Here is a 57671-nt window from a genome sequence, read left to right as displayed (position 1 = left end):
ATTTTTTATAAAATCGACAAGCATTTCCATTACTGTCTGGCCACGATTTGGTCGGATAGATAATTGACGAGTTGTAAAATACGCAAAAATGATAACACATACGCTAGTAATGACTGTTGATAGTAAAATAGATGCTGTAAAATCTAATTCAAACAGTTTAAAAACGATTGGCTTGCTATCCATGATAATTCCACCTCTTTTTATGTTTATTGCATTGCGGTTTTCATGCGAATAGTGATATTTTACTCCTATTTTCAAATGCTTTCAATTAAAAATTACTATTTTTTGAATTATTTTCTGATTTCCATTTTAATTTCTCTACTTTTTTATTGGCATTCCTTATATAACTTGATAAACTATAAAGTTAAAGGCACTTTAACGAGGAGGATACAATGAGCGAAACAATTTTTTCTAAAATTATTAACGGTGATATTCCGTGTTATAAAGTATATGAAAACGAACACGTACTTGCATTTTTAGATATTACACAAGTGACAAAAGGTCATACGCTACTCATTCCAAAAACACCTGTTAGCGATGTTTTTGCATGGAGCGCAGAAATCGGTGAACAGTTGGGGCGTGCTATACCAATCGTTGCAAACGCCATTCAAAACGCATTTCCCGACATGGTTGGTTTAAATATGGTAAGTAATAATAAGGAAGGTGCCTATCAAACGGTTTTCCACTCACATCTTCATCTCATTCCACGCTATAGTGAAAATGATGATTTCAAATTAGTGATGCATAGCCATCAAGAGCAGTTTACACCACAACAAATGAACGACATCGCACAAGCAATTTCTAAACACATTAAGGAGTAAGACAATGGGAAAATTTATTAATGGTATGGTCGTGGGCGCGCTAGCGTTATACATTTATCAACAATCTGAAAAAAACGATAAACCGTCCACATTAAAGGAAGCAAAATCATCAATCAAAAATTTAAAGGCTAGCCTTCATCATTTAACAAACGAGGCATTACCTCAATTTAACAGAACGATGAACGACGTGAATAAAACAGTTTCAACCTTTATGGTGCAAGAACAACCCCGTTTTATTCGCATTCAACAAAAAGCGGAACGATTAGGAGAAATGGATAGACCATAATGTTTTTATTTTTAGGTATTATTGCGGGGTTTTTAATCCCTTTTCAAACAAGTTTTAACACGCACTTAGGCAAAAAAAAGCAATCGACGTTACTAGCTGTCATCACATCCTTTACAATCGGTTTATGTTTAACGACGAGTCTAACCCTCGTGCGCGGTGAATCCATATTCCCAAATATCCCCGACATAACAAGCGTGATGATTGCAGCAATTTTAGGGGTGATTTTTGTATCGGGTTCAGTCATCGTGTTTGCCAAACTCGGTGCGACACAAACGGCCATTTTACCCGTAATCGGTCAAATCACAGCCGGATTAATTATCGACCACTTCGGTCTATTAAACGCCGTTCAAAGTCCCGTCACCGCGACAAAATTACTCGGTACGTTCTTTGTCCTATTAGGCGTTATTGGGGTGGTATTGAGTAATCGTCAAAAAAACGCATCTAACGCAACACAACATCAAAACACATTGTTATTGCAAATTTTAGGTGTTTGTTTAGGTGCATTCACCACTATCCAAACGGCATTAAACAGTCATATCGGTGTGACGTTACACTCACCATTTTTATCAACACATTTAAACTTTTTATTCGGCTTAATGATTTTGTTGCTACTCGCAACTTTGAAAAAAGAACATTTTGCAAATCTATACACTAAATCATCACCATGGTGGTCATATTTAGGCGGTTTAATCGGTTTTATTTTCGTGTTATCTACTATTATGATTACACCCGTCATTACAACAAGCGTGACCGTTTTAACGACTTTACTTGGTTTAACGATGGGGAGCATTACCATCGACACTTTTGGTTTATTCAATACACCGAAAAAAGCATTAACGCTACAAAAGATCGTATCGCTCGTTATTTTAATCGGTGGCGTAACCATGACACACTTTTTATAGCATCTAAAACAGACTCAAAACGGGTCTGTTTTATTTTTTATATTCAATAGTGTTGTTAACTACAGATTAACCCAATTGATTAACCGATAGAAAACAACCTTTTCTATCGGATATGATTGCGACTTTATCTGGTTACGTGTCATAAGGTAATGAATACATTTAAAAGGTATTGATAGTTCCCCTTCGGAAGCCACCAACACCAAATATCATAGAACCTATAAAATAGGGTTGATGGCCTAAGCTATCAACCCTAAAAATGTCATTATAATTCTCGGCGCCCTTCAATCGCACGTAAAAGTGTCATTTCATCAGCATATTCAATATCACTACCCACCGCTAATCCATGCGCTAAACGGCTCACGATAATACCTGCTGGTTTTAATAACCGCGCAATGTACTTGGCTGTCGCCTCACCTTCTGGCGTCGGGTTTGTAGCAATAATCACTTCTTCAACACATTCTTTTTCTTGCAATCGCGCAACTAATTGAGCAACCGTTAAATCGTCTGGTCCAACACCATTCATTGGAGATAAAACACCACCTAACACGTGATATAACCCTTTAAATTCTCCCATGCGTTCCATCGACAATACGTCTTTTGAATCTTCCACGACTAAAATACGTGTTTGATCACGCGTATCATCGCAACAAATGGCACATGGATTTTCCAATGTAATGTTCCCGCAAATACGACAATGCGATAAATCACGTTTTACACTAATCAAAGCATTGGCAAACTGCATAATATCTTCTTCTGGTAAATCCATACAGAAGAACGCTAAACGTGCAGCCGTTTTCGCCCCAATACCTGGTAACAAACGATAACTATCAATTAAATTTTCAATAGGTTTTGGGTATTGCATGCACTCCTACTTTCTTAGAACGGTAAATTTTTTGTATATTTACCCATCACTTCATTATTTTTTTCTGTCGCTTTTTGAGAGGCGTCATTAAATGCTTCAACCAATAAGTCTTGCAACATATCCACATCTTCTGGATCCACCACATCTGGATGTAACACAACATCTAATACATCTCGTTTTCCGTTCATTTTAACTTGCACTAAGTCGTTAGGGCTTGTCCCAACAAACTCTAAATTATTCACGTATTCTTGTGCATTCGCCATTTCTTTTTGTAACTTTTGCATTTGTTTCATCATACCTTGCATATTTGGCATTCCACGCATCATCTTTTTAATCCTCCATTACTTCTACTATATTTCCAAATAACGATGTTGCTTGTGTGACAACTTCATCTTCTTGTGTTTTTTCTTCATGCTGTATATCTAACTCTACAGACTCTTGGCTCGTAGGCGCACTAAATTGCCCCGCTTTTTTAGCTTGAATAAATTGCGTACGAATATCTTGCCATTGTCCGATTGGTAAACATTCAATTTCTAGTGGATGTTGAATGATACGCATGGCGTGTTCGCTAAGTTCTTGTCTTAACGCTTTATCATTCATCGTCAACCCACATAAAAATCCATTTTCAAACCCAATAATCACACTCGTCGCACTAGCCGCCAATACTTTTGAACGACCCAATTGCGCCTTTCTTTGAGCACTCAAGCAAGACAAAATATCGAACCAGTCATCTTCAATTTTTTGTTTGTCTTCTCTCGTCGCCTGAGAAAGCACCTCGAATATACGCTGTGTGTTCACTACAAAATCAGTTGGATTTTTTTGTTGTGGTGTTTTCTTCACTTCATAAGTTGGCACGACACTTGCTTGAACTGCATTCGATTCTAAAGCACGCAGTTTATTTTCCAATTGTTCAATGCGTTGTTCTAATTGAACAATAACGTCATTAGACACCAATTCATTATTAGAAGCCGACCCATTTGGAAGCGTGTTGATTCGACTATCCATCTGAACCAATTGCATTGTCATCACTTCAACATATAAATCTTGTTGCACATTTTGTTTTAATTGCTGTTGTGTTTGAGATAACACATCAATCATGCGATAAAAAAACGCACTGTCAATTAACGCGACATCACTAAATCGTGTATCTGTTTCATCCATACGCGACAACAACACATCTTTAGAAAAAACAAGCAATTCTTCGACCAATCGCATCGGTGTTTTTCCGTTGGCCAAAATGTTGTATAACTGTTCCATCGCTAAAGACCCAGCTTTAGCGCCAACAGCATTGACATACGAAAATAGCTGTTCTTGGCTTACTGCTCCGGTAATGTTGGCGACCGTTTCGAGTGTAATGGTGCCATTCCCGTACGATAGCGCTTGATCCAACAGACTTAACGCATCACGCATACCACCATTTGCCATTCGCGCGATTAACGCAACTGCTTTTTCATCATATGCTTGATGTTGCGTTTGTAAAATATGTTTGACGTGATTTTGTATATCTTGTTCATTGATTCGTTTAAAATCATAGCGTTGCACGCGTGATAAAATCGTTGCTGGAATTTTATGCACTTCTGTAGTCGCTAAAATAAAAATAACATTTTGTGTTGGTTCTTCCAACGTTTTGAGTAGTGCATTAAATGCTCCAATCGACAGCATATGGACTTCATCGATAATATACACTTTATAACGAGCGCGAGTTGGTGCATAGCGTGATTTATCACGAATATCACGAATTTCATCAACGCCATTATTACTTGCCGCATCAATTTCAATAATATCACCGAGCATGCCGTCATTGGCTGCCGTACAGATTTCACACGCATTACACGGTTGTCCATCTTGTGATTGAAGACAGTTGACCGCTTTAGCTAAAATTTTTGCCGCACTTGTTTTTCCTGTTCCACGAGGACCAGAAAATAAATAAGCATGCGAAATCTTTCCAGTTAAAACTGAATTTTTCAATGTATTCGCAATTGTTTCTTGTCCAACCATATCATCAAAACTTTTTGGACGCCACACGCGATATAAGGCTTGGTACATGTTTTCCCTCCTCATTTTAACTTCTACATTATAGCATATTTATGAACTAGACGAAAATAGCCACGCATGAAATGCGTGACCATATGATTTCCTTATCAGAATATCAACAGCATATTTTTAACGATTCAACAATTCTTTGACAAGAGCGTTTACGACGTTACCGTCTGCTTGACCTTTAACTTTTGGCATTACTTGACCCATGACTTTTCCAAAATCACTTGCGCCAGTCGCACCAGTTTGTTCAATCACTTCTTGAACAATCGCTTTAACTTCGTCGTGTGTCAATTGTTTTGGTAAGTATTGCTCTACAACACCAATTTCAAAAGCTGTTTTTTGCGCTAAATCTTCACGTGATGCCGCTTCAAACTCGCGCACAGAATCTTTACGCTGTTTTAATTCACGAGATAAAATGGTTAATTCTTCATCGGCATTTAGCGAACGACCGACTTCGATTTCTTCTTTTTGAACACTTGCTTTAAGCATTCGAATAACGGATAATCTTTCTTTTTCTTTTGCACGCATGGCATCTTTCATATCTGCGTTTAAACGTTCCATTAATGTCATTACATCAACCTCCTTATTATCTATAAAAAAATAGGCTAAGCAATATGCTTAGCCTAGCTATTGTGTACTAAACATAAATTAGAATTTACGTTTACGTGCTGCTTCTGATTTTTTCTTACGTCTTACACTTGGTTTTTCATAAAATTCACGTTTGCGAACTTCTTGTAAAGTCCCAGTTTTTGAAACATTACGTTTAAAGCGACGAAGAGCATCATCAAGAGACTCGTTTTTACGAACGATTGTTTTTGACATAATAGCTTCCCTCCCTCCGAACACTGCATGTAACGAATCTTAAAATGTTTACATTCAAAGAATTTGTCCTGTTATATTATACATTAATCGCTATTCATTCGTCAACGACAAATTATTCAACCGTCTCACTAAGTAAACTTGCCGCATCTGCATCAATAATAATTGTCACATTTTCATGGCTTTGTAAAATGGTAGCCGGCACATTTGTTGTTTGTTCACCTTCCACTAACGCTTTAATCGCTTCAGCTTTTGAATGACCAAACGCTAACAATACAATTTCTTTTGCTTCCATAATATTGGCCAATCCCATAGAATACGCAAACGTTGGCACATCTTCAACTTTATCAAAATAACGTTTGTTGGCTTCTACGGTTTCTTTTGTTAAAGCAACTTTATGTGTGCGTTGTGTAAACAGTGTACCGGGTTCGTTAAACCCAATATGCCCGTTTGTTCCAAGACCTAACAATTGGAAATCAATTGGATATTTTTTTAAAACGTCTTCATATCGACTAACTTCTTTTGTCGCATCAGATTCCCAACCTTGTGGAATAAAGCTTGCTTTGAACGGTTTTGCCTTAAATAAATTTTCTTTCATATAATAATGATAGCTTTTTTGATTATCTGGCGTTAAACCAACATATTCATCTAAGTTAATTGATACGCATTTTGAAAAGTCTAAATCACTTTCTCTAATTAGTGCGTACAATTCCTCTGGCGTTCCACCTGTTGCTAATCCAAATGTTGTTGCTCCCTTTTCTAACGATTGTTTCACATGAGAATAAGCAAGTAATGCCCCCTCACTTGGGCTTGTCACACGTATAACTTTCATAATGTCCTCCAAATCGATTGATATGATTTAGTATACTATATTTAACCGCTTATCGCTACAAATTGACAAAAAAGCTTGCTTTAAACAGATAAAATGCAAGTTCTTTCAAAATGATACCGCTTATTTACTGCAAAACACACTTTATATTAAATCGCTATTATCTAAACAAAATAAAGGTTGATGCCTGTGGCATCAACCTCAGACTGTTGACAATACCAATAAAAAATCCAACATATTTTTTAAAAAATGAAAAATATGTTGGATTTTGAATTTTAAAATACGAAATGAAGAATAATATCTCAAAAAATGGCTATCTCCAGTGAGTAGAATTGCCATTTTTTTCATGTTTTGGGCAGCACAAGATAACCAAGTATACTGTTGCATCTTGGTTACTCCTCTATATTGCGCAAATCGATACCCATGATTTTGCTTAGAGTCTGCAAAACTACGCTCAATCGTTTCTTTCCGTCGTTTATATAATGCTTTCCCAAACGTAGATAATCGACGTTCACGACATCTATCGTATACATCAGCATCTATCGCTCGACGTAGTATCCGTTTATTACTATTATCGCTTATACGATACTGTTTATATCCTTGTCTATCAATATTTCTGTAGGTATAAATTTCTCCCGTACGTGTATCCGTAAAACAATCTATAGATGAATTATATCGAAAAAATTTATGGTCAGGATTGCGATGAAAACGTCGATACCCAATCACAGAAAATATCTTTTTCTCTTCTAAAAATTTTAAAATGTCTTTTTTATAATATCCGCTATCTAACGCGACACAATTCACATTAAAATTAAATGTTTCGATTATATGTGTTAATCGCGACACATACGGTACACTATCATGCACGTTGCCTGGTGTAATAAAGCAATCCACAATAAAATTATGTTTACCATCTACACTACGATGGTCTAAGTACATAAATCCCTTTTCTTTATTATCTCTATGGTAATATCCACTTTCTGGATCAGTCGTACTTTCTTTAATGGATTTAGAGATGATTTTATCAGTGTAATTAAAAGGCTTTTTTCCAATAGCTTCTCGTTCAGCGTTAATTTCGTTTTCTAAATCTCGTTTACGTTCTTGAACGGTTTCAATAATAGCGTTTTTAAATTTATTTTTATTGGCATTTGCTTTAATATGTGTGGAATCTGTAAATAATGCTGTCCCACTAATTAAATGATGTGAGATAGCTTGGTGTACAATAGTGTTAAATATATCTTCAAACACAGAAGTACCTTGAAAACGGCGAATATAATTTTGAGAAAAAGTGGAATAATGAGGAGTTGGTTTAGAGAAAGGAAGGTTTAAAAACCATCTAAACGCCACATCAGTTTCGACACGTTTAATGGTTTCTCGCATTGATTTAATACCGTAAATATCTTTTAAAAAGACTAATTTAAATAAAACAACTGGATCTAAACTATTACGACCGTTGGTATGACTATAGTAAGGAGAAGTAATATCATAAATAAAATTGAAATCAATTGATTTATCAATTTTACGTAGTAAATGATCTTTTGGTACTAATTCGGATAATGTGTTTAATATGATTTCGTCATTTGGATGATTTTCTTTATAAAACATAAATTGTTCCCTCCTTTTTCTTATCTCTATTATACCACTTTTAAGTGTTATTATCGTATCAGACGTTGTTGTACGAATGGCTTCGTTCTCGCACGTAGTAGGGAACGCGCGATGTATCGTGTACATCGCGGTAAGCCGTACAACTTAACGTCTGGTACGAAAAAAGACTGTTGACAGTTTATTTGTCAACAGTCTGAGGTTGATGCCTGTGGCATCAACCTTAAAAATAATACATTTCTTAAATTGTGCAGCTTTCGCATGCGTTTGCGCCGACTTCTTCAGAATTTTCTGTAAATGTACGCACGTAATAAATTGATTTAATCCCTTTTTTCCACGCATAATTACGTAAAATATTTAAATCACGTGTCGTCATTTTTGTCGTACGGCCATTTTTCCATTCATATAAACCTTCTGGAATATCTGAACGCATAAACAACGTTAAACTCATCCCTTGATCGATATGTTTTTGCGCTGCCGCATACACATCAATCACTTTACGCATATCTGTATCGTACGCTGATTTATAATATGGTAATGTGTCATTTGATAAATATGGCGCTGGATAATATGTTTTACCTGTTTTCTTTTCTTGACGTTCTTCAATTAAACGAATAATTGGATGTAAACTTGCACTACTTTCATTAACGTAGCTAATTGAGCCTGTAGGCGCAATCGCTAGACGATTTTGATGGTATAGTCCAAAATTACGTACATTTTCTTTTAACGTTAACCAATCTGCTTTTGTCGGCACGTGAATATTTGAAAATAGTTTCGCAACTTTTTCATGTTCAAAGATAACGTCTTGTGCATGCTCATCAAAGTATTCACCTGTGTAATATTTTGATTTTTCAAAACCGACAAATGATTTACCACGCTCTTTAGCGATGTTGTTTGATGAAACTAATGTATAGTAATTCAATAATTTAAAATACACATCTGTAAACTCAATAGATTCTGGTGAACCATACTCCATTTGATTTAACGCAAACATTGTGTGTAATCCCATTGCACCTAAACCGATAGTATGTGCTTTATCATTTCCATTTTTAACTGTTGGTACGGCAACAATGTTTGATACATCTGTTACGTATGTTAAAGCACGAACCATTGTATCGACTGATTTACCAAAATCAGATGACTTCATTAAGTTTGGAATATTTGTTGAACCTAGGTTACATGAAATATCCGTTCCTAAAACTTCAAATTCTTGCGCATCATTAATTTGTGAAGGTGCTTGAACTTGTAAAATTTCAGAACATAAGTTACTCATAATAATTTTGCCATCAATTGGATTAGATTGATTTGCTGTATCAATGTTCACCACATATGGATAACCAGATTCTTGTTGTAACTTACTAATTTCATTTTCCAATTCGCGTGCTTGAATTTTTGATTTTTTAATATTAGGGTTATTCACCATGTTGTCGTATTCAGCTGTAATGTCAACATATGAAAACGGCACGCCATATTCACGTTCAACATCATACGGACTAAATAAATACATCGTTAAATCTTTAGCACACAATTCATAAAACTTATCTGGAACAACAAGACCTAGAGATAACGTTTTAACACGAATTTTTTCATCCGCATTTTCTTTTTTCGTGGATAAAAAGGCAACAATATCTGGGTGGAATACGTTTAAATAAACCGCTCCCGCACCGTTACGTTGACCTAATTGGTTTGAGTAACTAAAGCTATCTTCTAACAATTTCATAACTGGAACGATACCACTTGATGCATTTTCGATTTTTTTAATTGGGTCGCCCGCTGCACGAATGTTACTCAATGAAACACCGACACCACCACCGATACGTGATAACTGTAACGCACTATTGATCGCACGACCGATACTGTTCATATCGTCCGTTACTTGAATTAAGAAACACGATACCAACTCACCACGTCTTTTACGCCCTGCATTTAAAAACGTTGGTGTCGCTGGTTGGTAACGTTGATGAATCATTTCATTTGCTAAATGTGTTGCTAAGTCTTCGTCACCATCTGCTAAATACAATGCACAAAAAACAATACGATCTTCATAGCGTTCTAAGTAACGTTTACCATCATTGGTACGCATCGCATATTGTGTGTAAAACTTAAAGGCTGACATAAACGATCTAAAACGGAATTTTTTCTTATAGGTCATCACCATTAACTGTTTTACAAACTCACGTGAATATTTACCAAGAAATTCGCGTTCTAAATAATCGTTATCCATTAAGTAATCTAATTTTTCATCTAAAGTATAGAAAAACACCGTATTTGGATTAACATGTTCTAAAAAATAAGCGCGTGCAGCTTCTTTATCTTTATGTACTGGGATTTTCCCATCAACCGCACGGTTTAATTCATTATTTAATTTGAAGTATGTCACTTCTTGCATCTTTGAGACAACTTTAGGATTTTCCAAGCTTTTCTACCTCTTCCTTAAATTTTTTCACATCGTTAGGAGACCCTTGAAATTCAAATTCATGAATAACGGGAACATTATACTTTTTCGATAGGTCACGTGCCGTAAAACAAAATAATGTATTAAAATTACGATTCCCACCACCAGCAACACCGCGCAAATACGCTTGGTTATTTCCGGTTTCAATGAAATCATTCATAATACTTGTTGCTTCAATTTCATACGTTGGCACAACAACTACGTACGGCTCATAAATTTGTGTAAATGCGTTATCCAATGTAATTTCTAACGTATCCATATCTAATTTATTAACAAATTTACGTGTTTGTCCTGTCACAGACATATAGACCACTTTCATAGACTTCTCCTTTAACACTCATGGTGTTTATTATACCAAACCAAAATAAATTTACAAGCCTAAAAGCACAATATATGGATTATCTTTTTTGCACCACACAATATATTGTGTTATCAACGAAAGCCCGTAACTACTGGATTTTCCAATAAAAACACGAAAATAATAGGTGAATCCATCACTATTTATAAAGAAATCCACCTATTTTTTTCGTTTTTTAGATACGCTTCAAACGATTATTTTAAGTTTTTCAAAGCTGCTGCAAATGGATTTTCCACTTCAATATGATCATTATTGATTTTTTGCATCAATCGCTTCGCTTCATGCTTCGTCACTTTTTTCTGTTTTGTTGACTTGTTTTCTATTTTTTCACTAATTTGACACGTTTGACATTTGAAATACGCACCATTTTTACCATCAATCTGTACCATCTTTTTATGGCACACACTACAACGTTTATTCGTCACTTTTAAATCTTTTCGACGACGATACGAACACGTTTCACTAGTGCACACATAAAATGCCCCTTGCTTTGTTTGTTTTTCACGTAACAAAGACGCACACTCCGGACATTTTTTACCCGTCAAATTAAAATCTTTATAGACAGCCTCACTCTGTTTAATATCGCGAACTAACACTTTCGTCTGTTCTTCAATTTCCGTAACAAACGCATTTAACGCTCGTTTCCCTTGCGCAATTTCTTCCAACTGCACTTCCCATTTTTCCGTTAATTCAGGTGATTTCAACTCGGGATTAACTAACGTCAACAATTGTTTTCCTTTCGGCGTGACTTTCAGCAACTTGTCTCGCTGTAACAACTCTCCAGATACAAGTCGTTCAATAATTTCCGCACGCGTAGCAGGCGTTCCTAAATGGAATTTATCCATCAGCGCCAATAAGGCCCCTTCCGTTAAGGCGTGGGGAGGTGTTGTTAACTGCTGCTGAATTGAAAAGTTTTTAGGAATCGATTGACCAACCCGAAACACCACTGCTTTTTCGGTGGCTACGCCAGCTAATTTCCAGCCCTTTTCAAGTGTTGTTTCTGTGGACAATGTCATTTCAATTTCATTAAACGATACGATTGCGCTATGCTTATTTGTTTGCACGTCTGGTAAAAACTGTTCTACAAAACGTTCTACAATCATGTGATAAATTTTAATGTCATCACTATCCATTTTAGCGTAGTTAGGCGCTATTTCTGTTGGAATCAACGCATGATGGTCTCCAACTTTATGATCGTTAAACACCTGTTTTTGTAAAATCTTTCCACCATTTTTAATAATGCCTTTAACCCGTTCATCTACTTTTACAATGGCATGCAACCGTTCAAGTAACGTGCCTTTTAAATCGCTTGTTAAATATTGTGAATCGGTACGTGGATAAGACGTTACTTTATACACTTCATATAACCGTTGCACAATGGCTAACGTTTTTTTAGCCGAAAATCCGTATCGATGGTTTGCGTCTGTCTGCAATTTAGTTAAGTCATACAACAACGGTGCACTTTGTCGTTTAATTGTATCCGAAACTTGTGTTACTTTTCCATGAGATAACGTATCGATTAATTGTTGCGCTTCTTCTTTCGTATGAAATTGTTGCGGTAATTTTGCCGTTAATCCGTCATAATTTAGCGTTACCGTAAAATACGTTTTTGGTATAAATTTTTCAATTTTTTCTTCTTGTTGTCGCACTAAGGCTAACGTTGGTGTTTGTACACGACCGGCAGATAAATTATCTTGATATTTAACGGTTAATGCACGTGTAACGTTTAACCCAATTAGCCAATCTGCCTTTGAACGTGCCAACGCACTATCGAATAATCGATTATACTGACTTCCAGGTTTTAATGACTTAAAGCCTTGTTCAATCGCTTTTTGCGTTTGAGATGAAATCCATAAACGCTCAATCGGTTTATCATTTTTACAATATTGTAAAATCCAGCGGGCAACCAACTCCCCTTCACGTCCTGCATCTGTAGCAATGACAACATGCGATACATCTGAACGATGCACTAACTTTTTAATGGCGTGTAATTGTCCAGTCGTTTTAGGGAGTGGCTTTGTTCCAATGCGTTTTGGTAACATGGGCAATGTTTCTAATTTCCATTCTTTCCAATCCGTTGCTAAATCTTCGGGCATTTGTAACGTCAACAAGTGTCCATACGCCCACGTTACAATAAAGGCGTTCCCTTCAAAATAATGTTTATGCACTTGGTTTGCGTGTAAAACTTTAGCCAAATCTTTAGCAACACTTGGTTTTTCTGCCAATACTATTTTTTTCACAATTCACTTTTACTCTCTTTCTTCAACGTCTTACTCATTATAACAAACTCCAATTTTATTTAATAGCCAATCCTTTTTTGATTCATGTCATCGTACAATATGGTAAAATAACACCATGACATTAGGAGGTTTTCATGAGATTTAAAAAACAAGCAATTGTCCCCTTACAAATAGACGAAAAATCGACCATTGATTTTACGTGCTACCACGTCCTATCCAAAACAAAAGATACACATTTACTCGAGAAATTATTTAACGGCGATATTTTCCATGTACAACATCCCAAAACAAACGAACGTCTACCAGTAATGTATCCGTGTGCCTATATCGATGAAGATAAAAAATTTATTGTTTTGTTTAATCCGGAAGAGTCCATTCCACACGAACAACTCTCTACTTCATTATTTGATGGTTTACCAGATGATATTAGCGACTACACATTACGCGAAACACACTATTTAACCGAATTTTACGAAAAATTAAACGTTCTTGATTACGGCTTGCGCGATACTGAAATGGAATGTGTTAAATTATTGACGCACACCTTATTCAAAGAACAATACCCCGAAAAAGAAATCGTACACACGTTCTTTTTTGACGATAACGGCACACCCTCTTTTACATTTGTTTCGACAGATAACCAAGAAACAACGCCCTATCGTCAAGAGTTAGTCGATGTCGTCAACGAACGCGTTCACACACTCGATTTACCTAAAGGGAACATTCACATTGTTTCACCGCACTGGGCAATCAAAGCACTCAATTTATAGATAGGAGTTTTTATGAGTTTTACATTAATCGCTACAAAATCATTACCAAATATCAATAGTATGGGATACGTTTATACACACGATAAAACAAAAGCTACTGTAATGTATGTCGCTAACGACGATGATAACAAAGTGTTTTCAATAGCGTTTGCTACGCCACCACAAAACAACAACGGTATCGCACACATTTTAGAACATAGCGTTTTATGCGGATCTAAAAAGTTCCCAACAAAAGAGCCGTTCGTTGAACTGGCTAAAGGGTCTTTAAACACGTTTTTAAACGCATTCACGTCGGCAGAACATACCACATACCCTGTCGCATCTAAAAACCAAAAAGATTTCAACAATTTAATGGACGTTTATTTAGATGCTGTCTTTTTCCCAAATTTAGTCGATAACCCTTATATTTTGGCACAAGAAGGTTGGCATTATCATTTAGAAAACGCCGAAGACGATTTAATTTATAAAGGCGTTGTATACAACGAAATGAAAGGGGCGTATTCCAATCCAAATACGGTGATTTATCAAGCTTCTAAAAAAGCACTTTTCCCCGACACAATTTACGCCAACGAATCGGGTGGTCATCCATTGGATATTCCAACACTCACGCAAGAAGAATTTGTTGCTTTTCACGAGAAATATTATCACCCAACCAATGCATTTACGTTCTTTTATGGCGATTTAAACATTACAGAACAACTGGAACGGTTAGATGTTTATTTCAATCAATTTGAGTATCGCCCATTTGACAATGAAATTGCATTGCAACCAAAATTTGAGAAACGACACGATGTTACCATTTCTTATTCGATTTCACAAGATGAATCGACAGATTACAAAACTTTTCTATCTTTAGAATTTGTCATTGGTGAATCGACAAACAGCCAAGATTACGTTAATTATTCTGTTTTAAACGATATTTTACTCGGCAATAACGCTTCCCCGTTATGGAAAGCATTGATTGAATCGGGCATTGCAAGCGATGTTGATGGCGGATTTAACAACTCTATGCGTCAGTCAACTTTTGATATCACATTAAGCAATTCTGAATTAGAACACAAAGAAACGTTTATCAATCTCGTTTTTGATACGTTACGTGGTGTTGTTGCAAATGGCATTGATCCTGTGCAATTCCAAGCAGCCATTAATAAAAATAAATTTGCGTTGAAGGAAGCTTCAATGAATGGCAGTTTCCCAAAAGGCGTCGTCTATGGCATGTCCGCTGCTAGTCAATGGTTATTTAACGGTAATTTATTCGACCCTTTTTTCATTGAAGATGCTTTAACGCATTTAGAAAAACATCCCGAACTACTCATTGACTGTATTGAAAAAGGGTTTTTAAACAATACTCACGCTATTTTCTTGGCTGGTGTACCAGAAGCTGGACTAAACGATAGATTATTTAATGACGTACACGACACTCTGCAACGTTATAAAGCGACATTAACGATAGAAGAAATCAACACACTTGTTGAACAAACCCAACTATTGCTAGAGCGCCAAAACAATCCAGATACACCAGAAAATTTAGCAACCATACCAACTTTAACATTAAGCGATTTAAATGAAAAAGCCGACGATATTTTCTTGCAGGTGAACACACACCACAAAACAACCTATTTACATCATGACACCTTTACAAGTGGTATCGACTACGTCACATTCTATTTTGATACGCGTGTTATTGACACTAAACATTTGCCGTACGTTAGTTTATACGCTAAGTTAGTTGGTGCCTTCCCAACAGAACGCTACCAACTAGAAGAACTCGCTGCGTTAGAAGATTTACACACAGGTGGCATTCACACCTCAACTAATGTATTCGTTAAAAGTACACGAGAACACGATTTCGCCCCAAAATTTGTCGTAAAAGTAAAAGTGCTCGACGACCAATTGCCATGGGTGAATACGCTATTGAGTGAATTGCTATTAAAAACACAATTTGATGATCGTGCAAAAATGAAAGAACAGTTGCTCAAAATAAAATCTCGACACGAATCAAAATTCATTTACGAAAGTCACGTTGTTGCCACACATCGTCTGCGTTCCTACTACTCAACTGCAGCACAATATGAAGAAGTGTTAAGTGGTATTGATTTCTATTATTTTGTAAGTGACTTATTAGAAAACTTTGACACTGTATATCCGGACATTATCGCCGCTTTAAAAGTGATTCAAACAACGTTATTTAATCAAAATCATTTAACCGTTGGTTTTATCGGAAAAATGGACGATACCCAATCACAGTGGGAAACATTAAAATCCTTTATTCACACGTTACCTAGTGAATTATTGATGCCACAGCCATTTCACTATACAAAAATAAGCACTAAAGAAGCATTTGTGTTGGCACAAGATGTTCAATACGTTGCCCAAGGCTACAACTATACGCTAGATCATCTCGTTTATAATAGTCAGTTACGCGTTTTAAAAACCATTTTGTCCTATACTTACTTATGGAATACCATTCGTGTACAAGGTGGTGCGTACGGTGCATTTAACGTTCAAACACGTGACGGTGATTTTATTTTTTGCTCTTATCGTGACCCAAACATTGCCGAAACATTGGCACATTACGGTAAAGCAAGTGACTTTGTACAACACCTTGACATTGATGAACGTGAACTTGTCAAAGCCATTATCGGTACATTTAGCGAATTAGACCAACCGCTCTCTCCAAAAGAAAAAGGTGAAGTGGCATTTATGCGGTACTTCTTAGGCACCGATTTTGAAACACTTCAAAACGAACGTTCGAACATATTGCACACCCGTTTAGACGATTTACGTCAACTTGCGCAGTACGTTTCTACTGCAATGTCTAAACCAACCTACTGTGTCATTGGTAATAAACAAGTGATTGATGCCAATCACAATTTATTTGACCGCATTACTACCTTGATAAAATAATTATGAAAACAAGTGGTGCTTTCATGAAAATGCATAGAAATATCACTTTTTTATTGATTTTTTTAGAAAATATCAGTATGATATAAAACGTAATTGTTTAAATTATAATTTTTTAGGAGGTATATACACATGTTAAAAGAATTAAAAGCCTTTTTATTACGTGGTAATATTTTAGAATTAGGGGTCGCTGTAATTATCGGTGGGGCATTTGGCGCAATTGTAACATCTTTTGTTAAAGATATCATTTCTCCACTTATCGCTTTATTATTCGGACAACCAGACTTTTCTGCTGTAATGTTAGGTACTTTAAAAATTGGTAGCTTCATCAATGCTGTAATTAACTTCGCTATCGTTGGTACAGTATTGTTCTTCGTTATGAAAGCTGCTGAAAAAGTAATGCCTAAAAAAGCGGTTGAAGAAGCAGCTCCTGCTGGCCCAACTCAAGAAGAGTTATTAGCAGAAATTCGTGATTTATTGAAATCAAAATAATTCAATTTATGATGAATGATATGACTTACTAGCATGATTTGCTAGTAAGTTCAGACTGTTGACAATACCAATAAAAAATCCAACATATTTTTTAAAAAATGAAAAATATGTTGAATTTTGAATTTTAAAATACGAAATGAAGAATAATATCTCAAAAAATGGCTATCTCCAGTGAGTAGAATTGCCATTTTTTTCATGTTTTGGGCAGCACAAGATAACCAAGTATACTGTTGCATCTTGGTTACTCCTCTATATTGCGCAAATCGATACCCATGATTTTGCTTAGAGTCTGCAAAACTACGCTCAATCGTTTCTTTCCGTCGTTTATATAATGCTTTCCCAAACGTAGATAATCGACGTTCACGACATCTATCGTATACATCAGCATCTATCGCTCGACGTAGTATCCGTTTATTACTATTATCGCTTATACGATACTGTTTATATCCTTGTCTATCAATATTTCTGTAGGTATAAATTTCTCCCGTACGTGTATCCGTAAAACAATCTATAGATGAATTATATCGAAAAAATTTATGGTCAGGATTGCGATGAAAACGTCGATACCCAATCACAGAAAATATCTTTTTCTCTTCTAAAAATTTTAAAATGTCTTTTTTATAATATCCGCTATCTAACGCGACACAATTCACATTAAAATTAAATGTTTCGATTATATGTGTTAATCGCGACACATACGGTACACTATCATGCACGTTGCCTGGTGTAATAAAGCAATCCACAATAAAATTATGTTTACCATCTACACTACGATGGTCTAAGTACATAAATCCCTTTTCTTTATTATCTCTATGGTAATATCCACTTTCTGGATCAGTCGTACTTTCTTTAATGGATTTAGAGATGATTTTATCAGTGTAATTAAAAGGCTTTTTTCCAATAGCTTCTCGTTCAGCGTTAATTTCGTTTTCTAAATCTCGTTTACGTTCTTGAACGGTTTCAATAATAGCGTTTTTAAATTTATTTTTATTGGCATTTGCTTTAATATGTGTGGAATCTGTAAATAATGCTGTCCCACTAATTAAATGATGTGAGATAGCTTGGTGTACAATAGTGTTAAATATATCTTCAAACACAGAAGTACCTTGAAAACGGCGAATATAATTTTGAGAAAAAGTGGAATAATGAGGAGTTGGTTTAGAGAAAGGAAGGTTTAAAAACCATCTAAACGCCACATCAGTTTCGACACGTTTAATGGTTTCTCGCATTGATTTAATACCGTAAATATCTTTTAAAAAGACTAATTTAAATAAAACAACTGGATCTAAACTATTACGACCGTTGGTATGACTATAGTAAGGAGAAGTAATATCATAAATAAAATTGAAATCAATTGATTTATCAATTTTACGTAGTAAATGATCTTTTGGTACTAATTCGGATAATGTGTTTAATATGATTTCGTCATTTGGATGATTTTCTTTATAAAACATAAATTGTTCCCTCCTTTTTCTTATCTCTATTATACCACTTTTAAGTGTTATTATCGTATCAGACGTTGTTGTACGAATGGCTTCGTTCTCGCACGTAGTAGGGAACGCGCGATGTATCGTGTACATCGCGGTAAGCCGTACAACTTAACGTCTGGTACGAAAAAAGACTGTTGACAGTTTATTTGTCAACAGTCTGGACTTACTAGCATGATTTGCTAGTAAGTTTTTTTGTTTTATGGCAAATCACTTATGACATAAACAATAGGCACCCATTTATCCATACAAAAAGGCAACACTGTTTAAGCGTTGCCTTCAACTGTTGATCATTTAAAGTGTCGACAGTTTTTTATTCATTAAATTGTTCGTTTTATTTTATTCGAATCGTTTCAAACCATTTTCTATGTTCAATACGTTCAATAAAGTAATGTGCAATGTGTGAAAAAATGAGAAGATTTAACAGTGTCCCTTCACGAACGGTTAACGGTACATCTGCGATAAATGTAATAGCCAATGATAGTAAAATAGCTACTACATCAATTCCTTGACGCACTTTTTTAAACGTCCAACCGGAATACTGTGCAATCACCATGGCGCATGCTTCAATTGGAAACACTACTAAATTCAATCTTACGAGCATCCCAATAGCAAAACAGGATATACACACACCGATGATTAGTACCACCACACGTAACCAATAAACATCGAGTACCCAATTATTCAATAGTTGATACACCATAATATTGACCACTTCACCTAGCAACATGGCCGTAATCACTTGTAACCATTGACGGAAATGAAATTCTTTCTTTTGAATAACCCATTGTACAAGGATACATAATGCATTAACCAGCATGAGTATTGTACCAATTTTTATACTCGTAACCGTTGAAATTGACCCACTCAGTGCATTGATGCTCCCAGTTCCAACATTGGCTTTAATCGTCAAACTAACACCGATTGATGCGATAACGATGGCAAGAAAAGACCACATTGTATTCATATAAATTTTTTTCATGATTACCTCCAAATGTCACTAGTATACTCAAAAACATTTAAAGGAACAAGCGAAATGTTACAATACTTCTTTTCCCTCTTCACCTTTTCGAGTCGGTAAAATTAAGTTTAATGTAATTCCCGTTAAGGCACTAAGTGCAGTTCCAGACAATGTCAATTCAGGTGATAATTGTAACATGGCACCACCTAATCCTAAAACTAACATGGCACTTGCGATAATTAAATTTTTAGCTAGAGAAAAATCAACTTTCTTTTCAATCATTACTTTTAAACCGTTACTTGCAATGACACCATATAACAAAATCGACATCCCACCAACTACTGCTGTTGGAATCGTTGAAATGAGCGCCGTAAATTTACCGAATAACGCTAACCCCATTGCAATAAATGCTGCATTGCGTATTACAGAGACACTTGCAATACGTGTCATACCAATCACACCCGTATTTTCACCATACGTCGTATTCGCTGGACCACCTAAAAAGGCTGATAAACTCGTCGCAATTCCATCTCCTAATAAGGTACGCGTTAATCCCGGATTTTTCAAAAATTCACGACCACAAATTTGACTTAATACCGTATGATCTCCAATATGTTCGGAAATTGTCACAATTGCAATCGGTACAATCGCTAATGCTTGTGGTGTAATCCCAAATTCATAAGTTTGGAATACCCCTCCTGTTGAAAACGGTAAGGAGAAATCTGGTAACTGTACCCAATTGGCTTGCAATACTGGAGCAAAATCAACAATACCCACAACAATCGCTACAATATATCCAGCTACAATACCGACTAAAAATGGAATAATTTTGAAAAATCCTTTTGCTGTTGTATTAACATATGCCGTTACTAAAAACGTGACTACCGCAACCATAATTTGACGCATATCCCCATCTTTTGTAAAACCGGCATTCGATACTGCTGAACTAGCCAACCCTAACCCAATCACCATAATCATTGGTCCAATGACAATAGGTGGTAATAATTTATCAATCCAGCCTGTACCTAAAACTTTAATTAAACCGGCAATCACCACATAAACTAAACCGACTAAAATGACACCACTTTGTGCTGCGGAAATATCGCCACCACGTTGTTGAATTGCCAATCCCATTGCTGAAATATAAGCAAATGATGAACCTAAATAAACAGGTACCTTTGCTTTAGTCGCGACAATATACACAAGCGTGCCTAATCCGCTACAAAACAAAGCAACAGAAACCGACATGTTTAACAAAATCGGTACTAAAATCGTTGCACCAAACATCGCAAAAATGTGTTGCACACTTAATAGTAAACCTAATTTTGCATTGGGTTTCTCGTGGACATCGAATAACAATTGTTTTTCCATATTTTCCTCCTAAAACACCTATTTTTATACAAAAAAATAGGCAAATATTGTATTTGCCTTTAGGATACGTATTTAGATTAGTTTATGTGTAGGCAGAAAAACACCCTACCCATTCTATATGAAAATCGTTTCTTTACAACCTCTCTGGATTGCATTAAAGACTTATACTGTTGTGTATTGTATCAGAAGCACTTTTAAAATGCAAGGATTTTAAAAAATTAAAAAACATGCGTTTATTGCGCGACTATGCTCAATGCATCATTTACAAAATGAAAATCCAGCAACCTTTTCAAAACGAAAAAGTTGCTGGATTGTTAATGTTCTACAACTTGTAGAGTCGCTCTTAAATTAGTCATTCAAAATTTCGCCATTTGTGGCAATAACTTCTTTATACCAGTAGAATGAATCTTTGCGTAAACGTTTTAACGTACCGTTACCTTCATCATCTTGATCAACATAAATGAATCCATAACGTTTTGACATTTGTGATGTAGACATACTAACTAAGTCGATACTACCCCAACTTAAATACCCTAATAAATCCACACCTTCATTAACCGCCTCACCCATTTCTTTAAAGTGTGCTTTAAAGTAATCAATACGATATTGGTCATGAATTGAACCGTCAGATTCCACAACATCTTTAGCGCCCATACCATTTTCAACAACCATTAACGGTAAACGATAGCGGTCATATAACTCAATCAATGAAATTTTCAATCCTTTTGGATCAATTTGCCAACCCCACTCAGTTGCTGGTAAATAAGGATTTTTAACGCCTAAAATCGTATTTCCTGGTGTACGCTCTGCATTTGGATCAGCTGATTCCGTCATTGACATATAGTAACTAAACGTCACATAATCAACGGTGTATTTTTTAATGATGTCTAAATCGCCATCTTCCATCGTAATGTGAATACCTTCATTTTCAAAACGTTTTAACACTAAACGTGGATACTCTCCAAAAACTTGTACATCTGCATAGAAATAATTGTCTAAATTTTTCTTTAATGACAATTCTACATCTAGCGGTGCACATGTACGTGGATACGTTGTTAATTTTGTTAGCATACAGCCCATTAACGCAAATGGAATAGTTTCACGCAACGCTTTCGTTGCTAATGATGACGCCACAAATTGATGGTGTAACCCTTGGTATAAGTGTTCCATTTCTTTACCTTCTGGAATCGCATCTAAAATAATACCTGCAGTTGTAAACGGATGACGAATAATACTGTCCACTTCATTAAACGTTAACCAATATTTCACCGTATTAAATTCAGTAAAGCACGTTTGGCAAAAACGCACAAAATGATCAACCACTTCACGAGCCACCCATCCATTATATTTTAAACTTAAATGTAAGGGCATTTCGTAGTGTGACAATGTCACAACTGGTTCAATATGTAATTCATGCATTTTAGCAAATAATTTTTTATAAAATGCGACACCTTTAGGGTTAGGCGTCAATTCTTCACCTGTTGGATATAAACGTGACCACGCAATTGATACGCGCAATGCTTTAAATCCCATTTCAGCAAATAGTTGTAAATCCGTTTCATATTGATGATAGAAATCAATACCACGACGTTTTGGATACCATTTATCACTTAAATCAGCGGCAGCTTCTTTAACACCTTCTGTTGTAAACGCAACGTGTTTTGCGTAATCTTTAACATCTACATTTGGCTTGTATGTTGCCACATCTGCAACAGATAACCCTTTACCATCTACGTTCCAAGCCCCTTCCACTTGGTTAGCAGCAGTCGCACCACCCCATAAAAATTCTTTTGGAAAACTTATTTTTACCATGTTATTCTCCCTGTCTATTTAATGATACCTTTATTTTACCGTAATGAGTTCAACGAATTCTTATACGACAAACCTAAAAAATGATACTATTCTCTGTTTTATAATGGCTGATATACAAAAACCGCTGGACAATCGTCCAACGGTTTTTGTATTCGATTGTACAGAGTATCTAAACAAATAGTTGCTTAATTAATGTTAAAGCACTATCGGTCATTACATATCACCGCTATTTGCCATAGCACCGCATTGCTATGGTGCTTAAACAAAGGTCTATAAAGTGACTTTATAATTGTGATTTACTGTTGCTTCAATAGTTGGGTATTTTTTTAAATAATCTGCAATGAGTTCCGTCATATCAATTTGTACTTCTTTTACAATTTTTTCAGGACCATACATGGTGTAATTTCCACCACCAACTGCACGATATTGGTTTGTTACCACATCAATCGTGGCGTCCATATTTAACGGTTCGCCTTTATAACACAACTCCACAACTCGACTACCTAGAGGCTTAGAGAAATTAATGGTATACTCTACACCTTCAAACATATCATAATTGTAATATTGTGGTTTTGGCAACATATAGACTGGATTAAACTTAATTTCACCGTCTTCTACAATAAAATATTGCGCCGTTTGCTCAATGGCATCTTTTAAATCTTGTCCACTCATGCGAACAACGGCTAGCGTGTTTGGATAAATGTAATTCGTAATAATATCACGCATCGTAATAATTGGATTAAACCCACGACCTTCATTATTAAATAGCGCTGTCCCTGAAATATCCGCACCTGTAGCATCCATTTGAACACGTTGAATAAACTCAATATAAGGGTGCTCTTTTAAGCGCGCTTCATGCGGATTTGTAATGGTCATATCTCCAACAACTTTCCCTGCTGGTTGATCTAGCCACTCTTCTACATCTACCTGTAATTCATGAACAAGTTGCATTATCTCGTCATCTGTTGAAAACTCTCCTGTTGGATGCAGTTTCGCACTTGATGACGTAACGATGTATTTACCATTTACTTTTTCTACTTGAAGTGAGATCTCACCAACATATTCACCGCGTTGCCCCGGTTGAACAACTGGCACACCATTTAACTCTTGCGCAATGACACGATGTTGATGTCCCGTAATTAACGCATCAATGCCTTCAACTTCATGTACTAATGCATATCCTTCATTTTCTCCCGTAATCAATTCCGTTGGTTCGCCTGTTTGTAAATCACGCTCAAATCCACCGTGATACACGACAACAACGACATCCGCTTCTTTTTTCAACAACGGCATATATTCTTTAACCGTCTCAACAACACCTTTAAACGTTAATCCTTTAATGGTTGCTGGCTGTTCCCAATTTGGAATATATTGTGTCGTTACACCTAAAAATGCGACTTTCACATCACCAAATGCTTTAATTTCATAGGCTTTATCAAAAATTGGTGTCCCATCTTCTTTTAAAATATTCGCACACAAAATGTTATGCTGATAACTTGAAACGGCTTGTTTTAAATAGTCCATGCCATAGTTAAATTCATGATTTCCCAACACACCTAAGTCATATCCAATTGCATTGATGACTTGTGTTAAATCATTGACGCGATATTTTTCCGATTTGTTTACAAAATAACTTAACGGAGACCCTTGAATAAAATCACCATTGTCAATTGTCACAACAGGTCCATTCGCTTCTTTTTTGATGTGTTTTATAGTAGAGGCTACTTTTGCCGTCCCAAAAGGTAAATTCATGTTGCGTTCGCCATAGTTTGTCGGCAAAATGTAGCCATGCATATCGCTTGTTGCCAAAAGTTTAATTTCCATAATTCTATCCTTTTCTTGATTAAAAAAGCAGGGTAATTAACCCTGCTTTCCAACGTTAAGCATACGCCTAACATTGCCAATCTCGTGTGTATTGTATTATTTAGACCATACTTGTGATAATTGTGCTTTTAAAGCAGCAAAGTCTGCTGTACCTGTCGCTAAAATTTGTTCCATAATTGTACGAACTTCAGTGTAAGCAGCATCTGAATTTTGTACAGCTGGAATGCTGAATAATTCTTTAGTTGTTTCATCTAAAATAGCTGGTACTTTTGTTGTGCTATTTTTGTAAGCATCTGATTTCAAGACACTTTCTACAATAGGCATATAACCTGTTTGTTGTGCCCAATATAATTGAGAATCAGCAGAAGCTAAGAATTTCATGTATAAGTAAGCAGCTGTACGTTGTGCTTCGCTTGCACTACTAAACATGTAAACATCTGTACCTTGTTGTAAATTGATTTTTGCTGGACGTGCAGCAACACCGTAAGTAAATCCTTTTTCGCTTGCTGGTTTAGCAACGTGTGATTCACCCGCGCTACTTCCGATGTACATTGCTAATTTTTGGTTAGCGAATGGACCTGATAAGAATTTATCTGATCCGGCAATACGGAAGTATCCTTCTTTAACACCTTCAGCATAGAAATTCACAACTTTTTGTGATTTTTCACTTGAAAAATCTAATGATGAATTGAAATCAACACCTTCATTTTTCATAGCAATCGCATAATAGTTGTTCAATGAGTCAAAACCTGCACCGACAACTTCACCGTTTGATTTTTCAAAAATAGTTTTTGCTACTTCTTTAAATTCATCCATTGTTGTTGGTACTTTAACACCATATTTTTCGAATAAATCTTTGTTGTAGAATAAAACTTCTGTTGATTTATTGAATGGGATACCATATTGTTTGTCTTGAATTTGTGCACCTTTCATCAATGATGCTAATGGTGCATTTTCTTTTAAGCCAATTTTATCATTTTTAATATATGGATCTAAATCCACTAATAAATCTGATTGTGCTGCATCAAACAACCAACTTGGATACGCTTGTGAGATTGTTGGTAGGTTTTGTTTTGATGTAAATGTTGCATTTAATTTTGCTTGTAAATCTTTATAACTTGATTGATTTTGCAATTCCACTTTTACATTAGGATTTGCTTTCATAAAATCTTCAGTTAATTTTGTTAAAGCTTTTTCATGTGGCCCTTGCATTGCATGCCAAAACGTAATTGTTGTTGCTTCTTTCACTTCTGTTGCAATTTGTGTAGTTGTGTTTGAACTTGTGCTTTGTGAACCACAAGCAGCCAACGCTACTGCAGCAACACTTAACGCCGCCGCTTTAACACCTGATTTAAACTTTTTCATCGTTCTTCCTATTCTCCTTTGTTTGCTAATACAATAATTTCGCCACGAGACGGCAATATTCTTTCACCATACGGATTATGCAGATTTTCTGGATGTAACGTATGGATTGGAACCAATAATTTAGGTTCAATCATATCAATGATACGATTGAGATCTTCTGGCCAAGCATGACCAGAACAAGAGACACGCACGAACTCAATGTTTTTACTTTCTAGTAAATCTAAAAACGGTTGCCAACCAGGATCAAAATCTCCTAATGGCTGTGCGTTGGAGTGTAAATATAAACTACCTTCTTGTAATTTATCGAACTGATTAACGGCTTGCCATACATAAGCACTTGTATCATGAAGCAATGTATCATGACTAATTTCTAATGTTGGATTAAGCATCTCATTTTTAGGTTCTTGTGTATAAGCATAGTAATATGGCACATCCATTTGGAAAATTTCTTTTACTAAGGCAGCCATATTCGCTTCCAACACCACTTGACGCGGTGAGCGTTCAACTATTTTTTTAAATCGCAATACATTGGCTGGATACCCATTAAACGTAATTTGACGATTTGGATACTGATTAATTTGTTCTACGAAACAATCAATTACAGCCTCTTCAGTTTGAATATCTTTTTCCTTTGGATCAGTCAATCTTTCTGGCCAAGAGATGCTAACACCTTCCATAATCAACATGTCCGAATGTTTTGCAGCTTGTGCCATGGCGATTGATTTATCGGCTTCATAGCCATGTAAACGTAAATCACCGGTATACGTGATTAACCCATCTGGTGTACGAATGAGTAACGCACACGCACCATAAGCATCGTGATCTACTGGCATAACCGTAACTTCAATATCCCCTACACGAACAACTTGATTGTCATCAAGTCCAATAATATCGCGTGTAAATGGATTTTGTTCAAATGGACTCGGTAAAATAAATTTACCGTGTCTATTCAAACTATTTAAAATCATTTTTGTTTCTTTTAACGCATATAGCGGAATAGACGGATCTAAGTAATTCACCATACGCGAATGATCTAAATGGACATGCGATAAAAAGACGGCAGTATTTTCAAATGTTTTGGCATCAGGTCGATTAGCATAATTGAATCGCTTATCGTACACGTTGTCCAAATGCGGTATTAATTGATGTTCAACTAAAGTGGGCACCAATTCATCATTTAATTTCAAATGCGGACGATATTCTGTACCAAAATCAAAGAAAATATGTGAATTCCCATACGCCACTTCGATGACCGTTCCACCAATGGTTAAAATTCCTGCATGAAATGTGACTGTTGTGTTACCCTTTAAGTCCATTTTTTGCCACTCCTTTAATAATTTCTTTTCTGAAAATTAGATAGATAATTAAAATTGGAATAACAGTTAATGTAGCAGCTGCCATTTGCAAGTGTACATCGCTTCCACTTTCTGTGGCAAAAGCAGATAATCCATTGTTTAATAAACGGAACGTTTTATCATTTGTTACCAATAACGGCCATAAGAATGAATTCCAACTTGAAATGAACGTTAAAATCCCAACTGTAATTAATGCCGGTTTTGTCATCGGAACTAAAATGCGACGAATATAATCCAAGTCGCTCGCACCATCAATTTTTGCAGCATTATAATATGCATTTGAAATACCTTTTAAATATCCATTTAAATAGTAAATGTAAAAAATTGAGGTTAAAAACGGAATAATTAATGCCGTATATGAGTTGATTAACCCTAATTGTGCGATTGTTTGATAATTTGTAAAAATAATCGATTCATAAGGAACCATTAACAACGACACAAGAATTAATGAAACAACACCTTTGAACTTAAATTTCAAACTCGTTAATGCAAATGCAGCCAGTAAAGAAGTGACTACTGTGAAAATGGTTGTCACACTTGATACAAATACTGTATTTAAGAAATATTGTACAAATGGTGCACGCTCAAATACTTGTGAAAAGTTACCCCATTGTAACTCTTTAGGGAATAATGTTGGCGGAATATTTGTTGTTTCACCGTATGTCATTAACCCTGCTAAAATCATATAAACAAATGGAAAGACTGTGATAAATGCAAATATCCCAATAAAGATATACGCAAAAATTGTCGATAATTTTTTCATTTTATCCCTCCATTTTCTTCAACAATCGATTTTGTAAGAATGTTGAACATAAAATAATGATAAACAATACCACTGTTGCTGCCATAGCTAACCCTGGTCTTCCAAGTACGTGGAATTTGTCGTAAATGTAGTAAACTGCAGTTGTTGCACTGTTTGCCAAACCAGCTTGTCCACCAAATAATGCATACACTTGTGTATAGATTTTAAACGCTCCAATTAAGTTTACCGTTAATAAGAAACCAATTGTTGGCAGTAATTGTGGGAAAGTAATGCGCCAAAAAATTTCACGCTCACTTGCTCCAAACATTTTCGCAATTGTAAAATGTTCTTTATCAATATTTCTAAATCCAGCTAATAAAATGATAATGTTGAAGGCTAAACTTGTCCATATACCAAAAATAATTAATGTTGGCATACTCATATTGACATCATCAAGCCAATTGATACCGGGAATATTAAAAATACTCAATACGTAATTTACTAATCCATAATTTCCGTTAAAGAAATATCTAAATACGATACCAATCGCAATTGTACTCGTTACATACGGCATGAAAAAGATTGTTTCAAAAAATGATTTCATTTTTACTTTTTCAAAAATTGCCCATGCAATCGCTATTGAAATAATAAGTGCAACCGGAACAACGATAAACGCATACATTGCTGTATTGCCAATTGCTTTATGAAAAACAGGATCACTAACTACTTGCGTGTAGTTTTCAACACCTACAAAACGTGGTCGTAAAATCGTTCCACCTTGAAAACTCATTAAAAACGCACGAATTAGTGGATAAATGTTAAACATAACAATAATGAGTAACGCGGGTAGTAAAAATAACCATGCGCGCTTTTGATTATCTGGGTTATAAGTTTTCATTAGTATACACGCTCTCCATTTTCATCAAATATAAACACTTTGTGATAACTAAAATCAAATGTTATCGTATCTTCTTCGACAATTTGACGTTCTACACTTACGATAGACTTCATCGGTGTACTACCCGCTGTAAAATGTAAAATACGTTCGCGACCAATTAACTCAACACCCGTAACCGGAGAACTAATTAAACCGACTTCAGATGGTACAACGTCTTCTGGACGAATAGCAATTGTGTACTGTCCATCCGTTAAAGGACGTTTAAAGCGATCGGTAAATAGTTTATCCGTTTCAAATGAAAAGGCTTCATGAACAACTTTGCCATTTGCTACTTGAACGTTAAATGTATTAATGATTGGGTTACCAATAAATTTAGCAACAAATAAATTCGCTGGCTCTAAATATAAGTTTTGAGGATCATCATTTTGTTGAATAACCCCCTCGTTCATTAAAATGATTTTATCAGAAATCGATAACGCTTCTTCTTGGTCATGTGTTACGAAAATTGTTGTAATACCAACTTCTTTAACCAAGCGACGAATTTCTTCACGAATTTTCAAACGTAAACGCGCATCTAAGTTACTTAAAGGCTCATCTAACAATAACACTTCGGGTTTTTGAACAAGTGCACGCGTAATGGCAACACGTTGTTGTTGACCACCAGATAAAGTTGATGGCTTTTTATTGGCTAATTCTTCAATATTAGTCAATTTCATATACTCTTCAGCAACTTGTTTTGCTTGCTCTTTAGCCATTTTGTTTGCACCAACTGTCAATGGGAACATAACGTTTTCTAAAACCGTCATATGTGGATATAACGCGTAATTTTGAAATACAAAACCAATATTACGATCTTTTGGCTCTGTTTTAACAACTGAATTACCATTAAATTTAATATCGCCACCTGTAGGTTGCAATAATCCTGCAATCATATTTAAAATAGTTGATTTACCACAACCACTAGGGCCTAATAAACAAACCAAATCTCCTTGCTCAATTGTAAAATCAACGGATTTTAATGCTTCAAAACCGTTATCAAAGACTTTGTTTAAGCCGATAACTTCAATCATCTTTTGCCTCCAACGTATAAAATAAGATAATTATATTTTACCAAATTTTTTAATTTAAAACACCTTTTTATTTTTTTAAAATTAAATATTTTCTTAAATTTAATCAGTGTCCACTATTCATTATAACCTACTCACGCTCATATTGACAACCTTATACAAAAGCGTTTGATAACGCTTAACGTCTATTTTAAATGACGTTCAATTACAGTCATCAATTTTTCGATTTTTATTTTTTGCATCAAAAATCAATCGGTACATTCATGTACACATACAAAAAAAGACGTATCAATAGCCTTAATCGATACGCCTTTTATAATGACTAATTGTATAAATTTTAGAGTTGTTGACACAAAGCTCACCCTTAATGATATTAAGCATCTACTCTATTTAATTAATACATCTATTTAATAAATTAAATATTAATTTTACTAATTGCGCCAAAATCAATAAAGCTACTTACGGGGATTGAACCCGTGACCTCCACCTTACCAAGGTGACGCTCTACCGACTGAGCTAAAGCAGCAAAAATAAAAAAACGTGGCAACGTCCTACTCTTGCAGGAGGTTTCCCTCCAACTACCATCGGCGATAAGAAGCTTAACTGCTGTGTTCGACATGGGTACAGGTGTGTCCTTCTTTCCATCATTACCACATTTATTCAATTACCAGATTTAACTGATATGCCGAGGACCGGAATCGAACCGGTACGGTGTTAACCACCGCAGGATTTTAAGTCCTGTGCGTCTGCCAGTTCCGCCACCCCGGCATCTGTGCTCTTCACACAAGCGAAAGACGGGGTTCGAACCCGCGACCCCCACCTTGGCAAGGTGGTGTTCTACCACTGAACTACTTTCGCATTCTCTATGCCGGCTAAAGGACTTGAACCCTCGACCCTCTGATTACAAATCAGATGCTCTACCAACTGAGCTAAGCCGGCTTAGTCTAAAAAAAAACGCCTAGGCGTTTTGAACTCCGCTTGTAGGACTTGAACCTACGACATCATGATTAACAGTCATGCGCTCTACCGACTGAGCTAAAGCGGATTATTATAAGCGTGGCAACGTCCTACTCTTGCGGGAAGTTTCCCTCCAACTACCATCGGCGATAAGAAGCTTAACTGCTGTGTTCGACATGGGTACAGGTGTGTCCTTCTTTCCATCATTACCACACTTATTCTTTTTCGAAAAGTTCTTTCAAACCTCTCACCACTGAATACAATTATTAACCAAACCTACTCACTTTCTCACGTTTCTTGGATAAGTCCTCGACCGATTAGTACTAGTCCGCTCCATATATCACTACACTTCCACTCCTAGCCTATCTACCTGATCGTCTCTCAGGGGTCTTACTCTTCTTACAGATGGGAAATCTCATCTTGAGGGGGGCTTCACGCTTAGATGCTTTCAGCGTTTATCCCGTCCACACATAGCTACCCAGCGATGCTCTTGGCAGAACAACTGGTACACCAGCGGTGTGTCCATCCCGGTCCTCTCGTACTAAGGACAGCTCCTCTCAAATTTCCTACGCCCGCGACGGATAGGGACCGAACTGTCTCACGACGTTCTGAACCCAGCTCGCGTACCGCTTTAATGGGCGAACAGCCCAACCCTTGGGACCGACTTCAGCCCCAGGATGCGATGAGCCGACATCGAGGTGCCAAACCTCCCCGTCGATGTGAACTCTTGGGGGAGATAAGCCTGTTATCCCCAGGGTAGCTTTTATCCGTTGAGCGATGGCCCTTCCATACGGTACCACCGGATCACTAAGCCCGACTTTCGTCCCTGCTCGACTTGTTGGTCTCGCAGTCAAGCTCCCTTCTGCCTTTACACTCTTCGAATGATTTCCAACCATTCTGAGGGAACCTTTGGGCGCCTCCGTTACATTTTAGGAGGCGACCGCCCCAGTCAAACTGCCCGTCTGACACTGTCTCCCACCGGGTTAACCGGTGCGGGTTAGAGTGGCCATGTAACAAGGGTAGTATCCCACCAGCGCCTCCTGCGAAACTGGCGTCCCGCTCTCCTAGGCTCCTACCTATCCTGTACATGTTACACAAACACTCAATATCAAACTGCAGTAAAGCTCCATGGGGTCTTTCCGTCCTGTCGCGGGTAACCTGCATCTTCACAGGTACTATAATTTCACCGAGCCTCTCGTTGAGACAGTGCCCAAATCGTTACGCCTTTCGTGCGGGTCGGAACTTACCCGACAAGGAATTTCGCTACCTTAGGACCGTTATAGTTACGGCCGCCGTTTACTGGGGCTTCAATTCAAAGCTTCGCTTGCGCTAACCTCTCCTCTTAACCTTCCAGCACCGGGCAGGCGTCAGCCCCTATACGTCATCTTTCGATTTTGCAGAGACCTGTGTTTTTGATAAACAGTCGCTTGGGCCTATTCACTGCGGCTGACCTGAAGTCAGCACCCCTTCTCCCGAAGTTACGGGGTCATTTTGCCGAGTTCCTTAACGAGAGTTCGCTCGCTCACCTTAGGATTCTCTCCTCAACTACCTGTGTCGGTTTGCGGTACGGGTTGTTCGTCTCTTGCTAGAAGCTTTTCTTGACAGTGTGATTGATAAGATAGCCGTTACTTCATATTTCACGACCCCATCATCACTCATCCTTATCGATGAAAAGCATTTGACTCTTCATCAGACTCGTGATTTAGTACAACTATTCCAGCAGTTGCCTCTTTCAACCTCCTGTGTCCCTCCATCGCTCAAACGATTCGAACAAGTACAGGAATATCAACCTGTTATCCATCGACTACGCCTATCGGCCTCGCCTTAGGTCCCGACTAACCCTGGGAGGACGAGCCTTCCCCAGGAAACCTTAGTTATTCGGTGGACGGGATTCTCACCCGTCTTTCGCTACTCATACCGGCATTCTCACTTCTAAGCGCTCCACCACTCCTTACGGTGTAGCTTCGTCGCCCTTAGAACGCTCTCCTACCACTTGCGCTCTTCACGCAAATCCACAGCTTCGGTGTTCAGTTTAGCCCCGGTACATTTTCGGCGCAGGGTCACTCGACTAGTGAGCTATTACGCACTCTTTAAATGATGGCTGCTTCTAAGCCAACATCCTAGTTGTTTAAGCAACCCCACATCCTTTTCCACTTAACTGATACTTTGGGACCTTAGCTGGTGGTCTGGGCTGTTTCCCTTTCGACTACGGATCTTATCACTCGCAGTCTGACTCCCGTTTATAAATATTTGGCATTCGGAGTTTATCTGAATTCGGTAACCCGAGAGGGGCCCCTAGTCCAAACAGTGCTCTACCTCCAATATTCTTACAACGAGGCTAGCCCTAAAGCTATTTCGGAGAGAACCAGCTATCTCCAAGTTCGATTGGAATTTCTCCGCTACCCACAAGTCATCCAAGCACTTTTCAACGTGCCCTGGTTCGGTCCTCCAGTGTGTCTTACCACACCTTCAACCTGCTCATGGGTAGGTCACTTGGTTTCGGGTCTACGACTACGTACTCTATTTCGCCCTATTCAGACTCGCTTTCGCTTCGGCTCCGTCTCTTCAACTTAACCTCGCACGCAATCGTAACTCGCCGGTCCATTCTACAAAAGGTACGCTATCACACATTAACGTGCTCTAACTACTTGTAAGCACACGGTTTCAGGTTCTCTTTCACTCCCCTCCCGGGGTGCTTTTCACCTTTCCCTCACGGTACTTGTTCACTATCGGTCACTAAGGAGTATTTAGCCTTGCCAGATGGTCCTGGCGGATTCCGACGGGATTTCTCGTGTCCCGCCGTACTCAGGATCCTGCTAGAGGTTGTCAAGATTTTGATTACGAGGCTTTCACTCTCTTTGGCCAACTTTCCCAAGTTGTTCTTCTATCCTTTCAACTCCCATGTTGCAGTCCTACAACCCCAACAAGCATGCTCGTTGGTTTGGGCTCTTTCCGTTTCGCTCGCCGCTACTCAGGAAATCGATTTTTCTTTCTCTTCCTGCAGGTAATGAGATGTTTCAGTTCCCTGCGTCTACCTTCTCATGTGCTATTGATTCACACATGGATACTACACCATTACATGTAGTGGGTTCCCCCATTCGGAAATCTCTGGATCATTGCGTACTTACTGCTCCCCAAAGCATATCGGTGTTCGTCCCGTCCTTCTTCGGCTCTTAGTGCCAAGGCATTCACCGTGCGCCCTTATTTACTTAACCTACCATACTAATCTATGATCAATATGAGTTTAAACGCGATTCGTTTTTCATTAAAAAACTCTTTTTTCAAACATTTCTGTTTCTCGGTAAAATTTTTGGTTTGTTTTACTTAATTGTATTCAGTTGTCAAAGGTCTGTTTGTACCCTTTCAGGTACATGGAGAATAGCGGGATCGAACCGCTGACCTCCTGCGTGCAAAGCAGGCGCTCTCCCAGCTGAGCTAATCCCCCAACTCTTTGAGTGGTTTATCTTTTCACTTAGATAACCCTCTCAAAACTAAACAATGTAAAAACTCCTTTGTGCATTCCTTCTTTTCCTTAGAAAGGAGGTGATCCAGCCGCACCTTCCGATACGGCTACCTTGTTACGACTTCACCCCAATCATCTATCCCACCTTAGACGGCTAGCTCCATTACTGGTTACCCCACCGGCTTCGGGTGTTACAAACTCTCGTGGTGTGACGGGCGGTGTGTACAAGACCCGGGAACGTATTCACCGCAACGTGCTGATTTGCGATTACTAGCGATTCCGGCTTCATGTAGGCGAGTTGCAGCCTACAATCCGAACTGAGAACGGCTTTAAGAGATTCGCTTACCCTCGCGAGTTCGCTGCTCGTTGTACCGTCCATTGTAGCACGTGTGTAGCCCAAGTCATAAGGGGCATGATGATTTGACGTCATCCCCACCTTCCTCCGGTTTGTCACCGGCAGTCTCACTAGAGTGCCCAACTGAATGCTGGCAACTAGTAATAAGGGTTGCGCTCGTTGCGGGACTTAACCCAACATCTCACGACACGAGCTGACGACAACCATGCACCACCTGTCACTTTGTCCCCGAAGGGAAAGCTCTATCTCTAGAGTGGTCAAAGGATGTCAAGACTTGGTAAGGTTCTTCGCGTTGCTTCGAATTAAACCACATGCTCCACCGCTTGTGCGGGTCCCCGTCAATTCCTTTGAGTTTCAACCTTGCGGTCGTACTCCCCAGGCGGAGTGCTTAATGCGTTAGCTGCGGCACTAAAGGGTGGAAACCCTCTAACACCTAGCACTCATCGTTTACGGCGTGGACTACCAGGGTATCTAATCCTGTTTGCTCCCCACGCTTTCGAGACTCAGCGTCAGTTACAGACCAGAGAGTCGCCTTCGCCACTGGTGTTCCTCCATATATCTACGCATTCCACCGCTACACATGGAATTCCACTCTCCTCTTCTGCACTCAAGTTCCCCAGTTTCCAATGACCCTCCACGGTTGAGCCGTGGGCTTTCACATCAGACTTAAGGAACCGCCTGCTCTCGCTTTACGCCCAATAAATCCGGACAACGCTTGCCACCTACGTATTACCGCGGCTGCTGGCACGTAGTTAGCCGTGGCTTTCTGGTTAGATACCGTCAATCTCTTAGCAGTTACTCTAAGAGGTGTTCTTTTCTAACAACAGAGTTTTACGATCCGAAAACCTTCTTCACTCACGCGGCGTTGCTCGGTCAGACTTTCGTCCATTGCCGAAGATTCCCTACTGCTGCCTCCCGTAGGAGTTTGGGCCGTGTCTCAGTCCCAATGTGGCCGATCACCCTCTCAGGTCGGCTACGTATCATTGCCTTGGTGAGCCGTTACCTCACCAACTAGCTAATACGCCGCGGGTCCATCTACAAGTGACAGCTTACGCCGCCTTTCCCAACACGTTCATGCGAATGTGTTGACTATTCGGTATTAGCAGTCGTTTCCGACTGTTATCCCCATCTTGCAGGTAGGTTACCCACGTGTTACTCACCCGTCCGCCGCTAAGCGTGAAAAGTGCAAGCACTCTTCACAACCCCGCTCGACTTGCATGTATTAGGCACGCCGCCAGCGTTTGTCCTGAGCCAGGATCAAACTCTCATTAAAAATTTGAGTTTTTAAAGCTCATTTAAATTACTGACTTGTTCGAATTTTCATCCGATTTATTGTTTTGTTTGGTTATTAATTGACTTAATAATCCCTACACATTTGGTTTGTCTTTACTTTGTTTAGTTTTCAAAGGGCTATGTCGTCTTGACGACTTAGTTATAATATCAAACTCACCTGAAACCGTCAACCTTTTTTTTAACTTTTTTTCATTATTTTTCGTTTTTTCTGAAAACCTTTATTTTAATAGGGTTTGCGGGACTAACTTTCGATGGAAACTATATTTTTTACACAATTCATAAAATTTTTACGCTCATAAATTTATTTTGCTTTTGTATTGAAAACGGTTTCTGTTTGTGGTATATTGTGCTTGTAATTTTATAAAAATTTTTTACAATTTTAGGAGGTAAAATATGAAAAAGTTTTTTACTAGTGTACTTTTAGTGCTTACACTATTGCTTGCACCATCAGTAGTACACGCACAGTCTTATGAAATTCAGTTCGATGCTGCTTCACGAGCACGAGCAAACGAAGTATTCCAGCTTCTACAATCTAACGCTGACGCTTCGGAAGAAGAAAAACTGGATTTAGTCAGCAATTACTTTAAAGCAACACCGTACGTTGCTAACCGCTTAGTAGGTGATGCAACAACGGACGAACAGTTAGTTTTAGATTTAAACGGACTTGACTGTTTTACATATGTTGATTATATAGAAGCTTTTAAACGTTCATCAAACATTGATGAATTTATTTCTGCTTTACGTGATGTTCGTTACATTAACGGGGAAGTCACTTATTTAAAGAGAAAACATTTCTTCTCTGATTGGTTTAGTGAACCATCAACTGTTGCGACTGACGTATTGGCACAACCTGAATATGCAGACATCATTAAATCCGAAGATGTAGCAATCAATCAAGGCGCAAACGGTCCTTACATTCAAGGGTTAGCTGTTCGCCAACGCACCATCAACTATATTCCTCGTGAAAATTTAACTGAAGAAACATTGAAAAAACTTAAAACGGGTGATTACATTGGATTGCGCACATCAATTGCCGGTTTGGACGTTACACACTGTGGGATTGTGATTCAAAAAGAGGACGGCACATATATGCGTCACGCTTCTTCACAATCGGCTTACAAACAAGTAATTGATCAAAAGTTAACTGATTATTTTGACGTCTACAAACGCCCAACTGGTATTTTAGTGTTCCGCTCAAATACCACATTCAAAAAACAAGCAACACCTGCATTAATTCAAACAACAGAAAGTTCACAACAACTGTTAAATAAAGCTTTTGAAACTTTAAAAGAAAATGAAACAAAAACTCCACAAGAGCAATTAGACGCGTTGACTAAACTTTTCTTAGCGACTCCTTATGTAGCTAATCGTTTGGTTGGAGATATTAACACACCAGAACACTTGGTTGTAGCGGTTGACGAATTAGACTGCTTTACTTTTGTTGATTATATAGAAGCTTTTAAACGTTCATCAAATGCTACTGAATTTACTCAAGCTTTATCCAAAGTACGTTACATCGACGGAAACGTTACTTATTTAAATCGTAAACATTTCTTCTCTGATTGGATTGCAGAAAATGAAATGTTGGCTACTGATGCATTACTTGATCCTCAGTACGCTTCAATCGTAAAATCTGATGTGGTTAATTTAAACGAAGGCGCTAAAGGCGTATACATTAAAGGTTTATTGCCAAAACAACGTCAAATTAATTACATTCCACGTGACCAATTAACTCCTGAATTGTTAAAAACATTCAAAACAGGTGATTACATTGGATTGCGTACATCAATTCCTGGTTTAGACGTTACACACTGTGGCATTATTATTCAAAAAGAAGACGGCACATATATGCGCCACGCTTCTTCACAAAAAGCATTCCGTCAAGTAATTGATCAAAAAATCACTGACTACTTTGGCGTGTATAAGAGTCCAATTGGTATCGTTGTGTTCAGACCTACGACAGATTTTGTGCAACAAACACCACCTGCCGTAGAACCAACTGCACCGGTTGAAACGATGCCAACGGCACCGACAGCAAACACCGTAGAGAAATTAACACAAAACGATGTAACGGTTGCTGCAAACAACTTAACAACTAATACTGTTTTATCCGTAACACCTGTTGAATCTGAAATTAAAGCTCTAGGTAATGCTTTAGCATCAGTTTACGATATTACATTGATGGAAAACGGCGTTAATGTTCAAGGTGACTTTACCGTTACTATTGCAAAAACAAAAGGCAACACTGTAACAAACGTTTATTACGTTTCAGAAGATGGCACAACAAAAGAAGAGATTCCATTCACTCAAACGGAAACACACGTTACATTTAAAACAACACATTTTTCTAAATACGCTCTTGTATATGCAACCGAACAAGGTAACAAACAAGAAAATACTGTAGAAAACAAACAAGAAAACAAAGTGACTACATTACCAGAAACAGGTTCTGTAACCTACTTACCAATTGCAATTTTAATGCTATTACTTAGTGTCGGTTTTATGTCTGTGCGAAAAGAAAAATAATTTTTAACCTTATCGTTATATAGCACAAGGTGTTGGTAGCCCATTTACAAGCTACCAACACCTTTTATTTTATTGTTTGCCTTGGGCAAAACCAAATTTGATGACCTTCCCTAAACATGACATCGCCTATAAAAATTCGCTGCTACGTTCAAACGTAACAGCGAATTTAATTATTGATTTGCTTTATGCCATTCGTTGATTAAAAAAGCAATTTCAACAAATTGGACACCTGTAATATCTCTGGATAGTAACGTTAATGCATATGGTGTAGATTCATATACAATCGCCACATCATTGATTACTTGGCCAACATACCCTGTTTTATGCGCTACCGGTGTATCCCCTAAATGACGTGAGATAAACGTTTTTGCATCCCCACTTTTCATATAATTTAACATATCAGTATAATCATTTTGATGTGTATACAAATAGTGAATCACTTGCGCTAAATAATCAGCCGTTGTTTGCTGACTCGTTGCAGAAATCGTTTGTGTCACACCCGATGATTTCCCATACGTATTAAGAGCAGCATAAACTTTTTCACGCCCCCCTAATACACTTACCGCTTGCGAAAAAGCATCAGAGCTCGATACAAGCACCATGCTTTCAATGAGCGATTTTACCTTTTCTTGCGCAATACTACCCGCTTTTATTTCATCAAAAGCAAACATGCCAATTGGCAAATACGCTGTTTCTGCAGCTAGCATGGTTTTTGTTTCATTAAACGCAATTTTATCTTTTGTATTTAAGTTTTGATACACCATCGCTATGGAAGATTCATCAATCTTTTCATTTTGTAAATACGATTTAATCAAACTGACTAAATCAACATTTTTAACCGGATACTTAACCGCAACATTCCCAGGTGTTTTTGATGTATCCACCACTTCTACCTGTTGCTGAACACTTTGGTCAAATAACGTTAACGTGATTGTATGCTTTCCAGGAGATAACGTTTTAGAATCTACAGAAAACTTGGCATCATTTGCGTAATCGCTAGATAAACCAAATAGCGTTTCTAACGAACCGCCTACAGCCATCACACGCGCAAAATTTGTTGTTTTTGTAATATCTTTTAAATTTGGTTTAATGACGGAAATCTTCACCTGATAGACCGTTTTATCTAACGTGACATCTACCGTTTGTACACCTTCTTTAAACTGTTCTTTTTTTACAGAAACATTTTGTGCATCCGAAACATTATTCAAGTAATACTTTGCTTGTGTTGGAACCGGTGTTCCTAACGTATACGTTGGCATCTCCACTTTTGGAGAGGGCATTCTTAACATTTGAAAAACAACAATTAAGCTGATAACAACAATCATAACACTGCCAACACGCCATAAATTTCGACGATCTATATCACTCACCCCTTCAATTAATCTTGATGTTGTGACAACAACGATTCACACAACAAACACATTTCATCACGTTTTGCACCATAAAAGTTATGACAAATATGTATGCCGGAATGATACAATTTTTCCAAGTTATTCATACCTATCGTTGTTTTTTCGTCCGAGCCTTGCGTCAAGGCATCTAAACGTTCACGCAAATGCATATTTTCAATTACTAACCGATTATTATCCTCATAAAGCTGCTGAATTGTCTTCTTTAACTGTTGAACAATCTGCGCCGAGCGTTTTGTCGATTGTTCTAAATACTCAAATTCATCATACCAATCATTAAATTTCATTTTATTTACCTAACTTGAAGTGCTAACCATTCATAACACACTTGCGCCGACACGTTACTTGAAAGCATCCGTTTCGCTTGCACAATCGCATCAATCGTTACACCCTTTTTCATTTTTTTAGGGACAGTGGTGTACAGTGCTGTACTTTGTTGCACCATCAGACTAAACATTGCATCACGCACAACCGTCATCACAATATCCAATCCAATGTTTACCCATTCTTTATTGGAAAAATAACGTGCTAATTTTGTTTGCACCGCAATATATGCGTTTGTATCACCTTCAACCCATTGCATCGCCCACGACACAACCGCTTGATAAAACGACTGAAAATCGTCTTGTTCAATTAATTCCATTCCAAGTTGTGTATCGGGCAAAACATACGACAAAATATACGCTTGTTGTTGCATCAATCCATTTTCTTGATAAAACGATTGAATACTTTCACGCGTTTGGTTATGACAAGCCACCAACTGTGCTCGAGAGCGTATTGTGGGTAAAACCGCGTCCACTTGAGATGTCGTCAACAAAAAATAAACTTGTTGATTCGGTTCCTCAAGAAACTTGAGCAAACTATTCGCTGCTGGAACGCTCATTTTTTCAATGTCATAAATGACGTATACCTTTTTATCATGCTCCATACTCGAAAACGAAACATCATTTTTTAGTTGACGGATTTGATCAATTTTTATCGTTTGATTATCCGCTTCAATGTATTGCACATCTTGAAACTCATTTTTTTGAATGCGTTGACAATGCGTGCAAACACCACAGACACCGTCATCGTTCAACTGTTCGCAAAATATCGCTTGTGCAAGACGTTGCACGCATTCTTTTTTACCTACACCTTGACCACCATGGAATATATACGCATGTGAAAGCGTACCGGTTCGGTACGCTTTCACCAATTGTTTAAAAATTTGTTGTTGTTTCATATTAGAAGCGTGTAAATTGTTCAATTGGTAAGACAAAGACTGTTGCTCCACCTACCGTTACTTCAACAGGAATAGATAATAAACTTTCTAAACCAACACCTAACATTGATTGTTGCATTAACATCTCTTCACGTTGTGAACAATTATCTTTAATTACCGCTAATAAAATATCTAGACTGTCATCTTCAACACCAATCATGAATGTCGTACTACCTGCGCGTAGTAATCCACCCGTAGAATTTAATTTTGTTGAACGGAAACCTGCGTCCACTAAAGCTTTACTTAATTCTACAACATCTTTATCATGTACAATTGCAATGACTAATTTCATATCGATTACCTCTCTTTTTATAAAGTTTTAAAAATTTCTGGAAAACGTTGCAACAATATATTCACGCACTGTTCGACTAATTTGTCTGTTGTTTGCGTTGCATCTAACACCACAACACGATGTGATTGTGATTGCGCAATGTTTAAATAACCTTGGCGAACTTTTTCATGAAACTCCAGCGACTCAAAGTCTAAACGATTCATTTCATTCGTACGGTGTTTTTGAATGCGTTCTAATCCAATCGTGACGTCAATATCCAAGTAAAACGTGATGTCGGGTTGCATCCCGTCGGTTGCAAAGTGATTGATATCCATAACCCCGTCAACACCAATACCACGTGCATACCCTTGATAAGCAATTGAACTATCGACAAATCGATCGCACAAAATCACTTCACCGTCGTTTAAAGCGGGAATGACATTATCGACTAAATGTTGTCTACGAGAAGCCGCATACAATAACGCTTCCGTGCGTGAGTCCATTTGTGTATGTGCCGGATTTAAAATAACTTGTCTAATCGTTTCGGCAATCATATTACCGCCCGGTTCACGTGTTAATTTAATTTTTCGTGATATTTGTTTTTCTAAAACCGGATATAATTGCTGAATTAATGTCGTTTTTCCTGCACCTTCTGGGCCTTCAAACGTTACAAAAATACCTCTCATCAATTGCCTCCAAAAATTATTTCTTACTCCATTTTACCATAAAAAAAGTGTTTTTGTTTAACGGATTTCTGTTGATTACACAACTTTTAAAAAACGCGCATACAATTCATCAAAAACCACTTTAAATTGTTCAACTTCTTCAAGCGTATTATCTTTTGAAAAACTCATACGCACCGCACATTGCGATACTTTACTGTCCACACCCATAGCCGAAAGTGTATGATGATTACTTTTGACTTTTGATGAACACGCACTTGTTGTTGAAATATAAATGCCTTTTTCCGCTAAGGCATGCACCATCACTTCACCACGTACACCCGGCATTGCAAATGTAAGCACGTGATTGGCCGACTCATCACTGGATAAAACAACTACTTTATCCAATGTGTTTAAATACGCTTTAAGTGCACTTTTAATTGGCTGGGTTGTTGCTGTATTTTCTTTATATTCTCTCAACGCTTTTGCACTCGCGACAATAGCGGGTGTATTTTGTGTGCCCGAACGCAATTTATGTTCTTGATTACCCCCGTGCAATAGCGGTTCAATGACACGTCCTAACTTTTTATATAATACGCCTACTCCGCGCATGCCATGAAATTTATGTGCGGATAAACTTAATAAATCTACACGTTCTGGAATACCTTCTTTTAACACCTGTTCTAATGCTTGTACGGCATCTACATGAAAATGTATCGTTGGGTATCGCTCTAAAAGGGTCGCAATTTGTGCAATCGGCTGCACCGCACCCACTTCATTATTTACCCACATAACAGATACAAGCACTGTATCGTCTCGCAAAGCATTTTTCACATCATCAACCGCCACGACACCACACTCATCAACCGGTAAAAACGTCACGTCGTATCCCATTTTTTCTAAAAATCGAACGGTATTCGTGACAGAGGGGTGTTCGACTTGGGTCGTAATGATGTGCTTGCCCTGTTTTGCAAACGCACTCCCTAAAACAGCGGTGTTATTTGATTCTGTTCCCGATCCTGTAAAGTAAATCGTCCCTTTTGGCACATTTAATAAGTTGGCAAATTGCTCGCGGGAACGTTCTAACAAATGATTCGCTTGAACACCTAGCGCGTGCAAACTGTTTGGATTGGCGAAATAATTAGTATTCACTTGTGTAAAGACGTCCTGTACACTTTCATGAACACGAGTCGTTGCAGCGTTATCAAAATAAATCATTCTTTTTTCTCCCAAAATTTATCCTCTTGTTGAACTTGTTTTGCCCATTGCGTATTGTCTTTAGCAAAACCTTTCACTTTATATTGCAACGTCGTATGATCAAAATCTGACTGGATAACGTACGTTTCATTCGTGAGTTTTGTCAGTTGCCCTTCTTGTCCCAATTCAAATACTTTATCATACGCGACGAGTTCTTTTTGAACATGATGCCATAAAAATTGTTCCAATTTAGTAATATCTTCTTTATCAATAGCCGATATCACAATATTCGGTAATTGAGTCGGTGTGAAAAATGCGTTCATTTTATCTTTTTTATTATAAACGGTAACAATTGGTAGTGTATCCATGTGCAATTCTTTTAATAATTTCAACACCGTTTCTTCATGACTTGTATAATTCGATGCAGATGCATCCACGACATGAATGAGCATATCCACACCGCGACTTTCTTCTAAAGTCGACTCAAACGCATGAATCAACTGCGTTGGAATATCTTGAATAAATCCTACTGTATCCGTTAAGGTCATTTGAAACGTATCCAATAATTCAATTTGTCGCGTTAATGGGTCAAGTGTAGCAAACAACTGATTTTGTTCGTATGTATTGGCATCACTTAATCGGTTTAAAATTGTTGATTTCCCAGCATTCGTATACCCGATTAACCCGAGTTGAAACATCGGCGAGTTTAACCGATTATCGCGTGAGCGTGAGCGGTGTTCTTCCAATTCTTTTAATTGTCGTTTACATTCACTAATTTGTGTTTGAATGTGTCGTCTATCGGACTCTAATTTTGTTTCACCGGGGCCACGTGTTCCAATACCACCACCTAGACGCGACATATTTTTTCCTTGTCCCGATAATCGCGGTAATAAATATTGTAACTGCGCTAATTCAACTTGTAATTTCCCCTCTTTTGATCGGGCACGTAACGCAAAAATATCTAAAATCAATTGTACGCGGTCAACGACCTTACAATCTACGTGGTCTTGAATATTACGGACATGACTGGGTGATAGTTCATTTTGAAAAACAATGGTATCCACCGATAATTCTTCTACTAGAGCTACGAGTTCATCCACTTTCCCTTTGCCGATAACGGTACGCGAATCAAACCGTTCACGTTTTTGCGTTAAAACACCGACAACTTCTCCGCCTGCCGTTTCGCTTAATCGATGTAACTCTTCTAAACTATATGCAAACTGCTCATCTTTTTCATTGCGTTGGACACCAACTAATAAGACGCGTTCAACCATTGACTCACCTCTTCCATTATGATTTCTTTATCATCTTTTAACACATCGAACCAACGGACGTTCATTCGATTTTTAAACCACGTCAATTGACGTTTCGCATAACGACGCGATTGCTGCTTTAACGTGTCGACACACACTTCTAACGATAATTCTCCACGCAAATAAGGAAATAACTCTTTATACCCTATCGCTTTCATACTTGGTGTATTTTCATCTAAATTTAACGACAACACGTACCGCGCTTCTTCGATTAAACCTTGTTCAATCATGCAATCCACACGCTGATTGATTCGCTCATACAATTTCTCACGTTCGCACGTCAAACCGATAATAAACGCGTCATACGTCTCATCGATTTCTTGTTGCGACAACGCCTCGCCCGTTTCTTCAATAATTTCAAGCGCACGAATGACACGACGCACATTATGCGTATCAATTTTTTCATACGTCTGTGGGTCTTTTTGTTGTAGTCGATTTAATAAAGGCTCAATACCAAATGTATCGTATTCCAATTGTAGTGCCGTTCTAATGTCAGATTGAAAACTACCTTCCCCTCCAAAAGTCAGACCATTTAATAACCCTTCAATATATAAACCTGTACCACCGACCACCATGGGTAAAGCACCACGATTGGCAATGGCATCAATACACACTGTAGCGTGTTGCTGAAATAAACTTGCACTATACACTTCTTGTGGATTGAGTACATCAATCAAATGATGCGGTACATTTTCCATTTCTTCTTGTGTAATTTTAGCGGTACCAATATTTAGATTGCGATACACTTGCATTGAATCACCACTGATTACTTCTGCGTTAAAACGCTTCGCCATTTCAATACCGAGTGCAGTTTTACCAACGCCCGTCGGTCCAACAATTACTAATAATTTTTGTTTCATAGTCACTACCTTTAATATTCATTCATCTTATGATACCATATTTATGATGAAACATGTTAGGAGTTCGTATGTACTTAACGATTGAACAAACAGCCGAATTTTTAGAAATAGAGATTAATGAAGTAGTCCGTTTAGTAAGGGAACGTCAAATTCGTTTTCATATTGTTGATGACGAAGTGCTGATTAACCAATCACAATTTACTCTATTTTTAAAATATCGTGAAAAAGCACTAAAGGAATATCAAGACTATTTAGATACCCCTATACCAATAGATATTGACATTAAAGATGAAGATTAGCACACCTTAAAATAAACTTTTTTATAAAAATGAACACTCAAAGAGAAATTACAGAGCATTAATTAGATGCTTTTTCGCCAAAAACGTTGATTTTACAATGTTTTTGGCGGTTTTTTATTTACCACAAATAGAAACGGTGCTATACTTTAATCATTCAATGGTATTTTAATGATTAAAGGGGGAATTTTTTATGACAGACACTCAATTGAGTAAAAAGCAAAAATTGCTAAAAAGAAGTTTGTACACGTGTGTATTCACTTTATTACTAGCTAATAACGCAGCAATGAATGTTTACGCAACCGAAACATCACCAGCGACAAACGAAGCATCAACTACAGTAGCAGACACAAACACTCCATCGGCAACAAATGCTACAGAGGACACAAATGCTTCATCTGACGCAAACACTTCAACAAACGAAACAACACAACCCGACACAACTCCTTCAACAGAAAACGCTAACGAAACTGTCGCCAATTACAACGGTACCGTTACAATGGTGGGACAATTAAATGAGCGAAATTTAACAAACGGCGTTGATCTTCCTAAAACATTTACATCCGGTGACGATTTACTTGGCAACGGAACGGAACACGAAGGGTCAATCAACCATCTTCGCACCAACTTTTTAGGTTGGTCTTCATTACCTTTAGATAATGGACAAATTCCAGAAGGCGCTAAATTATATTTAGCTACTGATAAAATATCAACAGCTTTCCCAAACGGTATCCCAGAGAACGCTAAATTATATGCCGTTTATGAAAAAATCAACATTGATACATCAAATATTTTTACAATGCTCAGTTGGCTTGGTGGAACAGTGACGGGAGACGTCAGCAATCATGTCAACAACGACAATAAAATCCATTTAAATAAAGATGTAGCCGCTGAAGATGTGTTACCAACAACACAAAATGTTCCAGAAAAATCAGATGAAACAAATAAAGTGACTGTTGACCGCTACAAAAAAACAGACAATTTCACTACTGTAAATGAAGTGGTTCTAAAATCTGAATTTGAAATGAACAAAAAAGTGGCACTTTTAATGTATCATAACCCAGTAGCCAGCAACGCGTATATTCCTGTCTTTTCTAGAAACTACGCCACAAAATTTTCAACTGACGACTTTAACACAAACGATAAAAATGCAGCGGATTACACTTATGTTGATTTAAAAGTGAAATTGGGAGATAAAATCACAACACCTGAACGCCTATACTTAGCATTCAATTCTTATGCATGGCGACCTTTATTCATTATGGACGGGGACAAAAATAAATTGGATATTGTCGACCCAGACACAAACCAAGTGCTTGGAAATGATAAATTAGCATTTAGTTCATTAATTAACAACAAATCAAGTGAAGTCGTTTTTGGTGTGAATAATCCAAATCGTGCCAAAGAATTAACTTTACGTGTTATTTTACGTACCGATAATACGATTACCTTTGGCGATGGTACTAAAAATGCAGAACGTATTTTAGGAGACAATATCCCTACTAAAGAAGGCGAAAGTAAAGCGGACGCCATCTTAACAAACATGACTTACCGCACACTTTCATCTAGTGAATTAGAAGCACATGGTATCACTGCTCCATTAACAAACGTTGTTACGATTACTGATGAAGACGCACAACTGTTAGCGTTGACAAACGGTACAGAAACAACATTAGTTACAGGTTCTATTTCAGGTGTCGTACGCGCATCCGTTGGAAATGTCACTTTACCTTTATTGGGAAATCAAGAATTACATGCTTTCTTAGATATTAAAGCAGTGAATGCCGCAACACCTGTTACATTAGGGTACACACCATCTGTTAGAGTATCTTATTCTACCGTGGATGGTACACCATTATCACCTAGTGTAGAAGCAGACGTTATGGATAATGAAGGGACATTAACGTATGATGTTTCTCCATTAAAACAAGAAACATTACAAGTAGACGACATCACTTATCACTTAGTTCGTACAGACGGAAACGAAAGTGGTACCATCACATCTGCTCAAACTAACGTCGTATACGTATACGCACCAGAAACAGGCACAACAACTGTTGAAAAAGGAACAGTAACTGTTGCTTTTGAGGACAAAGACGGAAATCGTATTGCACCTGTTGTTACTTTAATCGATGACGTAGAAGTATCAAGCACAACGGAAAAAATCGTAGAAGGTAATGTCATTGATGCACAAACAACATTAAGCAACGCAACTTATGACGCTACTACAGTTAAACAAAATACAATTGATTACAACGGTGCTTCTTATCGCTTAGTCGGTATCAAAGCAGGTAGCTTAGATGAATCAGGACGTGTTGTTGCAGGCGAACACATGGTGACCTATCTATACGAAAAAATTGTTACTGATACACCGGTAAAACCTGACGAATCAGAAAAACCTACACCACCGGTAAAACCTGATAAATCAGAACAACCAACGCCACCGGCAACACCTGATAAGCCAGAACAACCAACGCCAACAGTAAAACCTGATAAAATGACGAACGAAACAAAACCAAATAAACCGGCAACAGACAAACAGCCATTACTACCAGAAACTGGTACGCTGGCAACTGGTCTTACATCATTATTGGGTATTAGTTCATTGAGCATCAGCGCATTACTTCGTCGTAAACGCAAATAATGATATATACAAAAATGGGATTGGATAATATCAATCCCATTTTTGATTATGGCAAAGCCTCACGATAATTTGTGAAGATGATTTTAAAAACAGATTATTTTATGATTCATCTGTATGGATTCGAGAAACAAAAAGTATACTGCATAAAAGTAGGGTTGATGACTCACGCCATCAACCCTAAATCGATTTATTGCACTGAATAATTTGGTGCTTCTTTTGTAATGTGTACGTCATGTGGATGTGATTCTTTTAAACCGGCACCCGACATACGAATGAATTGTGCTTCTTCACGTAAAAAGGCTAAATCTTTTGCACCAACATAACCCATACCCGAACGTAAACCACCAACCATTTGGAATAAAATATCAGCGACACTGCCTTTATAGGCTACACGTCCTTCAATACCTTCTGGCACTAACTTATTGGCTTCATTGACACCGCTTTGGAAATAACGATCACTCGATCCTTTTTCCATTGCACCTAACGATCCCATACCACGATATGTTTTAAAACGACGGCCTTGGTAAATTTCAAATTCACCCGGCGATTCATCTGTCCCAGCAAGCATACTGCCTAACATAACGGCATGCCCTCCCGCTGCTAGCGCTTTGACAATGTCACCTGAATATTTAATACCGCCATCGGCGATAATTGTTTTTCCATAGGCTTTTGCTACATTAGCTGCGTCATAGATGGCCGTTAATTGTGGTACACCAACACCCGCCACGACACGTGTCGTACAAATAGAACCCGGACCGATTCCAACTTTAACGACATCGACACCGACTTCAAATAAAGCACGCGCGCCTTCTCCGGTAGCGATGTTCCCCGCAATCAGCGTGGCATCTTTAAACGTCTCACGAATTTCTTTAATTTTACGGATAACACCCGCACTGTGTCCATGAGCGGTATCAATGACAATCACATCTGCTCCCGCTTCTAACAAGGCGCTTGCACGTTCAAATGTATCGCTCGTTACACCAACGGCTGCTCCAACAATTAATCGACCATGCTCATCTTTTGCTGCATTAGGGTAAGCAATCACTTTTTCAATATCTTTAATTGTAATTAAACCCGATAATTTGCCAAATTCATCTACGATAGGTAATTTTTCAATTTTATGTTTTTGTAATATTTTCTCCGCATCTTTCAAAGATGTCCCAACTGGCGCCGTAATTAAATGCTCACGCGTCATCACACTGTCAATGGATACGGAGTAATCTGTAATAAAACGTAAATCACGATTTGTTAAAATGCCGACTAATTTTTTATGGTTGACATCATCTACAATAGGCACACCACTAATTTTATAATGGTGCATTAAATATTCAGCATCTTGTACTAAATCATTTGGTGTTAAAAAGAATGGATCAATGATAACGCCATTTTCTGAACGTTTTACTTTTCGAACATGCTCTGCTTGTTCTTCGATACTCATGTTTTTATGGATAATTCCTAATCCACCTTGACGCGCCATTGCAATTGCCATAGCACTGTCTGTCACAGTATCCATACTTGCGGAAATAATTGGAATATTTAAGCGAATATTTTTAGCTAATTGTACGGACAAATCAACATCATTTGGCAACACATGACTTTCCGCAGGAATTAATAACACATCATCAAATGTATACCCTTCTTTAGCAAATTTTGTCTCCCATAACGTCATAGATAGCATCCTCCATCACCATTTTTTTATGTATTAAAATAGCAAAAAAACGTTTTACCGTCAACAGACAAATGACGACTTTTAACGGTTTTATCATAATTTGTGCAATTTTTTAGTTGTTTTATTTTTAGGGCTACTGCTATAAGATGCCAATTCTAGTATTATCTTTTTCAATAGACGAAAAAAGCGACCATTCGGCCGCTTTTACGTTATGCTAAATTTTCATCTTCCATAAATGTGTTTAATACTTCTTCAACCATATCCCACTCTTCTTCAGTTTCGATTGGCAATAAGTCTCCTGCGCCACCTTCTTCATTTTCTTTGAAAGCATACGCTTGAATTTCAACATCATCATCTTCGCTTGTTCCTGCTGGATATAACAGAACGTATGATTTACCAAAATCTTCTGAATCAAATGTAAATAAAATTTGATATAACTCTTCGTTACCGTCTTCATCTATAATGGTAACAAATTGTTCTTCTTCATGGTTATGATCGTGGTCATGGTTATGTGTATGTTCGCTCATTTTTTATCTCCTTTAATTTGAATGACTATCTAAATAATTTTGTAATAAAATGACTGCCGCCAATTTATCAATTACTTTTTTACGTTTTTGTCGGGAAACATTTCCCTCTTGAATTAACATTTTTTCTGCTTGCATTGTCGTTAAGCGCTCATCTTGAAAATCAATTGCGACATCACTCACTTCACTGAGTCGACGTGCATATTCTCGAGATGCTTCGGCACGAAATCCTTCAGAATTATTCATGTTTTTAGGTAAGCCGATAACAACTTTTTCAACATTATATTCTTTAATATAGCCAAGCACTTCGTTTAATCCAAATTGCTCATTGGCTTCATCAATTTTAATAATGGTAATCCCTTGCGCCGTCCACCCAAATGGATCGCTTACTGCTACTCCGACTGTTTTAGAACCAACGTCTAATCCTAAAATTCTCATTAGTTTCTCCTATGTTGTACTAAATAAGCATTTAATAATTCTTCCATAATTTCGTCGCGCTCAAATTGACGAATGGCATTACGAGCATCTTTATGACGTGGGATATATGCGGGATCTCCTGACATCAAATAGCCAATAATTTGGTTTTGTGGGTTATAGCCTTTTTCTTTAAGCGCGTCATAAACATGCAATAACGTTGCTTGTAAGTCTAACTGCTTTAACTCATGTTTATTAAACAACATTGTTTTATCTGTAAATTCCATATCACACACCTCATTTCTTTCCTGTGATAACTTCATTGTATCCTAAAAGACCAACAATCTCAACTATTCCGCTGTCGAACGTGAATCCGTTGCAGAAAAATAAATCATATTTGGTCGCAAATACTCTTGCCCAATTAACTCACTAACGGTTACAAATTCATAACCTTTTGATTTTAACGTGGAAACAATTGTTTCTACCGCTTGAACAGATTCTTCATGAATATCATGCATCAAAATAATATCCCCTGGTTCAGTATTTCGTAATACAATATCGATATTTTTTTGAACATTACGATTTTTCCAGTCTAAACTATCCACACTCCAGTTTACTAACGGAAGTTGTGCGACTTCCGCTACACGTGCATTATACGAACCGTACGGTACACGCAATGTTTTTGGTTTCACACCTGCAGCCTGATAAACGGCATTTTGTGTATCTTGTATTTCACGCATCACAGACTCTTCACTACATTCGGCTAAATTAGGATGTGACCACGTATGATTCCCTAACTCATGCCCTTCTGCAACTTGTCGTTTAATTAAATGTTCGTTACCCGCAACATGTCCACCAACCAGATAAAACGTTGCTTTGACATCATACTTTTTCAAAATGTCTAACACACGATTCGTGCGCCCGTCTAATGGACCATCATCAAATGTGATTGCAATTTTTTTACCAACATTCTTTTTACCCATTTCAGCCGATAAATTTTTCGAATGTTCTTGTTCTTTTGTTAGTTGTTGCTCAAGTGCCGCAGCAATTTGGTTTTTAAACTGTTCTTTATAATTATCATAAATATACGCCGTATTAAAATATGGCACTACCAATTCCGGATTTAAAGGAATGTAAAAATCGCCCTCTTTATCCACCGTAAACTTCATTGCAATACGACTTGGTGAATAAGCAAACCACAATTTATTCAACGTATCGCCCGTCACCATATTTTCCAACTTAGATTTTTGATCGGCGTTAAGTGAACTTTGACGAACCGCTTGTTTTAACGATTCTACAAATGACTTACTATCAAATTTTGCACTACTCAACAATTGATATAGCGATAATTCAATATTATTTTGAATGAGGAGGGTGTTATCGTGTACACTAACCTCTTTGTGATATTTGCCATCATAAAAGCGGTACGTATCTGTATAGCATTGGTACGCTTCCACATTAGGTAGTGACGCATCTTTTAAAGCGTAAAGAATGTGTACCGTATCTTTCATAGCAGTTTGTTGCTCAACGCTTTTTTTCATTGTTTCTAAACGGTCATAAACACTTTTATTCGGTTGATTTTGATCATTGACAGGGACATAGAGCACAATATCGTGGCCGTTTTCTTTTGATGTTTCATAAGCAACTTTTTCGTCTTTTTCTTGAACGATTTTTAATGAATCATCTAATAATTGCTTATACGCGTTAGGTTGCATGCTTTTATAAATAAACAACATGAATACCCCTACTAGTAAAACAACTAGTCCAATCAAACTAAACCGCGCCCATTTATTTTCTACTATTTTTCTCATATTTACCCCCATCATTCTTTTTTTTACACTCTCGACATATACCAAACACTTCTAGACGTGGTTCCTCGACTATAAAACCGATACTTTTATGTAATCGATTCGCCAAATCATCTAGTGGCTCATATTCAAAATCTTCTACACGTTCACAAATACGACAAATGGCATGAAAATGCTCATGATCTTTGCGATAATAATCAAAACGCGACGCCCCATCGCCATAAGTCATCTCGATAACACAACCCAACTCAACTAATGCGTTTAAATTATTGTAAACAGTTGATAAATTCACCTTTTCAAACTGTGTTTGTAAGTGCGCATACACTTGCTGAGCAGTTGGATGAATTTTTGTTTCTTTCATAAACGCCAAAATTGCTTTACGTTGTGGCGTCATTCGCTTTCGTTTTTCACGTAAACCATGCACTGTATCTTCCATATTTTCTCCTAAAGAAAAAACGTTAAAATCTTTGGACTAAGATTTTAACGTCTTCTTGAAAGTTGTTTATATCTTTCGTACCATAATTTGACATATTCTTGAGAAAATGGACCTTTTTCGTTGTTAATCCAATCTACTAAAATGCGTACATTCTCTTTCAAAATATGGTCTATTTCTTTTGGGTAGGCCATTTTTCGACGATGTAGTTCATATTCATCGACATCCAATAGACGCTTTTCGCCATCAGGAAATACTTTGACATCTAAATCATAATCAATATATTTTAACCCTTCTGCATCAATGACATACGGGGACGCAATATTGCAGTAATATGAAATACCTTTTGGTCGAATCATCGTTACTACATTGAACCAGTAATGTTTATGATAATACAATATAGCTGGTTCTCGTGTCACCCACCGTCTACCGTCCGATTCGGTCACTAACGTATGATCGTTACAACCGATAATGGACTGTTCGCTAGTTTTTAATATCATTGTGTCGCGCCATGTTCGATGCAAACTTCCATCGTGCTTATAGCTTTTAATGGTAATAAATTCACCTTCGCGTGGTTGTTGCATCTTTACGCCAACTTTCTTTTTTATTAACGACATTAGTCGCCTGCTATCATATCTATTTTAGCATACACCACTTAAAAAATATACCCATTACGGACAACTGCTCGCAAAAGACAGCATGTTTTTTTCAATGGTTCGACAACATTTCATGTTGACACCTATCGAAAAAGACGACCAACATCGTTTCAGTTCCTCGATTAGTGCACAAACTAAAATCGCCATCAAAAATCGATTGAATAGCATTCATTAAATCGATTCGTTTTTGTTTCCCAACACCGTTTCGCATAGCGTTCAAAAAGGCTAGGGCATATGCCCTAACCCTTTTGACTGTATTAATAACTGTCGCCGTTAAAAATTGAATTTTTAACAATAACATAATCGACACGACGAATGGCTTCGATATCTCTTCCACCCGCATAAGAAATTGAAGATTGCAAATCTTGTTGCATTTCTGTTAACGTATCAAAAATACTGCCTTTTGAATCAACTAACATTTTTTTACCTTCAACATTTTTCTTTTCGCCTTTTTGGAATTCGGATGCACTACCAAAATATTCTTTCTTCTCTACACCATCTACCATAACCGTTTGACCCGGAGATTCTTGATGTCCTGCAAATAGCGAGCCAATCATTACCATAGTCGCACCAAAACGAATAGATTTCGCAATATCACCGTGTGTCCGTATCCCACCGTCTGCAATCAGTGGTTTACGGGCTGCTTTAGCACACCAGCGCAATGCCGCTAGTTGCCAACCGCCTGTACCAAATCCTGTTTTAACTTTCGTAATACATACTTTACCTGGTCCGATACCCACTTTTACCGCATCTGCACCCGCATTTTCTAATTCACGAACTGCTTCTGGTGTTCCAACGTTACCAGCAATTACAAATGTTTCTGGTAAATATTTTTTTATGTGTTGAATCATGGCAATGACACTATTACTGTGTCCATGTGCAATATCAATTGTAATGTAATCTGGAGAGAGTGCTTTTTGTGCCAACTCTTCGATAAATGTATATTCACCCGGTTTAACACCTACACTAATTGAAGCAATTAACCCGCGTTCATGCATGCGTTGAATAAACGGCATACGACTCGCTTCATCAAAACGGTGCATAATGTAAAAATAACCATTTTCCGCTAATTGTTCTGCTAAGTTTTCATCCAATACCGTTTGCATATTGGCTGGAACAACTGGCATTTTGAAGGTGTGTTTGCCTAGCGTTACGGTTGTATCACACTCACTACGACTATTCACAATACATTTATTGGGAATTAATTGAATATCTTCATAATCAAATACGGTTACTTGCTCCATAAATCCACTTCCTTATACTCAAAATTTATAAAAAATAGCCAAAAATATTATAGCATTTTCAATTAAAATTTTCATTGAAAAGCCTTTTAACTTGATTTGAAATGACAATTTACGCCATTAACTCTTTGGCTTTTGCCAAAGCATTTGGGATACCAGAAGCATCTTTCCCTCCGGCCTGTGCCATGTCAGCACGACCACCACCACCACCAGCAACAAGTGGTGCGATTTGCTTAATTAAATCTCCCGCTTTAATTCCTTTATCGTTTGCTAACGCATTAACTGCTACCAATAAAGAAACTTTTCCATCTTTAGCACTTGCTAAAACCATCACATCTGAATAATCGCCTTGTTTCCAAGTGTCTGCTAGACCACGTAAGTCATTCATATCTTTTTCAGGTGTGTTCACAGCAATGACACGTAAGTCGTTTACGTTTTCTACATCATTAAACAAGGTGCTAGATTCTTGATTTAATAATTTTGCTTTTAAACTATCCAATTGTTGTGATGTTACTTTTAATTCTTGGTTTAAATGATCCACACGTTGTGGTACATCAAACACATTAGCCACTTTTACACTATGTGCAACAGTTTGTAATGTTTCTTCAAATTGCTTCATTGCGATATAAGCCGCTTTACTTGTAAGTGCCTCAATACGACGCGTACCTGCTCCAATACCACTCTCAGAAACAATTTTAAATAACCCGATATTTTGTGTGTTATCGGCATGCACACCACCACACAATTCAATGGAATAATCACCAATATTCACAACGCGAACAACATCACCATATTTTTCACCAAATAACGCCATGGCGCCCATACCGCGTGCCGTTTCAATATCCGTTTCAATCGTCACGACAGGTAGTGCTTCCCAAATTTTTTCATTAACAATTTGTTCCATTTTAGCCAATTCTTCTTTTGTGACTTGACCAAAATGTGTAAAGTCGAATCGTAAATAATCCTCATTCACAAATGAACCTGCTTGATTAGCGTGTGTACCTAAAACATCTTTTAACGCTTGGTGCAATAAATGTGTTGCCGTATGGTTATTCACAATCGCACGACGTTTGCTTTCATCAACAATTAATTTGTACGTTTGTCCAACCACTAACGGTTTGACAACATCTACCATGTGCATACCTTGTCCATTTGGTGCTTTTTTCACTTGCGTAACAGTTGCTAAAACGTCACCATTTTCATCACAAACAACACCCGTATCAGAAACTTGACCACCCATTTCAGCATAAAATGGTGTTTTATCAAAGAACAATACCGCTTTTTGTCCAGCAGATACATTGTCAACCATTTCTTCATTAGATACTAAAGCAACTAATATGCCTGTTTCTTGTGTTTGCGTGTATCCAACAAACTGACTCGCTTGTGTAATTTTTGTCAATAAATCAGATTGAACACCCATTGATTCGGTTGTTTGACGCGCCGAACGGGCACGTTCACGTTGTTTCGTCATTTCCGCATCAAAACCGTCTACATCAACAGTAAATCCTTTTTCTTGAGCATATTCTTGTGTCAATTCTAACGGGAAGCCAAACGTATCATACAATTTAAATGCTTGTTTACCAGCAATAATCGTTTCGCCATTTTCTTGTAACGCATTAAATAAATCGTTTAATAGCGCTTCGCCACCTTGCAGTGTTTCGTGGAATTTGTCTTCTTCCGTACCTAATACTTTTACAATAAAATCTTGGTTTGACACCACTTCAGGATAAAAGCCACCCATAATATCCGCAATAATCGGTACTAACTGCGTTAAACATTTGCCCGTAACGCCTAATTTTTGAGCGTGCATTACGGAACGACGAATTAAACGACGTAAAATATAACCGCGTCCTTCGTTTGACGGTAAGGCACCATCGCCGATTGCAAAGGTTACCGCACGAATATGGTCAGCAATCACTTTAAACGAGGTATCTGTCGCTACGCTATCGCCATATTTTACACGTGTTAACGTTTCAATTTGACGGATAATCGGCATGAATAAATCTGTTTCAAAGTTCGTTTTTGTCCCTTGAATAACAGATGTGACACGCTCTAATCCCATACCTGTATCAATATTTTTACGTGGTAGCGGTTCATATGTTCCATCTGGCATGTGGTTGAACTCTGAAAAGACTAAGTTCCAAATTTCTAAGTAGC

The 57671-nt window shown here is 37.6% G+C and carries 47 protein-coding genes, 6 tRNA genes and 4 rRNA genes (2 of these 57 running past the window's edge); 9 read left to right on the top strand and 48 right to left on the bottom strand.

Annotated features, from left to right (window positions below; genetic code table 11):
• Positions 1-183, bottom strand: the 5' portion of a protein-coding gene (atpB, locus tag J7S27_01425) for a F0F1 ATP synthase subunit A (protein ID QTU83205.1). The gene continues 537 nt to the left of window position 1, outside the view; only the first 183 of its 720 coding nucleotides appear in the window; the start codon lies at positions 181-183; its stop codon lies off the left edge, out of view.
• 209 nt (positions 184-392) lie between these two features.
• Here atpB and J7S27_01420 point away from each other — a divergent pair, with 209 nt between their 5' ends.
• From J7S27_01420 to J7S27_01410, 3 genes are read left to right on the top strand one after another with little or no spacing between them, the layout of a single operon-like run.
• On the top strand, positions 393-821 hold the full coding sequence (locus tag J7S27_01420; protein QTU83204.1) for an HIT family protein: 429 nt from the start codon (positions 393-395) through the stop codon (positions 819-821).
• 4 nt (positions 822-825) lie between these two features.
• Positions 826-1107 (top strand): hypothetical protein, encoded by a 282-nt coding sequence (locus J7S27_01415; protein ID QTU83203.1) that lies wholly within the window; start codon positions 826-828, stop codon positions 1105-1107.
• A complete protein-coding gene (locus J7S27_01410; protein QTU83202.1) occupies positions 1107-2009 on the top strand; it encodes a DMT family transporter in 903 nt (300 codons plus the stop codon). Before J7S27_01415 ends, J7S27_01410 begins: the two co-directional genes overlap by 1 nt.
• Before the next feature lie 262 nt (positions 2010-2271).
• On the opposite strand, the gene recR is transcribed toward J7S27_01410, so the two are convergent.
• The 10 genes from recR to J7S27_01360 form a co-directional block, all read right to left on the bottom strand.
• Complete coding sequence (gene recR, locus J7S27_01405) at positions 2272-2871, bottom strand: recombination protein RecR (protein ID QTU83201.1); 600 nt, start codon at positions 2869-2871, stop codon at positions 2272-2274.
• A 14-nt stretch (positions 2872-2885) separates the two neighbouring features.
• Positions 2886-3197 (bottom strand): YbaB/EbfC family nucleoid-associated protein, encoded by a 312-nt coding sequence (locus J7S27_01400; GenBank protein ID QTU83200.1) that lies wholly within the window; start codon positions 3195-3197, stop codon positions 2886-2888.
• A gap of 4 nt (positions 3198-3201) precedes the next feature.
• Complete coding sequence (gene dnaX / locus J7S27_01395; protein ID QTU83199.1) at positions 3202-4917, bottom strand: DNA polymerase III subunit gamma/tau; 1716 nt, start codon at positions 4915-4917, stop codon at positions 3202-3204.
• A gap of 117 nt (positions 4918-5034) precedes the next feature.
• Positions 5035-5481: a GatB/YqeY domain-containing protein gene (locus J7S27_01390; protein QTU83198.1), complete on the bottom strand. Its 447-nt coding sequence runs from the start codon at positions 5479-5481 to the stop codon at positions 5035-5037.
• A gap of 78 nt (positions 5482-5559) precedes the next feature.
• Complete coding sequence (locus J7S27_01385) at positions 5560-5733, bottom strand: 30S ribosomal protein S21 (GenBank protein QTU83197.1); 174 nt, start codon at positions 5731-5733, stop codon at positions 5560-5562.
• Between the two features lie 112 nt (positions 5734-5845).
• Positions 5846-6562, bottom strand: a complete 717-nt coding sequence (locus tag J7S27_01380) for a glucosamine-6-phosphate deaminase (GenBank protein ID QTU83196.1) — start codon at positions 6560-6562, stop codon at positions 5846-5848.
• Between the two features lie 198 nt (positions 6563-6760).
• Positions 6761-8164, bottom strand: coding sequence for an IS1182 family transposase (locus J7S27_01375; GenBank protein ID QTU83195.1), 1404 nt, complete (start codon positions 8162-8164; stop codon positions 6761-6763).
• A 238-nt stretch (positions 8165-8402) separates the two neighbouring features.
• Positions 8403-10550: a class 1b ribonucleoside-diphosphate reductase subunit alpha gene (gene nrdE, locus J7S27_01370; GenBank protein QTU83594.1), complete on the bottom strand. Its 2148-nt coding sequence runs from the start codon at positions 10548-10550 to the stop codon at positions 8403-8405.
• A 13-nt stretch (positions 10551-10563) separates the two neighbouring features.
• A complete protein-coding gene (gene nrdI, locus J7S27_01365) occupies positions 10564-10935 on the bottom strand; it encodes a class Ib ribonucleoside-diphosphate reductase assembly flavoprotein NrdI (protein QTU83194.1) in 372 nt (123 codons plus the stop codon).
• Positions 10936-11168: 233 nt separating this feature from the next.
• Positions 11169-13214: a DNA topoisomerase 3 gene (locus J7S27_01360; protein ID QTU83193.1), complete on the bottom strand. Its 2046-nt coding sequence runs from the start codon at positions 13212-13214 to the stop codon at positions 11169-11171.
• Positions 13215-13348: 134 nt separating this feature from the next.
• Between J7S27_01360 and J7S27_01355 the strand changes: the two genes are divergently transcribed.
• The 3 genes from J7S27_01355 (at position 13349) to mscL (ending at position 17380) form a co-directional block, all read left to right on the top strand.
• Entirely contained in the window at positions 13349-13984 is a 636-nt protein-coding gene (locus J7S27_01355; protein ID QTU83192.1) for a hypothetical protein, read from the top strand.
• 12 nt (positions 13985-13996) lie between these two features.
• Positions 13997-16891: an insulinase family protein gene (locus J7S27_01350; GenBank protein QTU83191.1), complete on the top strand. Its 2895-nt coding sequence runs from the start codon at positions 13997-13999 to the stop codon at positions 16889-16891.
• Positions 16892-17020: 129 nt separating this feature from the next.
• A complete protein-coding gene (mscL, locus tag J7S27_01345) occupies positions 17021-17380 on the top strand; it encodes a large conductance mechanosensitive channel protein MscL (protein ID QTU83190.1) in 360 nt (119 codons plus the stop codon).
• Positions 17381-17430: 50 nt separating this feature from the next.
• On the opposite strand, the gene J7S27_01340 is transcribed toward mscL, so the two are convergent.
• The 20 genes from J7S27_01340 to J7S27_01245 all read right to left on the bottom strand — a co-directional run bounded on the left by J7S27_01340 (position 17431) and on the right by J7S27_01245 (position 36310).
• On the bottom strand, positions 17431-18834 hold the full coding sequence (locus tag J7S27_01340) for an IS1182 family transposase (GenBank protein QTU83189.1): 1404 nt from the start codon (positions 18832-18834) through the stop codon (positions 17431-17433).
• Positions 18835-19201: 367 nt separating this feature from the next.
• Positions 19202-19849 carry a YitT family protein gene (locus tag J7S27_01335; GenBank protein ID QTU83188.1) on the bottom strand — a complete coding sequence of 216 codons (648 nt, stop codon included), beginning with the start codon at positions 19847-19849 and terminating at the stop codon, positions 19202-19204.
• A 57-nt stretch (positions 19850-19906) separates the two neighbouring features.
• A complete protein-coding gene (locus J7S27_01330; protein ID QTU83187.1) occupies positions 19907-21199 on the bottom strand; it encodes a uracil permease in 1293 nt (430 codons plus the stop codon).
• Positions 21200-21547: 348 nt separating this feature from the next.
• Positions 21548-23011, bottom strand: coding sequence for a glycoside hydrolase family 1 protein (locus J7S27_01325; GenBank protein QTU83186.1), 1464 nt, complete (start codon positions 23009-23011; stop codon positions 21548-21550).
• 270 nt (positions 23012-23281) lie between these two features.
• Entirely contained in the window at positions 23282-24835 is a 1554-nt protein-coding gene (locus tag J7S27_01320; GenBank protein ID QTU83185.1) for a bifunctional metallophosphatase/5'-nucleotidase, read from the bottom strand.
• 96 nt (positions 24836-24931) lie between these two features.
• Entirely contained in the window at positions 24932-26200 is a 1269-nt protein-coding gene (locus J7S27_01315; protein QTU83184.1) for an extracellular solute-binding protein, read from the bottom strand.
• A gap of 8 nt (positions 26201-26208) precedes the next feature.
• The gene (locus tag J7S27_01310; GenBank protein QTU83183.1) at positions 26209-27516 is read right to left on the bottom strand and encodes an MBL fold metallo-hydrolase; all 1308 of its coding nucleotides are present in this window, start codon (positions 27514-27516) and stop codon (positions 26209-26211) included.
• Positions 27500-28318: a carbohydrate ABC transporter permease gene (locus J7S27_01305; GenBank protein ID QTU83182.1), complete on the bottom strand. Its 819-nt coding sequence runs from the start codon at positions 28316-28318 to the stop codon at positions 27500-27502. The genes J7S27_01310 and J7S27_01305 overlap by 17 nt, the downstream gene beginning before the upstream one ends.
• 1 nt (position 28319) lies before the next feature.
• On the bottom strand, positions 28320-29195 hold the full coding sequence (locus tag J7S27_01300) for a sugar ABC transporter permease (GenBank protein ID QTU83181.1): 876 nt from the start codon (positions 29193-29195) through the stop codon (positions 28320-28322).
• Positions 29195-30265, bottom strand: coding sequence for an ABC transporter ATP-binding protein (locus J7S27_01295; GenBank protein QTU83180.1), 1071 nt, complete (start codon positions 30263-30265; stop codon positions 29195-29197). Before J7S27_01295 ends, J7S27_01300 begins: the two co-directional genes overlap by 1 nt.
• A 450-nt stretch (positions 30266-30715) precedes the next feature.
• Positions 30716-30788: transfer RNA gene (locus J7S27_01290), tRNA-Thr, on the bottom strand.
• A gap of 12 nt (positions 30789-30800) precedes the next feature.
• Positions 30801-30917 (bottom strand): 5S ribosomal RNA (gene rrf, locus J7S27_01285).
• 28 nt (positions 30918-30945) lie between these two features.
• Positions 30946-31030, bottom strand: a tRNA-Leu gene (locus tag J7S27_01280).
• Positions 31031-31048: 18 nt separating this feature from the next.
• Positions 31049-31120: transfer RNA gene (locus tag J7S27_01275), tRNA-Gly, on the bottom strand.
• Between the two features lie 8 nt (positions 31121-31128).
• Positions 31129-31201 (bottom strand) — tRNA-Thr (locus tag J7S27_01270).
• Positions 31202-31234: 33 nt separating this feature from the next.
• Positions 31235-31307, bottom strand: a tRNA-Asn gene (locus J7S27_01265).
• A 9-nt stretch (positions 31308-31316) separates the two neighbouring features.
• Positions 31317-31433: ribosomal RNA gene (gene rrf, locus J7S27_01260) — 5S ribosomal RNA — on the bottom strand.
• A gap of 83 nt (positions 31434-31516) precedes the next feature.
• Positions 31517-34434 (bottom strand): 23S ribosomal RNA (locus J7S27_01255).
• A gap of 157 nt (positions 34435-34591) precedes the next feature.
• Positions 34592-34664 (bottom strand) — tRNA-Ala (locus J7S27_01250).
• 91 nt (positions 34665-34755) lie between these two features.
• A 16S ribosomal RNA gene (locus tag J7S27_01245) occupies positions 34756-36310 on the bottom strand.
• The 16S, 23S and 5S rRNA genes sit together here with 6 tRNA genes alongside, the layout of an rRNA operon.
• Positions 36311-36723: 413 nt before the next feature.
• Between J7S27_01245 and J7S27_01240 the strand changes: the two genes are divergently transcribed.
• Entirely contained in the window at positions 36724-38856 is a 2133-nt protein-coding gene (locus tag J7S27_01240) for a DUF1460 domain-containing protein (GenBank protein ID QTU83179.1), read from the top strand.
• A gap of 170 nt (positions 38857-39026) precedes the next feature.
• Here J7S27_01240 and J7S27_01235 read toward each other — a convergent pair whose 3' ends face one another.
• The 8 genes from J7S27_01235 to miaA all read right to left on the bottom strand — a co-directional run bounded on the left by J7S27_01235 (position 39027) and on the right by miaA (position 45829).
• Complete coding sequence (locus tag J7S27_01235; GenBank protein QTU83178.1) at positions 39027-40181, bottom strand: serine hydrolase; 1155 nt, start codon at positions 40179-40181, stop codon at positions 39027-39029.
• Positions 40182-40234: 53 nt separating this feature from the next.
• The gene (locus tag J7S27_01230; protein QTU83177.1) at positions 40235-40552 is read right to left on the bottom strand and encodes a DUF972 family protein; all 318 of its coding nucleotides are present in this window, start codon (positions 40550-40552) and stop codon (positions 40235-40237) included.
• A gap of 5 nt (positions 40553-40557) precedes the next feature.
• Positions 40558-41523, bottom strand: coding sequence for a DNA polymerase III subunit delta' (holB, locus tag J7S27_01225; GenBank protein QTU83176.1), 966 nt, complete (start codon positions 41521-41523; stop codon positions 40558-40560).
• Positions 41489-41818 (bottom strand): cyclic-di-AMP receptor, encoded by a 330-nt coding sequence (locus J7S27_01220; GenBank protein QTU83175.1) that lies wholly within the window; start codon positions 41816-41818, stop codon positions 41489-41491. The genes holB and J7S27_01220 overlap by 35 nt, the downstream gene beginning before the upstream one ends.
• Positions 41819-41835: 17 nt before the next feature.
• Positions 41836-42483, bottom strand: a complete 648-nt coding sequence (locus tag J7S27_01215) for a dTMP kinase (protein QTU83174.1) — start codon at positions 42481-42483, stop codon at positions 41836-41838.
• Between the two features lie 75 nt (positions 42484-42558).
• Positions 42559-43677, bottom strand: coding sequence for a cysteine desulfurase (locus J7S27_01210; GenBank protein ID QTU83173.1), 1119 nt, complete (start codon positions 43675-43677; stop codon positions 42559-42561).
• Positions 43674-44930 carry a GTPase HflX gene (gene hflX / locus J7S27_01205; GenBank protein ID QTU83172.1) on the bottom strand — a complete coding sequence of 419 codons (1257 nt, stop codon included), beginning with the start codon at positions 44928-44930 and terminating at the stop codon, positions 43674-43676. Before hflX ends, J7S27_01210 begins: the two co-directional genes overlap by 4 nt.
• Positions 44909-45829, bottom strand: a complete 921-nt coding sequence (gene miaA / locus J7S27_01200; GenBank protein QTU83171.1) for a tRNA (adenosine(37)-N6)-dimethylallyltransferase MiaA — start codon at positions 45827-45829, stop codon at positions 44909-44911. Before miaA ends, hflX begins: the two co-directional genes overlap by 22 nt.
• Positions 45830-45897: 68 nt before the next feature.
• Here miaA and J7S27_01195 point away from each other — a divergent pair, with 68 nt between their 5' ends.
• Both J7S27_01195 and J7S27_01190 read left to right on the top strand, forming a co-directional pair.
• On the top strand, positions 45898-46128 hold the full coding sequence (locus tag J7S27_01195; protein ID QTU83170.1) for a hypothetical protein: 231 nt from the start codon (positions 45898-45900) through the stop codon (positions 46126-46128).
• A 190-nt stretch (positions 46129-46318) separates the two neighbouring features.
• On the top strand, positions 46319-48769 hold the full coding sequence (locus tag J7S27_01190; GenBank protein QTU83169.1) for a MucBP domain-containing protein: 2451 nt from the start codon (positions 46319-46321) through the stop codon (positions 48767-48769).
• Positions 48770-48956: 187 nt separating this feature from the next.
• On the opposite strand, the gene guaB is transcribed toward J7S27_01190, so the two are convergent.
• From guaB to alaS, 9 genes are all read right to left on the bottom strand, one after another.
• Complete coding sequence (gene guaB / locus J7S27_01185) at positions 48957-50438, bottom strand: IMP dehydrogenase (GenBank protein ID QTU83168.1); 1482 nt, start codon at positions 50436-50438, stop codon at positions 48957-48959.
• 209 nt (positions 50439-50647) lie between these two features.
• A complete protein-coding gene (locus J7S27_01180; GenBank protein QTU83167.1) occupies positions 50648-50965 on the bottom strand; it encodes a DUF1292 domain-containing protein in 318 nt (105 codons plus the stop codon).
• 12 nt (positions 50966-50977) lie between these two features.
• Positions 50978-51400, bottom strand: coding sequence for a Holliday junction resolvase RuvX (gene ruvX / locus J7S27_01175; protein ID QTU83166.1), 423 nt, complete (start codon positions 51398-51400; stop codon positions 50978-50980).
• On the bottom strand, positions 51400-51663 hold the full coding sequence (locus J7S27_01170) for an IreB family regulatory phosphoprotein (GenBank protein QTU83165.1): 264 nt from the start codon (positions 51661-51663) through the stop codon (positions 51400-51402). The genes ruvX and J7S27_01170 overlap by 1 nt, the downstream gene beginning before the upstream one ends.
• A gap of 63 nt (positions 51664-51726) precedes the next feature.
• The gene (locus tag J7S27_01165) at positions 51727-53187 is read right to left on the bottom strand and encodes a polysaccharide deacetylase family protein (GenBank protein ID QTU83164.1); all 1461 of its coding nucleotides are present in this window, start codon (positions 53185-53187) and stop codon (positions 51727-51729) included.
• Complete coding sequence (locus J7S27_01160) at positions 53165-53620, bottom strand: transcriptional repressor (protein ID QTU83163.1); 456 nt, start codon at positions 53618-53620, stop codon at positions 53165-53167. The genes J7S27_01165 and J7S27_01160 overlap by 23 nt, the downstream gene beginning before the upstream one ends.
• Before the next feature lie 44 nt (positions 53621-53664).
• On the bottom strand, positions 53665-54201 hold the full coding sequence (locus J7S27_01155; protein ID QTU83593.1) for a DUF402 domain-containing protein: 537 nt from the start codon (positions 54199-54201) through the stop codon (positions 53665-53667).
• A gap of 329 nt (positions 54202-54530) precedes the next feature.
• On the bottom strand, positions 54531-55517 hold the full coding sequence (gene guaC, locus J7S27_01150; protein ID QTU83162.1) for a GMP reductase: 987 nt from the start codon (positions 55515-55517) through the stop codon (positions 54531-54533).
• A 109-nt stretch (positions 55518-55626) separates the two neighbouring features.
• On the bottom strand, positions 55627-57671 hold the 3' portion of the coding sequence (gene alaS, locus J7S27_01145; protein QTU83161.1) for an alanine--tRNA ligase. It continues 592 nt past the right edge of the window; only the last 2045 of its 2637 coding nucleotides appear in the window; its start codon lies off the right edge, out of view; the stop codon is at positions 55627-55629.

This window comes from Carnobacteriaceae bacterium zg-C25, assembly GCA_017945845.1.
Lineage (GTDB): Bacteria > Bacillota > Bacilli > Lactobacillales > Aerococcaceae > WM01.
Note: the sequence above shows the minus strand (reverse complement) of the source record. Positions and strands in the feature narration are given on the sequence as shown.

What these genes read in the sequence shown, in the direction of transcription:
- J7S27_01380 (QTU83196.1), bottom strand. Translation starts at nt 6,562, where the DNA reads ATGAAAGTTATACGTGTGACAAGCCCAAGTGAGGGGGCATTACTTGCT.
- J7S27_01415 (QTU83203.1), top strand. Translation starts at nt 826, where the DNA reads ATGGGAAAATTTATTAATGGTATGGTCGTGGGCGCGCTAGCGTTATAC.
- J7S27_01235 (QTU83178.1), bottom strand. Translation starts at nt 40,181, where the DNA reads ATGATTGTTGTTATCAGCTTAATTGTTGTTTTTCAAATGTTAAGAATG.
- J7S27_01300 (QTU83181.1), bottom strand. Translation starts at nt 29,195, where the DNA reads ATGAAAACTTATAACCCAGATAATCAAAAGCGCGCATGGTTATTTTTA.
- J7S27_01325 (QTU83186.1), bottom strand. Translation starts at nt 23,011, where the DNA reads ATGGTAAAAATAAGTTTTCCAAAAGAATTTTTATGGGGTGGTGCGACT.
- J7S27_01180 (QTU83167.1), bottom strand. Translation starts at nt 50,965, where the DNA reads ATGAGCGAACATACACATAACCATGACCACGATCATAACCATGAAGAA.
- guaC (QTU83162.1), bottom strand. Translation starts at nt 55,517, where the DNA reads ATGGAGCAAGTAACCGTATTTGATTATGAAGATATTCAATTAATTCCC.
- nrdE (QTU83594.1), bottom strand. Translation starts at nt 10,550, where the DNA reads ATGCAAGAAGTGACATACTTCAAATTAAATAATGAATTAAACCGTGCG.
- J7S27_01410 (QTU83202.1), top strand. Translation starts at nt 1,107, where the DNA reads ATGTTTTTATTTTTAGGTATTATTGCGGGGTTTTTAATCCCTTTTCAA.
- miaA (QTU83171.1), bottom strand. Translation starts at nt 45,829, where the DNA reads ATGAAACAAAAATTATTAGTAATTGTTGGACCGACGGGCGTTGGTAAA.
- J7S27_01165 (QTU83164.1), bottom strand. Translation starts at nt 53,187, where the DNA reads ATGAGAAAAATAGTAGAAAATAAATGGGCGCGGTTTAGTTTGATTGGA.
- J7S27_01315 (QTU83184.1), bottom strand. Translation starts at nt 26,200, where the DNA reads ATGAAAAAGTTTAAATCAGGTGTTAAAGCGGCGGCGTTAAGTGTTGCT.
- nrdI (QTU83194.1), bottom strand. Translation starts at nt 10,935, where the DNA reads ATGAAAGTGGTCTATATGTCTGTGACAGGACAAACACGTAAATTTGTT.
- J7S27_01240 (QTU83179.1), top strand. Translation starts at nt 36,724, where the DNA reads ATGAAAAAGTTTTTTACTAGTGTACTTTTAGTGCTTACACTATTGCTT.
- J7S27_01350 (QTU83191.1), top strand. Translation starts at nt 13,997, where the DNA reads ATGAGTTTTACATTAATCGCTACAAAATCATTACCAAATATCAATAGT.
- J7S27_01155 (QTU83593.1), bottom strand. Translation starts at nt 54,201, where the DNA reads ATGCAACAACCACGCGAAGGTGAATTTATTACCATTAAAAGCTATAAG.
- J7S27_01230 (QTU83177.1), bottom strand. Translation starts at nt 40,552, where the DNA reads ATGAAATTTAATGATTGGTATGATGAATTTGAGTATTTAGAACAATCG.
- recR (QTU83201.1), bottom strand. Translation starts at nt 2,871, where the DNA reads ATGCAATACCCAAAACCTATTGAAAATTTAATTGATAGTTATCGTTTG.
- J7S27_01170 (QTU83165.1), bottom strand. Translation starts at nt 51,663, where the DNA reads ATGGAATTTACAGATAAAACAATGTTGTTTAATAAACATGAGTTAAAG.
- J7S27_01390 (QTU83198.1), bottom strand. Translation starts at nt 5,481, where the DNA reads ATGACATTAATGGAACGTTTAAACGCAGATATGAAAGATGCCATGCGT.
- J7S27_01220 (QTU83175.1), bottom strand. Translation starts at nt 41,818, where the DNA reads ATGAAATTAGTCATTGCAATTGTACATGATAAAGATGTTGTAGAATTA.
- J7S27_01420 (QTU83204.1), top strand. Translation starts at nt 393, where the DNA reads ATGAGCGAAACAATTTTTTCTAAAATTATTAACGGTGATATTCCGTGT.
- J7S27_01210 (QTU83173.1), bottom strand. Translation starts at nt 43,677, where the DNA reads ATGATTTATTTTGATAACGCTGCAACGACTCGTGTTCATGAAAGTGTA.
- J7S27_01320 (QTU83185.1), bottom strand. Translation starts at nt 24,835, where the DNA reads ATGGAAATTAAACTTTTGGCAACAAGCGATATGCATGGCTACATTTTG.
- J7S27_01385 (QTU83197.1), bottom strand. Translation starts at nt 5,733, where the DNA reads ATGTCAAAAACAATCGTTCGTAAAAACGAGTCTCTTGATGATGCTCTT.
- J7S27_01330 (QTU83187.1), bottom strand. Translation starts at nt 21,199, where the DNA reads ATGGAAAAACAATTGTTATTCGATGTCCACGAGAAACCCAATGCAAAA.
- J7S27_01305 (QTU83182.1), bottom strand. Translation starts at nt 28,318, where the DNA reads ATGAAAAAATTATCGACAATTTTTGCGTATATCTTTATTGGGATATTT.
- guaB (QTU83168.1), bottom strand. Translation starts at nt 50,438, where the DNA reads ATGACGTTATGGGAGACAAAATTTGCTAAAGAAGGGTATACATTTGAT.
- dnaX (QTU83199.1), bottom strand. Translation starts at nt 4,917, where the DNA reads ATGTACCAAGCCTTATATCGCGTGTGGCGTCCAAAAAGTTTTGATGAT.
- J7S27_01160 (QTU83163.1), bottom strand. Translation starts at nt 53,620, where the DNA reads ATGGAAGATACAGTGCATGGTTTACGTGAAAAACGAAAGCGAATGACG.
- J7S27_01355 (QTU83192.1), top strand. Translation starts at nt 13,349, where the DNA reads ATGAGATTTAAAAAACAAGCAATTGTCCCCTTACAAATAGACGAAAAA.
- J7S27_01335 (QTU83188.1), bottom strand. Translation starts at nt 19,849, where the DNA reads ATGAAAAAAATTTATATGAATACAATGTGGTCTTTTCTTGCCATCGTT.
- J7S27_01400 (QTU83200.1), bottom strand. Translation starts at nt 3,197, where the DNA reads ATGATGCGTGGAATGCCAAATATGCAAGGTATGATGAAACAAATGCAA.
- J7S27_01215 (QTU83174.1), bottom strand. Translation starts at nt 42,483, where the DNA reads ATGAGAGGTATTTTTGTAACGTTTGAAGGCCCAGAAGGTGCAGGAAAA.
- J7S27_01310 (QTU83183.1), bottom strand. Translation starts at nt 27,516, where the DNA reads ATGGACTTAAAGGGTAACACAACAGTCACATTTCATGCAGGAATTTTA.
- J7S27_01340 (QTU83189.1), bottom strand. Translation starts at nt 18,834, where the DNA reads ATGTTTTATAAAGAAAATCATCCAAATGACGAAATCATATTAAACACA.
- ruvX (QTU83166.1), bottom strand. Translation starts at nt 51,400, where the DNA reads ATGAGAATTTTAGGATTAGACGTTGGTTCTAAAACAGTCGGAGTAGCA.
- mscL (QTU83190.1), top strand. Translation starts at nt 17,021, where the DNA reads ATGTTAAAAGAATTAAAAGCCTTTTTATTACGTGGTAATATTTTAGAA.
- J7S27_01295 (QTU83180.1), bottom strand. Translation starts at nt 30,265, where the DNA reads ATGATTGAAGTTATCGGCTTAAACAAAGTCTTTGATAACGGTTTTGAA.
- J7S27_01375 (QTU83195.1), bottom strand. Translation starts at nt 8,164, where the DNA reads ATGTTTTATAAAGAAAATCATCCAAATGACGAAATCATATTAAACACA.
- J7S27_01195 (QTU83170.1), top strand. Translation starts at nt 45,898, where the DNA reads ATGTACTTAACGATTGAACAAACAGCCGAATTTTTAGAAATAGAGATT.
- hflX (QTU83172.1), bottom strand. Translation starts at nt 44,930, where the DNA reads ATGGTTGAACGCGTCTTATTAGTTGGTGTCCAACGCAATGAAAAAGAT.
- J7S27_01190 (QTU83169.1), top strand. Translation starts at nt 46,319, where the DNA reads ATGACAGACACTCAATTGAGTAAAAAGCAAAAATTGCTAAAAAGAAGT.